This window comes from Acetomicrobium thermoterrenum DSM 13490 (assembly GCF_900107215.1).
GTDB classification, from domain to species: Bacteria; Synergistota; Synergistia; order Synergistales; family Acetomicrobiaceae; genus Acetomicrobium; species Acetomicrobium thermoterrenum.
In genome coordinates, this window is the sequence record NZ_FNPD01000004.1 from 1 (window position 1) to 40,375 (window position 40,375).

Sequence of the window (40,375 nt, forward strand, 5' to 3'; positions counted from 1 at the left end):
CATGGAGCCGCAAGGGCTTAAAGGCCATGTCTTCTTTGAGGGCTTACATCTGTAGCGGTGGCAAGGTGACGTCAGAACAGATAAAGAAAAAAGACCAAAAAGGTGAGAATGCGGACAAAAGACACAAATTCACCTTGAACCTGGAGGAGATCTTAGGTCCCGTTATAAGTGAGCTTGGATGCATAACGGTACTGAAAACGGGAAAGGTAACGCCCTTATACACGACCTTAAGGGGCATATGTCATGGCGGGTTTGATTTTTACCTAACCTAAAAGACGTTGCCCTTTAGGACACATGGGGAGTGGTTCCTAAAAATCCTACAAAAACTTGACGCGGTCGCAGCTCGTTTACCATTTCCAATGAATATACATTATCATTATCATCCCTTGAATAAGAAAGAAGAAATATTGCAGATTTATCTGGCGCCTTTTGTAGCTTTTTGTTTATTTCTTCCCATGGCACCCCTATCAGATATTCTACTGAAATATCTTCCATATTTTTGAACACAAGCCTGGCCTTCTCATAAAGATCCATGCCCAAAGTGGTTCTATCGCTAATAACAAATATGTTCTTTGCCGGAAGTATTTGAAACATCATCTCCACATTTGCAGCGATATCTACATCCTCAAATACTCCCGTCATATTACTTTCCAAGGAAGAGAAATATACCAATGACCTATCGACAATGCTTCCAAAAATAACAGAAATAGAGGATATACTTCCTAAATTTTCCCGCTCAGCCAATAAATATTGAAGTGCATCGTCGTCAAAACATAAAACAAAATCTATTTTTCTTTTTTTGTATTTTGTATTTATATATTCATTAAATTGTTGATAATATTGATTATAGTCAAATCTCTTCGCATCTAAATATTCAAAATATATATTCACTGGTTTCTCATATTCGCCAAATTTTTCTTTAAGAAAAGAGTTAAATATCTTAGTGTATATATATTCAGGATCATAGGAATGTAGAACCAATACATTGTAATAGTCTTTATAAGCATCAGAGCGATGGCAAAATATCAACAGCAATATGATCAATGTCAAACAGGTATGGCAAATATAATTATATTTGGAAAATAATTTCTTCATTTCCAGTGCTCCTCCGAAAACGCGAAACTAACTTTAAAATACGTCAATCAAACATGGTCATTTATTCACATATATAATATCAGCTTATGATTATTCACCACCCACATCAACAACCCTTGTATTTTATTTGTTATTATTATACTATAATAGTATGGAAAATGAAAGAACTTAGCTTTGCGAAAGTTGATTGAGCATATGCAACATCTATTCCCATAAAATATTTAAATAATGCTACACTTGCCTTAAAGTGAGTTTCGGCGAAGCCTTCACATGATCCCCGCGGGAGCGTGGAAGCGATACGACAAAGATATCTGGTGGGCGTAGGCGAACGTAGTACCCAACAGGCTGTTCCTTTCCAAAAAGGACAAGGAGGTACGCTACATAGCCATCCGTCAGGAAGTCAAAAGCCTGACCGAAGCGAAAGAGAGCGATGCGCGCCAAATGGAGCATGCGATAGAGAGACTTGAAGCGGACAAACCGAACCTGAAGAAGCTTCACCTGATGGTCCTCGGCGACAAGGTGTGGAAGACCTTTCTCGAGTAGTTTAAAAAGCTTCGGATCAAACTCGAGAAAGTAGCCGCCTAGCGTGACATGCTGCGCCAACGGCTCGACGAGGCCCTGGCACAGGCCGCGGTGGCTAGTCGACGGGCATTGATGCGGCCGAAAAAGCCCGGGGCGGCAGAGGCCGCGACGAAAACAAAACCGGCCGAACGGCGTAAAAGGAGCCGGACTGGGGTCGAGACCAGGTGGCGATGCTTTTCGTAACGGACTGAAAAAGGGCTAATTCGATTCGATGCAGGGGTACCTCTCGCCCGCCCCCAGGGAGAAGATCCTACATGAAAGCATCCCGCAGACGCCCGGATCAAAGACGAGGGCGGCAGGGCCGTGAAGGTGGTCTTTGCCAGCAAGGTGCTTTTCGTGCGCATCCTGTGCTCGCTTGATCTGGGCCTTTTCCGGGGCGATGTGGGCTAGCTCGTGGGGAGCATCGACTAGGGCAAGGAGCACCTCCCCTTTTTCGGCCAAATAGTTATTATGTCCGTCAATTCTTGGGCAGGCAAGTCCGTCAGCAAACGGTCATTTTTGGCTATCTTGAACACCATGAACATAGTTTTCACATTTCCTGAAAAAGTGTTCAACAGCATTTATCAGAATCTAATTAAGTCAAAAAAGCCTCTCGAATAACCGAGAGGCTTTTTTGTTGGAGCAGGTTGTGTTTTAGTAGTATATGGAAACGCCAGGACCAAGCGGTAATCCCAGCACCAACCAGATAATAAACAAGATCGTCCAGCCGATCATAAAGACAATTGAATACGGAAGCATTGAAGAAATAAGTGTTCCGATTCCAGTATTTTCATCGTACTGTTTTGCAAATGCAACGATGATGGCAAAATAAGACATCAGCGGAGTAATAATATTGGTAACAGAATCCCCGATACGATATGCCAGCTGTGTTAATTCCGGTGCATAACCCACTGCCATCAACATTGGCACAAACACCGGTGCCATAATAGCCCATTTTGCAGAAGCACTTCCAATGAACAGATTGATAAAACCTGAAACGATGATAAATCCAATTAACATCGGTATACCTGTCATTCCGGTGGCTTCCAGGAAATCCGCTCCAGTCACCGCCAGAATGGTTCCCAGGTTACTCCAGTTAAAGTAAGCAACAAACTGTCCGGCTGCAAAAGCCAGTACTAAATAACCACCCATCGATGACATGGCTTTACCCATAAAACCAGCCACGTCTTTATCGCTTTTTATGGACCCGGATGCAATACCAAAGGCAATACCCGGAATAAAGAAGAACAGAGCAATAATGGGTACCAAACCAGCCATAAAGGCAGATCCGGCCAAGATTTGCCCGTCATCAGCTCTTAATACTCCATTTTCTGGTATAACCAGTGCCAGCATAATAGCAATAAACACTACCAGAGAAATTCCAGCCCATTTTAACCCTTTGGTTTCATTTTCGGCTACGTGATCAAGGCTAACTTCTGCATCACCATGATACTCTCCAAGCCTTGGCTCAACAATTTTTTCAGTCACCAGTGTACCTAGAATAGTAATCAGGAATGTAGATGCAATCATAAAGTACCAGTTTGCCGTTGGATCAACCGTATAACCCGGCTGCCACATTTGTGCCGCTTGTTGACTGATACCACCCAGCAAGGGATCGATGGTTCCCACCAAAAGGTTTGCACTGAATCCTCCGGAAACTCCAGCAAAAGCAGCCGCAAGACCTGCCAGTGGATGCCGACCAAAGCTTAGAAAAATCAATGCTCCCAGAGGAACCAATACAACATACCCAGCATCTGATGCCAGGTTCGACATAACCCCCGCAAAAACTACCACAACTGTCACCAGTTTTTTAGGTGTTGAAAGTACCAGCTTTCTTAACGCTGCCTGAATTAGCCCTGTACCTTCCGCTACACCAACTCCAAGCATCGCAACCAACACCGTACCAAGTGGGGCGAAGCCTGTAAAGTTCGTAACTGCTTCGGAAAAAATCCGTCTGATCCCTTCGACGGACAACAAGCTTACTGCCGTTACAACAACCTCTTCCATTCTTCCGGTTCCAATGGCAATTCTCTCGAAGGTCACCGATACCCCTGCCCGCGCTGCAAAGAAAGAAATTACAATTACAGCTAAACTAAGTAGTGCAAACAGCGTAACTGGGTGAGGCAATCGATTCCCTACTCTTTCTACTGTATCAAGAAATCGATTAAAAATACCTTTCTTCTTTACTTCTTGACTCATTTTTCTCACTCCTAACTTCCATTTTTTGGATAGGCAATGCTATCACTAGTCTTTTTTTGCCTTTTCAAATGTGCAGTTGGTGCTACTCCCCGAAGGGAAACAGCAACACGGGTTTGTGCCGGCTATAATACAGGGGGCCGGAAGCACTCCGTTTATTCCTTTAGATTCATATCAGTTATTATCCCTCTGCTCACCAGTGCAATTCTTGCTTCCTCGTCGGCGGGTTTATAACCACGTTCAAGCAAATTTACGATATGTCGCTTGTTGTAGATGAATGGCAAAACAATCCAACCAATGCCGAAAAATAGCAATAGCAACAAGTGTAGGATCGTCCATTTTACGTCTCCTCTAAACAAGGGAACAAAAGGGCCGAAAAGCAACATTGTCCATGAAAACCCGACAGGGGCTTTTTTCATCACCCCGGCATCGTTTATGAGGTTTACCATCATACTAAACCCTCCCCTAAATGGTATTTATTGTAAATACTGTCTATGACAGCTTGCATGCTACTATTAAGCGTTATTTAAGGGGTTTAGAGACATTTATAGACTATAGACGGCTCATATTCAATTTTAAAACGGCTCGGCGACCCCACCTCACCTCTTTTTGAACTTCATGTATCCTGTGGCACCTCACATGCGCCTGACGGCAAGGTTGAGGCCGAGAACAGCTAGAGATTCAACAACATATAAACGTTGTCGAGATCATCTTGTGTTATTCCAATATAAGCAAGCGTTACAGCCGAGCTTTAGTGATTCATCAACTTTTTAATATCGGACAGATCAAGGCTCATTTTTAAGCATGGTAACCAAAGGTTTTCCTAAGTATATGAGCCCCTATCCTTTCTTCTAAGCCCGCAAGCCGTGCTGCATCATTCAAGATCCTATAGGCTTGGACTCTGGAAATGGGGCCGTTATCCTTCTTCCTGGAAGGGAAAGATAGCCTTCTTTATTGAGGTTCTTAGTGTCTCCCAGGTATTTTTTCAAGGCCTTCTTTGCCGTTTCTCCCACGGGGAAGTCTTTTACCTTGCCAGTTTTATCCTCCCGAATCGTTATTCGGTCTTTGATCCTGTCCTTTTCATCGAGGACGCAGGAGACTTTCAGGCCTAAAAGATCCGAAACACGCAACCCCGAGTTGATGCCGAGAGTGAAAAGAGCATAATCCCGATAATTCCGTCCCTTCAAAATGGCTTTAAGCTGCTGGATCTTCTTTTTATCTCTGATGGGCTGTACAAATTCCATAACTTACGCCCCCTTATAAAAGCAACATACCATACGCATATAATAAGTTATGTTGTGTAACGTGTATTGTCAAGGAGAATTTGTAATTATATATTCATTAAACTGTCGATAATATTGATTATAGTCAAATCTCTTTGCATCTAAGTATTCAAAATATATATTCACTGGTTTCTCATATTCACCAAATTTTTCTTTAAGAAAAGAGTTAAATATCTTAGTATATACATATTCAGGATCATAGGAATGTAGAACCAATACATTGTAATAATCTTTATATGCATCAGAGCGATGGCAAAATATCAATAGTAATATGATCAATGTTAAACAGGTATGGTAAATATGATTATATTTGGAAAATAACTTCTTCATTTCCAGCGTTCCTCCGAAAACGCGAAACTAACTTTAAACTACATCAATCAAACATGGTCATTTATTCACATATATAATATCAGCTTACGATTATGCACTACCCGCATCAACAACCCTTGTCTTTTATTTGCTATTATTATACTATAACAGCATGGAAACTGAAAGAACTTAGTTTTGCGAAAGTTGATTGAGAATATGCAACATCTATTCCTATAAAATATTATAAGTTATGCTACGCTTGCCTTAATAGGTTCGAAATGACTATTGCTGTTAGCATAGGAATTTTAGATACAATCCTGTCAGTATTCTTTTGCGATACGCATTAATAAAGTTTATAATAGCATAATGGCCTAAAAACAATAACTTAAAAACACACAAAAATTAAGGAGGAATGACGCTTGAGTGTAAAGCGTAGGCTAATTGTGTTGACAATCGGTATTTTGATAACAATATGTGCGATGGGGTTTTTCCCTAAGCACTAGATGATATATCTGAAGCAACGAGATCTTTCGTCGACATCGTAACAAATGAAGCAGAGGAACTTAAAAACATCGCAGAAGATAATGCCGATGCCATTTCTTCAGCAAATGCCGGAATCGAAGAGGTTGCCTCTGCAGCGCAAGGTGCTGCAGAGGCAGCAACCGAAGCCTCAAATCAGGCAGAGTTGCTGAGAGGAAATGCACAACAAACGGGAGACCTGATTTCCAGCGCAGCTAAGAGGGTAAAAGATATGGCCGACTCCTTCAGACACATTGCCAATGTCATATCTCAACTTAACGAAAGGGCCGGGCAAATAGGAAATATAGTCTCGACCATTTCTGGAGTCGCTGACCAAACGAACTTGCTCGCATTAAACGCAGCTATAGAATATAGAAGCGACAAGAGCCGGCGAACACGGTAAAGGATTTGCTGTCGTTGCCGATGAAGTAAGAAAGCTTGCCGAAGAAAGCAACAAAGCAGCCATGCAAATTGGCTCGTTAGCTAAATCCATAATCGAGGAAACAGCACAGGCCGTAAACGTTACAAACAAAGGCGTTGAATTGGCAGCTGCCGGGGAAAGAGAAGCACAGATGATGGAAAAACACATTGAAGATGCTTTGAGGGCCATTGAACTGATCGTCGATCAAATTCAAAACGTCGCCGCCACAGCAGAAGAACAATCTGCAAGCACGCAAGAGATGGCAGCGTCGATCGACAGAGTTGCACAAGGAGTTGACGCTACGAGGGAAAAAGCTGAAAGCATGTCAAAATCCGTGAAAGAATTGGAAGAACGTGTAGAAGCTTTAAAGCAGGCATCAGAAGACTTGGAAAAACTGGCGAATGATCTTCAAAAAGAAATCAGACTTTACAAGTTAGATTCAACTACCCCCTCAGGCGGGCCAGAGGGTTTAGTTCCAATCGAATAAGATCCTTGCATAGATAAATGCGGCGGATATAACTCGCCGCATTTATCTATTATTTACTAACTATTCAACTTAACAACCTATCTTATTGAAACAAACCCTGTTTCCGATACAATTCTTTGACCCTCATCACTTAGCATAAAGTTTATAAACCTCATCGTTTCCCCTGTGGGCCAACCTCGCGTGAACATAAAAAGGTATCTCGATATCGGAAATTCCCCGGTACGAGCTGTTTCGGGCTTAGCCTCGATGTTTTCGACTGTGATTGCCTTTACGCTGCTATTTAGATAGCCTATTCCAATATATCCGATAGCTAACTCGTTTGTCGACACCGCTTGGACTATTGCACCGTTAGATGCCATGACCTGCGCTCTCGGTGTGATTCTTTCGCCATTCATAACCTTTTCTTCCCAAACCTCATAGGTCCCGGAACTGGTATCTCTGTTTATAACGGCAATTCTCTTATCCGGACCGCCTACATCCTCCCAATTGGTGATCTTGCCGCTATATATATCCTTTAATTGTTGTAAAGTTAAGTTGTTGACGGGATTTTTGGGATGGATAATTGGCACTATAGCGTCTATGGCAACTCCAAAGGGGACGGGATACGCACCTTTTTCGAAAGCCAACTTTGCTTCCTCAAGTTTTATAAATCTCGAGGAATTAGCTATATCACATGTGCCATCTATTAGCGCCTTAATGCCATTGCCGCTTCCCTCTCCGGTAAGGGAAAATTCGGTATTAGGGTAAAGCTGAGCATAAGATTCAATCGCCGCTTGCGCTATTGGCAAAAGGGTAGTAGAACCCTTCATAGTCAGACCGGCTGCCCACGCAGCATCCCCAAAACCCATTCCAAACAATACAACCAAAATCAAAAGCGAAACTAATTTCTTCATTCCTTACCCTCCCCCGCATTTTTATTGACTTCATATAAATATTAACAAAGATGCGTAACGCCTATATCACATAGAGGTAACGAAGGCGTTACGTCGCCTTATATCAACAAAACAGCCAAACGAAGGGAGCAAGTAAAAACACCGAAAGCACGGCCCTCATAAAGTAGATTGCTGTCAATTTCGGAAAATCCAGAGGGATAGAGGAATTTAAAATCAACACACCAATTTCAGTCATGTATATTAACCCCGTAGCTGATATACAGGCACACATAAACTTAGCAGCAACTGTAGTGCACGTAGCCCCTATAACTGCAGCCAAAAACTGATCGGCAAAAGCCAACACAAATGCGGGTGCAACTTTGTAAGCTTCAGGAATTTTCACTAATTCCAGCATGTATGCAAAGGGCAGGGAAATCCATTGAAAAATAGGCGTATAGGTTGCAATTATCAGAACTATCGTTCCCCAAGAGACGACAAGAGGCATGGTGGAGACTATTAAAAAACAAAAGGTTTGATAACAAGTCCTTGCTACTGTATGTATGCCCTCCCTGTTGGCCCTCTCTACTGCTGTCTTCAAGGCCCATGAGTGAAGAGTATGATCAGGGGGAATCTCTGCCTCGGGCCTCTGTTTACCGGATCTTCCCGAATAGCTGTCTGGAATGCCCTTAAGGGGCCAAAAACGAGGGGCCAAAATGGCCAAAATGAACGACACGGCGTAAATTGTGATCAAAATTTGGAAATACATATTCGGCAAACCCACGAAGTCAGCCATAACATAAATATAGGCAACACTTAAAATTGAAAAGGAGGTGGAAATTATGGCCGCTTCTCTATCGCTGTAATATCCTTCGTCGTGCAATCTAGTGGTGATCGCAACACCAACGGAACTGCTTCCAAGCCACGAAGCCAAAGTATCGATAGCAGATCTGCCTGGTAACGTAAAAAGGGGATGCATCAGCGGACGAGCCAGCGTCCCAACATACTCCATCAATCCAAAATCCGTAAGCAGGGAAACTGCAGCAGCCAAGACACTAAAAATTACCAAAAGTGACGGCGCAAGCACCAGCACCGGAGTACCTCCCGTATCCATGCTCCAGATCGCCTCGGGACCGATTTTATAATATACCATCACAGAAAATATTGCTCCCAATATACGAGAGATGCTCCACAACGGACTAACTACAAATAGATCTTTGAAAAATTGGCTTTTCATAATAAAAGAAGGCTTAAACAATGAAGCATAAATAGTGATAATTGCGCTCGCCACAACCAATGTCATGGCTGTGACTACCAGAATTGGCTTTAAAGCCTCTTTCCCCCAATCGATAACTATTCCAAGGACAGTATTGAATGTTCCGTCTTGAGGAAAGGGAACGAGGAAAAAGAGGACACCTAAAGCAGAGGGAATTAAAAAACGCATAATTTCGATAGAACTAAAAGCTTGTTTTCGCACTTGCATGCAACAACCCCCCAAAGTACAATTGTAGTGACACCTTAGCAATATAATATGCATCGTTAAACCCCAGATAAACGGGAATTATTATACTAAAAAATAGTTACACAATCCAGCAAGAAGGTTTAAACAGAAACGCGTTATATCGCATAGTAACATGATATTATAACAATACTATGACTAATTTGCATTGACTCGGGTAGAAATACTGTTGTAAAATAAAGCAAATTTATTCTTTCTTCCTCATCTTTATAAGGAGGTTTTGTGCTTAGTGAGAAGCATGCCCGCCACTGATAATAACCCTTTATGGTATAAAGACGCCATAATCTACGAAACCCATGTGAAATCCTTTTACGACAGCGACGAGAACGGCATAGGGGACTTCCGCGGACTTACGGAAAAATTAGAGTACCTAAAAAACTTAGGCGTGACGGCAATTTGGCTTTTGCCCTTCTATCCTTCCCCTTTAAAAGACGATGGCTACGACATAGCGGACTATTTCAACATTCATCCAGATTATGGTACTTTAAGAGACTTTCGTTCTTTTCTAAAAAAGGCACACGATATTGGCTTAAAAGTAATTACGGAGCTGGTGTTAAATCACACTTCGGATCAACATCCTTGGTTTAGGCGGGCTCGCGAATCCAAAGGGGGCTCTCGCTGGAGAGATTTTTACGTATGGAGTTCCGATCCAAATAAATTTTCCGAGGCAAGAATAATATTCAAGGACTTCGAAAATTCAAATTGGACCTGGGATCCTGTGGGTAATGCCTATTTTTGGCACCGTTTTTACTCTCATCAACCGGATCTTAACTACGATAATCCGAGGGTAAAAAAAGAAATTTTTAGGGTTCTAGATTTTTGGTTCGATATGGGCATTGACGGAATGAGGTTGGATGCCGTGCCCTATCTTTACGAGCGCGAAGGGACAAATTGCGAAAACCTTCCCGAGACCCACCAGTTTTTAAAAGAACTGCGCGCTCATATGGATGCCCGCTACCCCAACAGAATGCTTTTAGGAGAGGCGAATCAGTGGCCTGAGGACGCCGTAGCTTACTTCGGGGAGGGTAACGAATGTCACATGGCCTTTCACTTTCCCATCATGCCAAGGATTTTCATGTCGCTTTGGATGGAAGATCGCTTTCCGATAGTGGATATACTCGAGCAAACGCCGCAAATTCCTGAAAACTGCCAATGGGCTATGTTTCTACGCAACCATGACGAGCTCACTCTTGAGATGGTAAGCGATGAAGAACGCGATTACATGTATCGCGTATATGCAAAAGATGCGCGGGCAAGGATTAATCTTGGAATCCGCAGGAGACTGGCCCCGCTAATGGGAAATAATAGGCGCAAAATAGAGCTTATGAATGTTTTGCTTTTTTCTTTGCCCGGCACACCGATCATATATTATGGCGATGAGCTTGGAATGGGAGATAACTATTTCTTAGGCGACAGAAACGGAGTTCGCACTCCCATGCAATGGAGCCCCGATAGAAACGCAGGCTTTTCTAAAACAAACCCCCATAAACTTTACCTTCCGGTAATAATAGACCCAGAATATCACTATGAAATGATCAACGTAGAGACGCAGGAACGCAATCTTTCCTCAATGCTCTGGTGGATGCGTAGAGTTATCTCGGTAAGAAAACGCTTTAAATCCTTTGGCAGGGGAGATATAAATTTCATAGATTCGGGCAATCCGAAGGTATTAGCCTTTACCAGGAATTTCGAGGACGAAACGATATTGGTAGTCATAAATCTCTCTCGTTTTTGCCAGGTCACAGAGCTCGATCTATCCCAATATGAAGGATACGTGCCAGAAGAAATTTTTAGCGGAAACCGTTTCCCAAGAATTGAACCGAATAAACCATACACTTTGACATTGGGAATTCATGATTATTTTTGGTTTAACCTGTTGAATAAAAGAGAATCTATCTCCATCGAGGCGGAGGATGAACCACTTTCTACCATAGAAATTAATAAAATTGCAGATTTATCTGTCAATATCCTTTCAAGTAATTTTTTTAAAGATACAATAAAAAAATACCTTAACAAATGTCCATATTTCGGCGGTCAAAATAAAAATATTAGGAATATCGATATTTTTGATATCGTCTCTATATCGGGAAATCAATATTTTGATACCGGTTTCTTGTTTCTTAATATCTCCTATCCTCAAGGAGAGAAAGATCGATGCCTTTTGCCCTTTACTTTAAAAATGGATAACGAAGCGTTATATATAAGACAAAACCATCCGGAATGCATTATTGCAAATGTCTCAATCGGGGGCCGCAACGGTATTTTGTGCGATGGTACTTATTCTCCCGACCTGATCGAAAACCTCATCAACCTTATGTCGAAGAGGAAAAGGGTTCAGGGCAACATAGGGCAGATGATATGCAAAAAAAGTAATTTATCCGGCAATCTCGACATTGCAGAAGATAGAAAAACATCACAATTAAAAATAGAAATATACTACCCCTGGTCTAACCTGATAACTTACGGTTTTTCCATCGCCGTCAGACTTTATCACAAACTGGAAGAGGGAATAAATGTAAGCGAGGACATTTTGCGCTATCTAACGGAAATGCGTTTTAAAAATACATTGCCCTACATCGGCTCCTTCAGATATTTATCTAAAACTGAAGAAACCACTATCGGCATTTTGCAAAGAAACATTCCAAACCAAGGGAACGGATGGGAATATGTCCGTAATATGGGCGAGCTGTTTTTCGAGCGCCTGCTTTCATTGGGCAAAGCGGAGTTACCGAAAGAGACTGCTTCAGATTGCATAGACGGACTATTCCTAGAAATGATATCTCTGCTAGGGAAGCGCACTGCCGAGCTTCATAAAGCTCTCAGTTCTTCCGGAAAAAATCCGGAGTTTTCCCCCGAACCTTTCACAAAACTATATCAAAGGTCCGTGTATCAGTCGATGAGAAATGAGTTGGGACATTCCATTAGAACATTGTCATATAAAATTGGGTCACTTTCTGAAGACCTTGCGGCGCAAGCCCGAGAGGTCATGGAGATAAAAAAAGACATTCTCGATAAAATTCGGCTTATTTATCAGGACAAAGTCAAAGCTCAAAAGATACGAATTCACGGCAATTATCATCTCGGGCACGTACTTTTTACCGGTAAAGACTTCCTTATTACGGGATTTGAGGGTGATATGACAAAGTCTTTAGGGGAAAGAAAGATAAAGCGCTCACCTTTGAGAGATGTTGCCTCTATGCTTTATTCTCTTAACAGAGCTGCCAGGATTTCGTTGCGAAAAGCCTCGTCCTTCACAGAAGAAACAGAATCGCTAACACCGCCTATGAAGTTATGGCGTGAACTCGTTGGAGAGGCTTTCCTAAAAAGCTACATTGATAACTCCCGTGGCGAGCTCTTCCTGCCGGAAGACGATAATTCCATCAAAATATGGCTTAACGCTTTTTTGCTGGAAAGAGCCCTTCTCGAGCTGGATCTGGAGCTTTCTCACGAAAAAGGACAGCCCGATATTCCCATTGGAGAGATAATATCAATAATGAAAATATAAGAACTGATTTTGTGGAGCGTGATCGAATGGAAAAATATGTGTGTATTCACGGACATTTCTATCAACCGCCTAGAGAAAATCCATGGCTTGAAGAAGTGGAGTTAGAAGAATCGGCATTACCCTTTCACGATTGGAACGAGCGCATTACGGCTGAATGCTACGCTCCTAACGCTGCTTCAAGGATCCTTGGAAACGACAGACAAATTATCGCTATTACGAACAATTATTCCAAGATAAGTTTTAACATTGGCCCTACCCTGCTTCTTTGGATGAAAAAACATGCGAAAGATACATACGAAGCAATAATAAATGCTGACGAAGAATCCAAAAAACGTTTTTCGGGCCACGGAAGTGCCATTGCTCAAGCATTCAACCATATGATCATGCCCTTGGCAAACGATCGAGATATACGCACTCAAGTATATTGGGGATTAAAGACCTTCGAAAGCAATTTCAACCGAAAACCTGAGGGAATGTGGCTACCCGAAACAGCTGTAAACATAAGAACTTTAGAGGCATTGGCAGAGTTCGGCATCAAGTTTACGATATTAGCTCCCCATCAGGCTGCAAGATGTAGGGTAATAGGGGAACAAGAATGGCAAAACGTGAGCGATGCTAAAATCGACCCAAGACTTCCCTATCTCTGCAACCTTCCATCGGGAAAGAAAATAAACATATTCTTTTACGATGGTCCGATATCTAACGATATCTCCTTTGGAGGTCTGCTCGACAACGGCGAAACATTGGCCAATCGCCTCATTGGTTGTTTTTCCGACAACAAGGAAGCTCAATTGGTCAACATTGCGACGGATGGAGAAACCTACGGACATCACCATCGTTATGGGGACATGGCCTTGGCCTATTGCTTATCTTTCATCGAATCCAATAATTTAGCCAAGATAACGATTTACGGCGAATATCTCGAAAAATATCCTCCAAATCATGAAGTCGAAATAATAGAGGGCTCTTCCTGGAGCTGCGTTCACGGAATCGAGCGCTGGAGAAGCAATTGCGGTTGCAACAGTGGACTACACCCCGGTTGGCAACAGGAATGGAGAAAACCCCTCAGAGAGGCAAACGACTGGCTAAGAGACACACTCTCCCTTCTATACGAGGAAAAGGCAAAGGATATCTTTTCAGATCCCTGGAAGGCAAGAGATGAATATATTCGCGTCATTTTAGACAGGTCTGATGATAACGTTTACGCCTTTCTCGAAGAACAATCGTGCAAAAAACTCTCAGATGAAGAGGTTGTCAATGCACTCAGGCTTTTGGAGATGCAACGTCATGCCATGCTGATGTACACAAGTTGCGGGTGGTTTTTCGATGAGATTTCGGGTATCGAATCAACTCAAGTGATAAAATACGCTTCAAGAGCAATCCAGCTCGCTTCTTATTTCACCGATTCGCAGCTCGAATCAAAATACCTCTCCATTTTGGAAAAAGCACCGAGCAACATCGAACACATAGGAAACGGGAGAAAAGCTTATGAGATATATGTCCGCCCTTCTCAGGTAGATATGCTAAGAGTTGGAGCTCATTATGCAATATCCTCGATCTTCGAAGAAAAACAAGAGGATATAGATATCTACTGTTACAATGTGCAATGCAACCGATTTGAAAAAAAGCGCGCCGGCAAGCTAACTTTATGCGCAGGGGAGGCTTCCTTTTTCTCCAACATCACCTTTGAAGAAAAGGTAATTGCCTTCGCTGCCCTTCATATGGGCAAGCATAACGTACTAAGTGGCTTAAAAGAACATAGCGGCAACGGCGAGTTCGAAGACCTTATTTCAAAAATGAAAGAGGCGTTAAAAATAGAAGATATTTCCACTTTGGTCCAGCTTATGGACGATTTCTTCGAAACTCATAATTATACGCTTAGACATTTATTCAAAGATCAACAAAGAAGGGTTATAAATTACATTTTCGAAGAACCCCTACACAACATTATAGACGTAGCATTTCGCGGCATCTTGGAATCTCACTATACGACTATGAACTTTCTAAAAGAAATCGGCACCCCGATCCCGAAACCATTGGAAAGGGTCGCGGAAGTTACGCTTAATGCCGATTTCCTGAAACTCTTGAGTTACGATACCTTCGATCTTAAAACTTTAAAAGTAGTTGCAGAAGATGCCAAACGTCTTGATATACCTTTAGACAGGGATGCGATTGGCCTCGCTTCTTCCTCTTTGATGGACACTTTCTTTACAATGCTCAAAGATAAACCCTTCGAAATAGAAATTTTAAGCAAAATTAACGACACGCTTGATTTGCTCAACGAACTTAAATTGCCACTATATCTATGGAGAGCACAAAATGTATATTTTCATCTGACAAAGGACGCCTATCCTAAAGTCAAAGAACACCTGGACGAAAAAGATGCCGAAAGATGGACAGAACTGTTCAGGAGGGTCGGAGAACGCTTAGGCGTTAGGGTGGGATGACGTTGCCTATATATTCCAAAAGATTTAAACGAAACAATATAGTAAAAGTATAAAATGACGGAGAATAACTCATGGATGAAATAGACGGAAGAAACAGGGTTGTCATTGAAAATGTATATCCTGAAATAGACTGCGGGAGATTTCCAATAAAAACAACTGTGGGTTCTGGCGTTTACGTCGAAGCCGACGTATTCGCCGATGGTCACGATGAAGTGCTGGCCTTTTTGCTTTATCGCAAATCTGACGAAGAGGATTGGAAAGAGGTCCTTATGACTCCTCTTTTCAATGACAGATGGTACGCTTACTTTCCTGTAGAAGGCATGGGAGAGTATTTGTACACTATAAAGGGAGGAATCGACCATTTTTCAACATGGCGAAAGGACGTTATAAAAAAGATAGATTCAGGACAAGATGTTTCTGTCGAATTAATAATTGGAGCAGACATGCTGCACCAAGCCTCCAAAAGACATCGGGGCGATAAAAAAAATATCCTGTTGGAATTCGCTAAAAGACTTGACCGCCTTTCATCTAATATAAATACACATGCCATAGTCTCACTATTAAACGCAAAGGAATTTCAACGCCTTAACATGTCGTGTTTTAATGAAGATTTTACTTCCTTCTATGAAAAAAACCTTCGGGTTACAGCGGATCGAAGGAAGGCAAATTTCAGCTCTTGGTATGAGTTCTTTCCCCGATCTAATCCGGGAAAAGGTAAGGTGCACGGATGCTTTAACGATGCGATGCAGCTTCTGCCAGAAATCGCTAAAATGGGCTTTGATGTTGTGTACCTTCCACCCATTCACCCAATCGGCAAAACAAACCGTAAGGGAAAAAACAATTCCCTAGAAGTTTCTCCCCAAGACCCGGGAAGTCCCTGGGCCATTGGCTCTTCGGAGGGAGGTCATAAGGATATAAATCCTCAACTGGGCACAATGGACGATTTTGTCTCCTTCGTTAAACAAGCGGTCGATCTGGGCCTAGAAGTTGCCCTAGATCTGGCTTTTCAGTGTTCTCCCGATCATCCATACGTAAAGGAACACCCCGAGTGGTTTAGGTGGCGGCCCGACGGAACTATCCAGTATGCAGAAAACCCTCCAAAAAAATACCAAGATGTCGTCCCCTTCGACTTCGAGTGCGATGATTGGAGATCATTATGGGAAGAGCTCAAAAGCATAGTCATGTTTTGGATAGAACAAGGAGTAAAGATCTTTAGAGTTGACAACCCCCACACTAAACCCTTTGCTTTTTGGGAGTGGCTCATCGGAGAAATAAAGAAAATTTACCCCGAGACTATCTTTCTATCCGAAGCATTCACTCGACCAAAGGTTATGTACAGGTTGGCGAAGCTCGGTTTCACTCAGTCCTACACATATTTCACATGGCGCAATACCAAGTGGGAAATTACGGAATATATGAAAGAACTGACACAAACTCAGGCCAAAGAATTTTTCCGGCCCAATTTTTGGCCCAATACACCCGACATACTCCCCGAATACCTTCAATACGGGGGGAGACCGGCATTTATCGTAAGGTTGGTGTTGGCTGCAACCCTTTCCTCCAACTATGGAATATACGGACCTCCATTCCAGCTTTGCATATCCGAGGCAGTGTCTGGCAGGGAAGAATACCTTAACTCCGAAAAGTACGAGATCAAACATTGGGATTGGGATGCACCAGGTAATTTGAAAGAAATAATAGGAAGAATTAACAGGGCAAGAAAAGAAAACGCTGCCCTGCAGGAGACTAATAACATAATATTTTGTGAAGCTGAGGACGAAAACGTAATATTTTATTCAAAGGTCGCTGATGATCTATCCAATGCTATCCTGGTGGCAGCCAATTTGGATCCTTTTCACGTTCACGAAGCAACACTGCACATCCCTTTGAAAACGCTTGGCATCGAGGAAGGACAATCCTATTTGCTGGAAGACCTGTTAGGGGGAGAGAAATTCATCCTCCAGGGAGAACACTTGCGGTTGAAGATCGATCCCTTCATCATCCCTGCCTATGTGTTCAAGGTGCACCGAAGATTACGCCGAGAGTCGGATTTCGACTACTTCATGTAATCGTGCAATAAAGACAGTTAGGAGTGATTTCAACACAATGTTCGAAACTAATTTTAACGATATTTCGGAGGACTTAAAAAAACATTTGCCTGCCTACCTGTCAAGCTGTCGCTGGTTTGCCTCCAAGACTAAAGACATCGCAGAGGTGGATATTTTAGATTGCTTGCCCATGAAAAGAAATTTAAAAACGTATATGCTGATTTTGAGGGTCGCTTTAGACGACGGCTCCATCGAGCATTACTCAATGCCCATCTCTGTTATCGACAAAGCGCTCTCGAAGGAGCAAAAAATAGGTCTAATTTTAACTTTAGAGGATGGCACACATATAATTGAAGGCATTTTTGACGTTGGTTTCAGAGATGCCTTGTTCGAAACAATAATCAGGGGCAAAACTATCGAGGGGATAAATGGTGTGCTTTCAGTCTCTGTCAATACCAAAAATATTTCCCATTTCATCGATCATGGCATAAAAATTTCATCTAAAGTTTTAGCGGCAGAACAGAGCAATTCATCCGTCATTTATAATGACAGTTTTTTCTTAAAACTCTACAGAAAGCTCGAAATCGGACCCCATCCTGAGGCGGAAATGGCACGCTTCTTGTCTGAAACCGGATTTACTCATGTACCACCCTTTATTGGCTCCATGAAATATATGCAGAACGAAGAAAAAACCTGGCTCGAAATTGCTTTACTTCAAGAGTACGTTAAAAACATAGGCGACGGATGGACATATTTCATTGCAGTACTTAAAAATACTATCAAAGCACTTAAATCGGCCGATGATTCCGACAAATATTTTTTGTTGCCTTTAAAGGAAGAAATAAATAGGACATATGCAATGGCCTCTTTGCTTGGAAAGCGGACAGCTGAAATGCATTTGGCCTTATCTTCGGACAGAAAAAACGATAGCTTTGCTCCCTTGCCATTCAAAGGAGAAGCCAAAAATGAGGCTTACGCTAAAGCACGTTTATGGATGGAACAAGCGATGAAGATTTTAAACAATAACATACAAATACTTCCCTCTCCAACGGCCAAGCTGGCAAGAAATATTATCGACAACCAAAAATTACTTCTAGATAGATTAAAATATTATTTCACTGCCTCCGGTGGAGAAATTTTAAGGATACATGGCGACTACCATCTGGGGCAGCTGCTCTTTACAGGGAATGATTTCTTCATAATAGACTTTGAAGGAGAACCGGCAAGAAGCTTAAGAGAACGCAGAAAAAAACAAAGCCCTTTGAAAGACGTCTCGGGAATGATACGCTCCCTTCATTACGCTGTCAATTACGCCCTCAAAAGCTTGGCCTGTGACGACGAGGCATCTTCTTTCTGGGCAAAGATATGGTATGATAATGTATGTTCATCATTTTTATCTTCCTATCGTCAAGAGGCAATGGACGCTTCCTTTTTGCCCGCTGATGATGAAGAATTTAACGCTACTTTAAAAGCTTTTCTGATGGAAAAGGCTGCTTATGAAATATGTTACGAATTCAACAATCGCCCTGACTGGGTTCACATTCCCCTCAAGGGAATCGAATCTATTATAAATTAGACAAGTCAGGCGAGGAGGGTATACATGAATAATCGTAAAGAATCAACATGGACTTCTCCGTTCACAGATATGGATATATATCTTTTCAAAGAGGGCAATCACTTTCGCCTTTACGAAAAGTTGGGCGCGCATCTTTGCAACAGCGGAGTTCGCTTTGCCACATGGGCTCCAAACGCCAAATCCGTTTCCGTCATAGGCGAATTCAATAACTGGGACAAAAAGGCGCATCCTTTAAGCCCAAGACAAGACGAGACAGGAATCTGGGAGGGTTTCATAGAGGGAATAGATTCGGGAACGCTTTATAAATATCATATCGTGTCAAACTACAACAATTATGAAGTAGACAAAGGAGATCCCTATGCTTTTTATTGGGAAAGGCCACCCAAGACAGCCTCGATTGTTTGGGACTTAAACTACGAATGGAAGGACGAAAAGTGGATGAAGGAAAGGGTTAAACATAACTCTTTCAAAAGCCCTATGTCCATCTATGAGGTGCATCTTGGTTCTTGGAGGCGCTTTCCTGAGGAAGGCAACAGGTTTTTAACTTATCGCGAATTGGCGTCTTTTTTGCCAAATTACGCGAAAGAAATGGGGTTTACCCATGTCGAGTTCTTGCCAGTAATGGAACATCCCTTTTATGGTTCGTGGGGATATCAAACGCTCGGCTACTTTGCTCCAACCTCCAGATATGGTACTCCCCAGGATTTTATGTATCTCATCGACGTATTGCACCAAAACAACATAGGCGTGATCCTCGATTGGGTGCCCTCCCACTTCCCGAACGATGGTCATGGCTTGGTCTTTTTCGATGGAACACATCTTTATGAACACGCTGATCCTAGAAAGGGCTTTCATCCTGACTGGAAAAGCTGTATTTTTAATTACGGCAGAAACGAAGTACGCAACTTCCTAATTTCAAGCGCTCTTTTCTGGTTGGATAAATACCACGTAGACGGAATAAGAGTCGACGCCGTGGCTTCTATGCTTTATCTCGACTACTCGAGAAAGGATGGCGAATGGATACCTAACGAATACGGCGGAAGGGAAAATCTTGAAGCGATACATTTTCTAAAGCGTTTCAACGAAGAGGTCTACAGAAACTATCCTGACGTTCAAACCATTGCAGAGGAATCTACTGCATGGCCTCAAGTAACCAGACCTACCTATCTGGGTGGATTGGGGTTTGGCATGAAGTGGAACATGGGATGGATGCACGATACGCTCGAATATTTCTCGAAAGATCCCATATTTAGACAATATCATCATAACCAGTTAACCTTTAGTATATGGTATGCCTTTTTCGAAAATTTCGTGCTGCCATTATCTCATGATGAGGTCGTCTATGGCAAAGGTTCGCTAATTGCCAAAATGCCGGGAGATGATTGGCAAAAGTTCGCTAATTTGCGGGCTCTTCTGGGTTATCAGTGGCTTCATCCCGGGAAAAAGCTTCTTTTTATGGGTGGCGAATTAGGCCAGTGGAGGGAATGGAATCACGAATCAAGCATTGATTGGCACTTGTTGGAATACCCTAATCACGAAGGCATAAGGCGTTGGGTTCGTGATTTAAATCGTCTTTTGAGCAGTGAGCCTGCTCTTTATGAAAGAGATTTCGAGAATACCGGATTTGAATGGGTGGACTTTTCCGATTGGGAAAGCAGCATTATATCCTTTTTGCGGAAGTCAGAGAACGAAACAGTATTGGTAGCCTGCAACTTCACGCCCATACCTCGCTATAATTACAGAATAGGTGTTCCAAGCGGTGGATTTTGGAAGGAAATCTTAAACAGCGACGCTAAAGAATACGGCGGAAGCGGTCACGGCAACTTCGGCGGTCTTGAAGCAACTCCTGTCCCAATTCACGGCAGGTTTCATTCGTTGGTAATGACCCTTCCTCCTTTGTCTGTAATGGTTTTCAAAAAAGCATAATCCGCTAAAAATAAAGGATTGCCAAAAAGCATGCGTGCTTTTTGGCAACATTCCCTTAAGATTACCGCACAAATATGTTTTTGAAGGATAAAGTATACATGGACATATTGGTACGTATTTCGATCCACCTTACAGAGGACATGAAAATTCAGTCAAATGGGAGCAGAAAAACTTCTTTAGGGTCATCATCACTCAGAATATGGATGCCCCCATCACCACTATCCCCTTGACAAGGTGAGATAACAAATACGTCAGAAATCATTGACTAAATATTTATAGAAACGACGCTATAGTAGTAATATTAGATTTAATGAATACATGAATTTAGTTCTAGTATATCACCACCATTATATAGCGATAAAAATAGGAGCAGATAATCCTTGATATGCCTGGTTATGAGAAAATTGTTTTTTATGTGCTCTTTACCGTTCTGGGCCAAACCCTTAGCATATTCCGGTTCATACAAAAGCTGTTTGAGATAATGAACTGTGCCATCAATGGAGTAAGTCAGTATTCCGGAGTGCTTGTGAGCTATCTGTAGAGGAATGCCTCCGACTGCCGAGGCTATTACCGGTTTTTCCTTCCATAAAGCTTCCGCAACCGTTAACCCAAATCCTTCTTTAAGTGATTTTTGCAAGATTACACTTGACGCTCTCTGTAGCGCGTTTATCTCAACGTCACTTTTCGGGGGAAGTAACAATACGAAAATGTCAGGATCATCGGCTGCTGCGTTTTTGACCTCTTCTAACACTTTAACTCCCTCAGGGTCGTCGGTGGCGCCTCCTCCGGCAAGCACCAATTGACAATCCAAGTGTCTTTTGACTCTTTTGTAAACCTCGATGACTCCTATCGGGTCCTTTAAGTAATCAAAACGAGAAATCTGGGTTACTATGGGTCGAGATTTGTCTATCCCGAACTTTTCGAGAACCGAGTCAATTTCCTCCTGAGACAAATCTTTATTTTTGTCGCTTAATGGATCAATGGAAGGAGAGATCAAAACCTGCGGTACGCGCAATTTCCTGGCGAAGGCGGGTGCAGAAAAGACTGCGCTGTCGTATTTTTCTATATATAATTTCAGAAAAGCCATTACTTCTTCCTTGGGCGTCGTAAAATCTACATGACATCTCCAAACCCATTTATTCCCCAGCGATTCCTTTAGTTCAACCAAAACGATGGGCTGTGGGTCATGTATAAAAAAGATATCGCCCGTAAAATCCATCTCTTTGGCGTTTTTGCGATTGATTTCGAGAAAATACATAAATTCTTCCAGGGATATTTCAACGTCGACGCCATGAAGGGCATTATGCATTTTTTTGGTGATGTTAAAAAAATTTTCGTCACCTTTTATCGTATCCCAACGGGCATCTACGCTCAGCTGCTCTAATAAGCTGATCATTCGATTTAATATTTCGGCTACTCCACCACCAACCTTTGTCGAATTTATATTTCTTATCACCTTTCCCTCGAGCTTGCCAGCCAACAAATACAGCTCATCTATGATATCCTGTCCCACTATCGAAGAGTATTCTTTAATGTTCGTTGTCAAAACAATCATCTCTCCTCAATATTTTAATGATCTTTTTTCTTAAACCTTCCAATGTAAAGGCATAGGGATCCATCCGCGATATCCTGTCTGCCAATTCATGCTCGCCAATATTCCTCAACCATGCAGAAAAATCATTCTCTCGCTTTTGGTAACGCAATCTTGGCTCAAAAATATGAAAACATATGGATGTGATTGGAATTTTCTCCATTGCCTCCGCAAACTCCGCCAAGGTATTTGCTGCAAAGTCCGTCTGAAAGACAAAAGTTTTGCAATCCATGAAGTGAAATTCATGCCCCTCTATGCAGCCGCTGATGTGCTTTCCGCTCAATATATGATCTTCTAATTTCTTTATATATCTTGTTCTCAGCTCTTCGATGGATTTTATATTAACTATATCCACACTGGTAATGCTTTCCCCTAACTCTCTCAGTCCCAAGATATTTGTTATCCAGTAGGCAAAATCGTTGGGCGGCTCGGGAGAAACGCGATAATGCTGCTGTAAGAAGCGGTGTGTATGGTAGTACATCGAAGATTCCGGTATTTTCCTGAGACCATCAAGAAGTTGAATTGGATCTTTCGCTTTCATTCCCAGCAATCTAGTCTGGTGGGTCTCCGAAAAAAAACGAAACTCATTGCTCATCAAACTTCACCTCTCGCTCTATTCTTCAGCATATCGAGCAAATTCCTCACATCTTTGTAGCTCATCACATTGGAACGTGCATTTGAATGGGTCATCCCGACCTTGACCGTCCATGCCTGAGTGGACAGGCTCCTGAAGAAATCTTCATCTGTTCTGTCATCCCCTATGGCAAGAACAAAGTCGTAATTTTTCTTGGAAAGAAAATAAAGTGCTGCTTTGCCCTTGTCAATACCCGCATTTCTTACTTCTATAACCTTGCGACCCTGTATAATCTGCGCATCCGTATTGGCCGTATATTGTAAAAGCAGGTCCGTTAATTCCCTTGCTGCATCGGCTGCTTGTTCCGGATCGGCCTTGCGGAAATGCCAGCTGACAGAATACTCTTTTTCTTCCAGAAAAGATCCCGGCACCTTATCGACATAATGCTTCAAAAGTGAAAGCACGTCTTTCTTCCATTCGCTGCTCGCGTGTCTCAATAACTCCCAATCCTTGCCCTTCTCTTTAATCCAAACGCCGTGTTCGGCCACGAAGTTTATATCGAGATCCCCGAGCCATTGCTGGAGGATACTTCTTTCCCTGCCGCTGATTATCACGATATCTACTTTATTTATTTTTGAAAGTTCGCGTAAAAGATCCAAAAGCTCCCTCGGCGGGATAGCTTTCTTGGGATCCCCGGAAAAGGGAACCAAGGTGCCATCGTAATCGAGGAAGAAGATGCAATGGTTGGCCTTTTCAAACTCGTCTAACATCTTGGCTGTAGCCCTTTTGTCGAGAATTTTGGTTTGGAATCTTCTCTGCTCGTCCTTGATATAATCCAATTCTTGAATAAACTCCGAGGCCCATTTCACCACATGATAGTTTTTCAACCTCTGTTGCATTCTTTCCAGCCTGTTTTGCTGCTCTTCAACGGGCATTTCCAAGGCCTCTTTAATCGAAGCAGCGATCTCTTCTCTGTCATTTGGATTTATCAAGATGGCCTCTCCCAACTCTTTGGAAGCACCTGCGAGCTCGCTTAAAATCAACACTCCGGCCATGTCCTTTCTAGATGCAACGTACTCCTTTGACACCAAATTCATACCGTCTCTTAGAGGTGTAATTAAAGCTACATCGCTAACTGAATAAAGGGCAACCAGCTGATGAAAGGGAACATGGCCGTATTTATAGTTAATTGGCACCCAGTTCAGCGTACTGTAAGCGCCGTTGATATTTCCAACCATCTGATCTATCTTTGTCTTAATCGCTTGATACCTATCAACGCCAATCCTCGATGGCACGACAACTAAAAGCAGAGTAACCTTCCCATGCCATTGAGGGTTGTTGGCAAGAAAGAGCTTATAACCCTCAAGTCTATTTAAAAGCCCCTTTGAGTAATCCAGCCTATCGACGGAAACTATGGTCTTTAAACCGGAAAGAATATTTTGAAGTTTTTCCCTCTCTATTTGCGTCTCCCTTGAGTTAACGGCATTGTTGAACCTATAGAAATCGATGCCCATTGGGAATGTATCGGCTTTGACCAGTCGGTGATCGATAAACATTTTACCCATGTTGTTCTCGTATCCTAAGAGGCGAAGGGTAGACCTCAAGAAATACTGTGTGTAATCATGGGTATGAAAACCTATCACATCTGCACCAAGTAACCCCTGTAAAATTTCTTTTGCCCAATTTTTGGGCAAAAGGCGGAACAACTCATAGGAAGGAAAGGGGATGTGCAAGAAAAACCCTATCGAAACCTCCGACATTCGCTGTCTAATAAGGCGGGGCAACAGCATCAGATGATAATCATGTATCCATAAGATATCGTCGGGCCTCAAAATTTCCATGATGGTTTCGCAAAAATGTTCGTTGACTTCTTTGTAAGACTCCCAACTTTCCTTTTCATAAACAACATATGTCGGAAAATAATGAAATAGCGGCCAAATCGTCTTATTGCAGAAACCGTGATAAAAGGCGTCCATCGTTTCCTCTTCCATGAACACCGGATAGGCATTAAATTGTGATTCCGCTATTTGTTTTATGTGTTCTTTATGTTCATCGCTAATTGAAGCCCCTGGCCATCCAAGCCACACATATTCGTTCCCTTCGGTAAATGAAGAGTGTTGCAACGAATCCAAATAGGCGCTCAGGCCTGTTACCAAGCCGCCTGCGCTCGCTTTTAACTTCAAATCCCCTTTATCGTCTTCTTCTACAGTAAAAGGAAGTCGATTGGAGGCGATTATCAGCCTCTTATGGTTCATTAGAATTCACCTCTCTTGTCTGGAGTTGCTGATGTAATTGACGAAAAAAGTTGTGGCAAGCATATTTGGAAGTTTGATTTAGCGAAACCTTATTTTGTACTTCCACGAAAGAGACGAGGAAAGAATATCTGCAAAAGGATCTAATAACGCATGCAATAAATGTCAATATTTTGATATCTAATTAGTTCTTCGGTTCTGTTAATATGAACATTCTAGGATTATAATAATACATCAAATGACAGGTAATTGTCGATAATAGTTAAAGAAAATTCAAGCAAATACAACATTGTTATGGTTATGGAGCTATAATTGTTAGGTGTAAAACCCTTAAGGAGCCAAGTTAAACATGGGTATTATGAAGAAATTATCAATCCTTGCTCAAGCAGCCAAATACGACAGGGTCTGTGGCAAAGATAGGAAAGGAGCAATAAAAGCAGGGACGAGCAACGACATCAATAATTTCATCTTTTATAGCCCCTGCAACGGTGGAGGCCATGTTCCGCTTTTAAAGGTCCTTTTCACTAATATTTGCATTAATGACTGCAAGTACTGCTACAACAGACGCTCAAATGATATCGAAAGAGCGATCTTCAAGCCCGCGGAATTGGCCAAATTAACCTATGAACTATATAGGAAGGGCCAAATAAAAGGCCTTTTTTTGAGTTCAGGAATCTACAAAAATCCCGATTACACAATGGAACTCATGATCAGTACGGCAAAAATCTTGAGGCGTATATTTGGCTTTGACGGCTATATACACTTAAAGATCATACCAGGAACTTCACCAGACCTTATTAAAGTGGCAATGTCATTGGCTACACGGGTTAGTTGCAATATTGAACTTCCGACAGAAGAAAGTTTAAAGCTCTTAGCCCCTGACAAAACTTCAAGTGATATTATCAGAGCACTTAAATCGGTTAGGTATAACTCTTTAGAACATGATATTAATATATCCACAACAACCCAGCTGATCATCGGGGCAACCCCGGAATCCGATGCAACAATCATAAAATTGGCCAATGCATTATATTCTGACAATTTGACAAAGAGAGTATATTATTCGGCATACATTCCGGTAAATCCTGGGGTTTTACCCGACGTAACCAATCCTCCTCTATTGAGAGAACACAGGCTATATCAGGCCGACTGGCTAATTAGATTTTACGGTTTCAAAGTAGAAGATATTTTTCAGGGAACGGAAAACCTCTCGAACGAAATGGATCCAAAAATGTTATGGGCTTTGAGAAACATGCATTTATTCCCGGTAGATATAAAAAGGGCTCCATATGAAAGCCTCATACTTGTTCCCGGCATAGGCCCAAAAACTGCAAAAAAGATTATAAAAGCCAGGCGCGAAGGTTATTTAGACGAACAGGGATTAAAACGCATTGGCATATCCCTCACACGGGCAAGAGAATTTATTACAATAGGCGGAAAACCTCTGCCTCAAGAGCAACCAAGCAATGAAAAACTGAAAAACAAATTTTCTTCCAGGACAAGACAACTCGCCCTGTTTTAGATGGCCGTGAGAAGCAACGTAAGTAATTATGGCAAATACCATTTTCGATACGGCATTTCCGGATGTTGGCAAAACAAATTAAGATTGACAAATTAATACTACATGTAAACATATTTAGGACATCTCTTCGCAATTATCCAAGGGATGCAATGTCTAAGGGACTATAAATGTATCACGTAATAATGAATGATGGAAAAGATTATGTTTCAATAAAGTAAAAGAGAGGTTTTCCCTCTCTTTTACTTTATTATACGTCAAAGATAAAAAAAGTTTATTATTTTATAGAGAGATATTTTTGAGGAACTTCTATTTCTGTCATCCCAAGATAACCCTTTCCAAACACGTATGTATCCTGATAAACCATGATGTAATTGGATTTCTCAACTCCCGTGCTCATATCGACATAAGGGCTCCCATTCACCTTGATGCCTGGTGTAATGCCTTTACAGGCATCAATGAAATCATCTATGGTTAATTCTGCCTTTCCTTCTACCACCCTTTTAGCAAGCTCGCCTAAACCAGCTGTAACCACATAGGGGTGGGAGTAAACCCATGTGCCTAGCCGTCCGCTGGCTCCTTTTTCTATTATCACTGCTTCAATCTTTTTAACTATTGCCGGGAAATCTCCTTTCTCCGCCGTCAAATCCAGGCCTAGTGCACCGGGATACCCCATAAGCGGAGACGCGTAATCGGGCTCAACGAAATAACCGCCATAATTTACAATCTGCCTTATTAACGGCTCGGTCTGGGCATCGTTAGTGCAGAAGAAAGCTGTTTCCTTCCCGTATTTTTCCAGCCATGCAGGAACTTTCTCAAGTATAAACTGTTGCGCACCGGCTACTCCAACATCGCTAACAGGGTCCGGAGCTGTCTCGAAATGAAAATTAACTCCAATATCCTTGCACACGACCTCCATTATGTTTCGTCTTCTCGACAGAAGTTCATAGCTCATGTGCCTGGGGAAGGAAATATGGACAAAATTTTTGGCACCCATTTTTTGTGCTGCCACGGGAAGTAGATAGCCCCTATATATGTCATTTGGGTTTACGGTCAAATCGGCTACCGACGATATAACGCCCGGGTCTTCCTGGGAATTGCCAGCTAAACATATGATATCCGGCCTTCTTTCTTTAACTCTCCTAAAGGCCTCTGTGGTTCCGGGCACAGCAGTACTGGCAATAATTGCTTTCATCATTGGATCGTCCGCCATTCCAACGATTTGGCTTATAGTAGTTTCCATCTCCTGCATGAAGTTGTCCGGGTATGTGACATGCTTAATCATGCCTCCCTGGGCTTCATTGCCATATATCTCCATCATCTTTTCGGCACCGCGAAGCTCATCTTCTTGTTGAGAAACTGTCCCAGTCATAATTCCAATATGAAAGGGTGCTTCTGCAAAAGCGAAACCACTACTCATCAAAAAAACAACAGTAGCTAGCATTACCATAAAACGCACTGCCGACTTCATAAATATCCCTCCCCATTATTTATTTGCGCGTTTATTATAATACTACACTACAAATAACTCCATGGGGATTTCGGCAGTTAATCTTTCTGCTCCACTTTTAGTGATCAAATAATCGTCCTCTACCCTCATGCCTCCATAACCTTCCACATATACCCCCGGCTCGATGGTCACAACGTCTCCCTCTTCAAGTACATCCGTTGAATTGGATGCCAATCTCGGCATTTCGTGAACTTCAAGACCGATTCCGTGCCCCAGACTATGAATGAAAAAGTTAGCCATATCACCGTCGGCCAGGACATTTCTCGCAACCATGTCCACTTCCCTGCCCGTAACACCTGCTTTTAATCTCGATGCAGCTTCGACATGGGCCTTGCATAGTAAATCATGCATCTCAACCGCTTTGCTGGGGGGTGTTCCAAAAATAATATTTCTCGTGATATCCGAGACATAACCGGCAAACCTGGCACCAAAATCCAATGTCGCCCATTCTCCAGATTGCCAGACTCTTGAGGTAGGCCTGCCATGCGGCAATGCCGACCTAATTCCGGAAGCCACAATAAAATCGACATTACCCCATCCGCCCTCCGCTCCAAGCATTTTCATTTCATACTCTAGCCTAGCAGCAACTTCGGTCTCTTTAATACCCGGCTTTAAATTGTCCAGCAACTTTAAAAAAGCCCTGCCGGCAAGTTGGGCTGCAATTTTAATAAGCTCAATTTCTTCTTTGCATTTCTTACGCCTACATGAAGCAAAAACATCGCATATATCGACCATCTCGAAGGCTGGTTTTTCAAATTTTAGATACAAACTAGTCGGAAGAGTTTTTGCGTTAAAACCGACTACTTCTGCCCCTAAATCTGCAAGCAGGGATTTCACAACTGAGACTAAATCCTGATCTTTTCTGTCCACAACTTTAAAGGGGGTTTGCTCCTTAGCCTGCAGAATATATCTCCCGTCGGTGATCAATACACATTCATTGCGGCTTTCCACCAGGGCTCCGCTGGTTCCGCGAAACCCGGAAAAATAGTAAAGATCTTCCCAACCCAACCCTTCAATATTAAATAAGACTGAAGCATCGATACCTTTACTAAACAGCTTTCTCCACAAAACATTACTACGTTCCAGTAAAATCTTGCGATTCATCGATTAATGACCTCTTTTCTAAGAATTTTGCAATTAATGTCACAAAATGCCTTTCAAAGGATAACAAGGGTTTGGATTATAGGCAAGAAAAACTTTATACTAGTTACAGAGAATAGAGAGCAGCCTCAAGTGCTTGTTGATAATCAGCAGACAACAAAATCTTTTATCATTTGTTGAGGTGAAATGGCTCACGGCAGTCGGAAAGATATGGTTAGAAAGCGTCAAAGGATGCTTTAGCTTGTAATCCAAACATGCCGGAGGAAATGATATCCTTATTACAAAAAGCCTTCATCGAATTTAAAGATTTCCAGGGCCTGAAAACCAACGTCAATGGATTTATAGCAAGCGACGATAAAAGATACGACGTGATAAGAGCTATTATGTAATAGCTACAGGACATTATCTTGCATTTTAATTAAATTAACTATACAACACCAGCTGGGCTCTGTCGTTGAAAAAGGTCTTACTGCCCCAAACAACTAATATAAACACGGTAAAAGCAACGCTTGCCAGTATGGCAAACATGATTGCCATTTGATATTTAATCGCGGTAACGGCGGGAACACCCGATAGGATTTGCCCCGACATCATTCCCGGCAAAAAGACGATGCCCATTCCAACCATAGAATTGATCGTGGGCAGTATGGCCGCCGTGAAGGATTCGTTAATAATTTCTCTAGAAGCTCTTTCGGGAGTTGCTCCAAGCATGAGCGCTCCCTCTATTAGTTCTTTTTTATCATGAAACCCCCTAAGCAGGCGTTCTGCTCCCAAGGTGATGCCCGTCATAGAATTGCCAATCAGCATTCCAGACAGCGGTATTACATATCGGGGCGAATACCAGGGCTTTACGGATAGAAGAACAAAAAAGAAAAATATCATAGTAATTATAGTGCCAAAAGCCATACTACAAGCCACTATACTGCGAAAACGCGGCGTCATATCAATTTTGACCCTTTGGTAGATGTTTTGTACAGCAAAAACCTCCATGATAGCCACAGCTGCCAGAGTCATCCACATCCTCTGAGAACCCAATATATAATCCAAAATGTAGCCCACAAGCACTAATTGGATGGTCATCCTCACAACGGCAATTAAAAGCTCAGTTTCTTTTTTTATGTTGCGTTGTCTGAGCATAACAAGGACAACAAGAATCAAAGCATATCCTGCCAATAAATTAAAAAACCCTATATCGACTACTCCCATCATCATTTTATAAGCCCTCCTCCGCCACAACTCCGCCGCCTTGTATTGTGACTGCAACATCGGCAAAACGTTGGGCAATGCTTTTAGAATGCACGACCATTATCAAAGTTCCTGCCTTTCTTTTTGCAAACTCCACAACGCTTTCGATGACCCTTTCTTCCGTCCCCTCATCAAGAGCGGATGTAGGTTCGTCCAGTAATATAACCTCTGGTTCTAAAAGCATTATTCTCGCCAATGCCAGGCGCTGTTTTTCTCCGCCAGAAAGCTCAGAAGCTATGGCTGAAAGAGGTTTGTCCAGCTGTGCCATACTCAGGACTTCGGATAAAACTTCGTCTCCCGCTTCATCCTTTCCTGCAAATTCAAGCCCTATTAAAAGATTATCCTTCACGCTTCCGGAAAAAACGGTAGGATTTTGAGGAAGCATTACCACTTCCCTACGAAGCTGGATTGGATCTATGTCTTCAATGTTGCGACCTTTATAAAATATCGAACCTTCATCAGGAGAAATCAGATTATTCAGAAGACGCAACAGCGTTGTCTTTCCGCTTCCGCTTTCACCTATTATGCAAGTTATTTTTGACTCGGGTATTTGTAGTTTGTCGATTTTTAGGATGTTTTTATATTTGACTTTTTCCAATTGAAAAGCCATTCAAATTCTTCCTTTCGTTTTTAAAATTAAAGCACTTCTTCGACCAATTCACGAAGTTTACCTATTGCTTGATTCAACGCATACGACCCTTTCTTGGTTATCGTATAGTATTTTCTAATCTTGCCGTTCACCAGTTTAGATTCGCACCTTAAATATCCATCCCTTGTCATCGAATGCAAAGTTGGGTAAATCGTGCCCGGACCAAGACGATACCCGTGCCGTTCGAGCTCCTCGATTATCCATAATCCATATATCGGTTCTTTGCTAGCGTGATGAAGAATGTGAATTTTTGCAAATCCCAAAAAAAGGCTACGAAGCATCAATATCGGCCTCCAATATCGATAATTGATATTAAAATTATTTTACATTAATGCTAAGTTTTACGCAACATTTAAAGTCAAATGACATTCCTGCAAACCTTATTCACTTTCATTTTTTTACGACAATTTTAGACAAGCAAAAGGCGCACTTTTAAGAAGCGCGCCTTTTCAACTTTATACTTCTGGATTTCATCGGCATAAGTCATTAAGTATTTTTTCGGTCACCTTTTCTTCTGTCGTTCACGAAACATCGCTACAAGCATTAAGCTTATTTTATGCGCATTAAACTATCCAAGCGAGGCTCCTAATGAGACAGATGCGCGGCGAAATGTATCTGTATTTCATAGGTAGGTTAGAAACTTTCCTACACCTTGGTTGTCGTGATTATAGGTAGTTAGTGTGGATGTTTAGATATTGTTTTGTTCTTTTTCATTTCCGAAGTGCAACTTTTGGCTACTGTGACGATAAATTCAAAGAGCGCTATATCCTAATTAAAGTCCCATCCCAATTAACTACGTACGTTGTAGTACCTGAGTCAATATATGTTCCTGGCGAAAAATAAAACTCTGGCTTAGATATCGCGCTGCCAGGTTTATTACTTGTCTCGCCACCTGAAATCTTGGGATCGTAATAACCTCTCCCCGTTAAAAGCTCGATATCCCCTTTAAATTTTATAGTTTTATCGTACTTTAGATGTGCAATAATATAATTATCGTTGATTTTTATTTTACATTCCTCTGCTTTAACAGTCTCAATTGGAAACTTTACACTACCTGATGGATCAAATAATACATGCCCGAACCCGTATTTCGATTCTCCGCCCAATATTAATTCTCCGATGACATTAAATCCATCAATTAATATCTCTGCTTTGTCGGATATTATTACTTTTTTATCACCTATTTCAGCATTTTCTTTGATCCAGACACATCCCATAATCCTTACATCTTTCATATTGCCATTTGTATCTTTAAATTTATTATTGATGAATTCGATTTCGTGCAAGCTCTCATTTTTCGCAGTTCCGGTACTATCTATAGCCGTAGATATTTGGCTTCCTATGAATCTGTGCTCAAATTCCGATCGCGAGATATTGCCATACTTTAATCCTTGTTCTGTGTAACGTGGAAAATATATATTTATGCCATCGTATACATAAAAATACGAGAACCTGAAATTATCCTTAACCACTGTACCTATTTTTTTATAATCATCTGCTGTGGTATTTTTGCATAATTGCTCTGTTATACGTTTAGTCATAGCTCCCCACAAATTCCTGCCAGGAACGTAATATCTTGTCGGCGAAATAACAGAGCCCTTGAAGGGCATATAACCAATATGAAGAGGGCTTTTCAATTTAAACGAAACTGCAATTTCTCTCCACATATCATTCACCTGCTTTGACTTTTGAGTGATGTAACGAATAAATCAATGTACGATCTAATATTTTTTTCATGAACAGCAATTTATCGATGTCTTTAGCGACTGTCTTCAGATCTTCATAAAAACCGTCAGGTTCTGTCTTAAACTTTTTGTCTTTACCTAACAGATATTCATGTATTTTAACACCATCATAATCCTCATTTAAGAGACTGATCAAATTTGTCCTTGTATTTTCAGCTTTACTTTCAAGCCAAAGAAACATTGCGTAAACACCGTCTTCCTTTAGTACCCCTAAAGCTTTTCTTAAGTTTCTTTCAAGGTTCTTTATATTCTTGTTATCTGATCTTTCCACTGAATTTACAATCATTTGAGCATGTTTCATGCATATATAATCCATGTTGATCATCTTTCTCACCTCTTTAAGATACCCTTTTTAATTTTTTAATATTAGAAAACTTAACCAAAGTTAAACATACTTGTTTTATGCTGACAAAGAATTGTCTCTGTTTATTGCGTCTATTTTGCCATCATAAAACAACTCAAGCCTGCCGAAGCCCCTGGTTCCCATGCCGCCTATGCCGATAAATTTAAAGTAAGGATTAACTTGGTTTAATATCTCAGTAACGTCGGCGTCTTTATCTACACCAATCTCAAATCCGAAGACTGTCCCCCTGGATATAGCTTCATAGGTAAACAGCTTTCCCGGCTCGGCCGCTCCAGTGGATGGATCTATCTTGACGGAAGTCCTTATTTCCAAATTGTCGTTTACTACATGAGAAAAAAGCTTTTCTGAAATGATGACAATCTTTCCTGCCCAGCTATCTATTTCTTTTGGCAAAGCAATACATCTAGAACAATCAAAATCAACTTTTTCCGTCTCAAGAAGTAGCCATCCAAGGTTTAAATAACTGCTATCTTCTTTTATTCCTTTGACAACGTAAGCTTCATCGCTAACTTTTTTAGGAATATTAATTCTATTGTCACCCTCGCTTTTTGCTTCGTTAAACCAATATTCCATGAGCTCCTTTGTTGTAATCCATACAGTTCCTTGTTGGGATGAAACGGGAAAAAGTATTATTTGTCCATCATAAAAACGCAATTTTCCTTTTTTATTTTCGTCTCCAAATATCCCTTTAGCCTTTTCCTCGGCGTGTTTTCTTTTCTCTGCTTCATCAGTTAAAGTGCATTCTTTTTCCATCTCGTATATAGTGTAGTATTCCCTCGCGACACCTGCGATCGAGCTACCTGGTATCTTTGGCACGTCTGTAGCGGGATCCCTTATGATCGTGTTGTCTACCAAACCCAGCCTGTAGCCTCCTGCTCCTATATGTATAGGATCAATGGCTCTCGCAAATACCCTTTTTGAATCCAAATTATTCGCCAATTTCTTTCTCCTCCTTTATCATGTGCCTAAAAATAAATATAGTGTCCATTAAAAGACCGTTGAGCAAAGAATTTATGAAGAGGCATCTTGTTTCTTCTCTCAAGCTATCCCATATACTTCCAAAGGCGTCTTTAATGGTTGCTTCGGCAAATCGCATGAATACTTCTCTCTTGTTGCTTCCATCTTCGACATATCTCCACTCTCTTAACTTGGTGGTGAGCGCTTCCTCAATGTTGTTAATCTGAGAACTTGAAAGATTAGATAATATATCCCATAGTTCCCTTATCATTGAAATCTGATAAAAATAACAGGGCCTTTTTGAATAAAGCCGGTAAGTTTCATCTCCCCTTTTTCCGTCTTCGTAATATATGTTATATCTGTCGGTAGTGGCGGTAAGCAGATCAAAATCGAAATAGCCCGGATAGAGGCTAAATAGCCTTCCCTTGGAAATTGATGATAAATCGTCAAGTGTATATTTTTCGTTTTCTCCGATCAATCTTGTAGGATAAAATTTGAAAAAATCATCATTTTCAGTTTCATAAACGTTCCACCATGGGTTCATTTTGACAGGCTTTTTAAACTCTCTATCGTCAAGCATTCTTCTTTCGGCATCTAAAAGGACGTAAAGGGGAAATTTTCTATTCGCCGTCAAAATCTTCATGTTTAGTGGCAACTTGCCCAATACTTTTTCGAATCTTTGGGAATAGAGCGTTGCTATCATCTTTGTAATTTTTATGGAGTCTAATGTTGGCACTATCAGCCGAAGGGACATGGGGGATATTGTTATTTCTATGAGGGGCATATATTCTTGATGCTTTGTCTTTTCTTTATTTACTTCGATATTGCTGTTGTCTTTTAGCAAATTATTGTTAGGATTGCTCTCTAAGGCAAGATATGTTAATCCTCTTTCTAAAGACTCTCTGACCGCCTCCTCACCTGATTTATCAGCATATCTATACTTTTCAAGGGATTCTATCGTGCAAAATTCACCGTTTTCTACATGCAAGACGAGAAGGTCTCTGGGTTCCAGGCCATCTAATCTAATGACATAAGGAGTTTTTTCAAATAGCATATCGCTTCTCTTTAGCGCAGACTGAAGTTTCTTGTAATCTACAGAAAATGCCACCCTTTTCCACTTATGGCTATATATGTCGCGTTTAATCTTTTCAACAACTGTTTCAAAAAATTCCTGAGTTTCGCGCCACACTCTATAAATACGCGCGGGAGATGGGTTTTGGGTGAAAAGTAATGTTTGTAAATTAGAAGGATCAAACGGAACCGAATCTAGCCGTGATTTTAGGTTTGCAACAAATTTTCCAACATAATCATCGGCTCTTTTTTCTTGAGAAGAACTAATATCTTCAAAATATATATTTATCAAGCTACTCTTAAAATTAGAATCTTTATTAATATCTTCATTCGTAATTACACTTAATAATTCTTTAGATAATTGTTTCAAATCATCAGTCAGACTAATATTTCTTTTTTTTAATTTGTTTTTATATTGCTCATTTTCTAAAAAATCTTTAACTTTTTTTGAATTCCCCCAATCTTTAAAACTCTGTGATAAAATGGTGTTTATCATCGTTCCGTCCAGCCACTTATCGAGGTCGAAGCCCAAAGAAATCAAGCTGACCCTGTTGTTTTTGTCAGCAACTTCATCAATCCAGACAGATTCCTGCCCATCTTTTAGCCATTCCTCCAATCGCCCTTTTCTCCTGTCTCGACAAGTTGAGCACATTTCATCTCTTTCATTTTTTGGCCTTATCCCACAAACAGGACACACATCCAACCTACCGTCTTTAACCTTAACTTCGTCAAATACGCGATCTAAATCAGGCATGGAATTAATTAACTCTTCATTTCTATCTTCATCACCAATAAAAATAAAAGGAGATATTTTGGGGGTCCCTCTTTTTTCAGATGCACGTTTCAACTCATTAGCAATGATTGTCAAAGACCCGGATGGCTTACTTAGGGTGAAAAATGGCCACAATTCATTATTCAATTCATTATTCAATTCAATATTCATTACATTATTACATTTCCTGTATACTACTTTCGATAATATTTTATCTGCACATTCGACAGCTAATCTTCCTAGATCTTCTTCGTTCAGATTGGGAAATGTGAAATATATCCCATTTACATCCTCGTAAATTACATTGCCTATGGGATACTCTTCCTCAAGCGTTCTCTTGATATATGTTTTAATCTCACGGATAATTTCTGCCCTTTTTTGTATATCCGCTATCTTTCTGCCATGGTTTATAAAATTCTCACCATTCCAGCAGATACCAAATATTCTCCACTTTAAGTCATTTACATCTTTATATCCATCGCATGTAATGCCTGCTAAAATCGTCTTAAACAATGATGCAGTTGAATATGAATGATCCCACAGAGTAACGTCGTTTGCCGGGATCCTCGTTTCTCCTAAGGCATGAGAAAACGCTGTTTTAAGATTGCCTATTAATGACTTTCTAAAACTAATTATATCGCTATAGTTTTCGAATAATTCAATTAAATTATTCTGCAGGTCATCAAATCTTTTTTGGAGACAACTTAGATCTATCTTTTCATTCTCAAAACCAAAAGGTGAGGATATTATCGTATTATTAATGGATTGTTTTCTTCTTACTATGCCTTTATCATCAGCTGAATCCTTACGATCACATTTTTGTAAATATTTTACAATATCATCTGCTTGGGAATGCTTATGATGTTGCTCGATAAGGTTTTTTATATTACTGGGTGTCATTATTGTGAAATCAAACGCGCTATCACATATATGTCTATATAGAATTGGATCCAAAAAATTACTGATATTCTCATGGCTGAAGCTTGTTGTTCTTTCGATTGACTGATGTTTGAGAAAATATGGATGCATCTTTCCGATATCATGAAGAAGCGCCCCTATCTCGCCCATTAGGATATCGTTTCTTTTGTCTTTTATTTTGCAGGTAAGTTCACACATGATCTCCACTCCACGGTTTATTTATATATTCCTTAAATTCCTCCCATTTATTAAAGCTTTGCTGTTCACGAGGGCATATCCAAACAGTTACGATTGGGTCGTCCCCGATCACTCCAAACCCGCTTGTTTTCTTGGCCGAAAAGCCGAAGGTAAAAAACATCAACTCTAAAGCTTCCGTCAGAAACTTTAAATCCGTCTTTACCTGCTCTTCAGAAAACATTATGTCTCTGGGGTATGGAAAATATAGAAGACGAAAATCGCCCTCCGCACCTATCGGCATAACCTCAAGAGTTATAGGACCTATCCTGTCGACTGGGGTGCGAGTAGTCCTACTTAACGGTGTAATGACGTCTTCTTCTGCATTGTTGGTAAAAAAAGTAGGGAAAAAGTGAAGCCTTCCTTCCAAAGCTTTATCACTAGTGCTCTCGGGACCAAAAAGCCTTTCGATAATTTCAGACTTTGTAATCTCGTTGATATTTTTACCATCCAAATCATTAACACTTTCTGCCGCAAATCTTAGATGCCCCTTCCATGTAGAAGGTCTTACCATTGGAGAACCTGTCAGTTTATCCCGCACAATAGGATTTTCAAATATTTTGTCATTGATGACATTGAATTCACCTTCGCCTTTACTTGTGTATGATCTTTTCAGTATGAATTTAATTTCAAGGAACATGGAATATTTTGGCATTTTTTTAAAATCTTCTTCAAATGTAAATTCCTTAAGCTTTTCATCTGATTTTTTTGCTATAATCTCATGTTTTTTCTTACCTAAATTTACGATTGTTTTTTTAATATCGCCATCCATTTCAATAACTGAAAGATAATAATCATGAATAATCATATTAACTCCTCCAGTAAATCTTTACCATTTTTACTATATTTTAAAGTACAATTACTTAAACTATTATTATAGCTATTTGAAGAAAATAATTTATCTTTTATTTTAGTCTTTAATTCACACTTTATTTTATCTTTAACATTATCCTTGCTATATCCATATATTCTTACCTCTACAGTCTTATCATCAACTCGATAACCATGAGAAACAAATACTGTAGAGCCTTTACCAGCTTCTCCAAATATCTTATGCCTTTTATCTCTGTCGTTTTCTAGATGCCTAATTGAATCTCTAATGTGGAATGCTATCGGAAGGAAATTATATTTATCCCAAACATCTGTCCATGACCGCCAATCTTCTTTATACTCACTATGGTCTTTAGAGTGCGTCCAGAACACTTTACTATTGATTAATTCTAATATATTGTTATTAAATTTAATATTAAATTTATAAAAAAAGAAATTATCTAATTTAGGTAATTCCTGTACTTTTTGAGATTTATCAATTGGAATTAACGATTGACTGTGCGGTAAACTATTGTTTGTAATACTTATGACGCCATTTCCTTGAGAAGTACTTGCTCCTAATGCACCATAATTTGATATAATGTACAGCGTTTTATTCAACAAATTCCACTCACCTTCAGATATTTCTCTCAGAGGAAGAAATTTCAGAGGTGCGCTATTAAATATTATACCCTTGGTTTTTCTGACTAGATATTTATATCCACTTTTTAATTTCCTTTTATCTCTTGTTCCTATTTTAGCCTCACAGATACTTTTTGCCCCATCATCAATTTTCACCTCAAGCTTGAACTTCCTGGCCCAACCCGTGCACCCAAACAACTCACATGCATCACAATGATACTTCTCATCGCATTTAGAGTTTGTGGGGTCACAAGCACTTCCACCCAATCCTCTAATCAAAGCCTCGTACCACCACCTTAAGCTTCCGATGATGCCGGTTTCTCTTAAAGTGCAACACTCCTTATTGACATCCCCTGTCCACAAAGGCGTCAATGGTTTAATCTGTACTATAAACTGTTCCATTCTAGCTTCACCTTCAATGCTTGTTTTTTATATTATTTCGCTTCACTTATCCATATTTTTAAAAATAACAGACGATAATATCTCAACATGGACGCCAGCCGCAAAAATGTGGAAGATACTTGTTTTTATTTTATTGCTCGCTTGTCCTGCATATTTTCTATATAACTACCTCTGCCTTAATCAACGTGAACTTGTTGAGCATTTTGCAATTTTCTTTTCCCATGCCAGTTGATTATTATCATACAATAATATCGCGTTTATTTAAATACCAAATCTTTCCCTCCGTAAATACGATAAACTCACCAGGTTTAAAATCTTTCCAATGCTCTGCTTTCGTTAGTCTTTTCGTAGCAACAATATAACCCTCTTGATCCGGAGTTTTTTCCTCTGTAAGATTCACCTCCCAATCTTCGTCAACTAATTGAACCATCCCATAGGGAGATTTCCTCTGCACGAAGCAAAACCCATTATATCTATCTTTGTCATGATAGCATAATAGATACTTCCCATCAGAAAATATGCAGTTTAGGCTTCCATATGTGTTGATTTCTTCTACAGCCAACCAATCGAAACATTTGTTTTTATTCATGCTATTCAATATGCCAGTAGGATTATTTTTAATATGATGCAGTAAATAACAAAAGGCAATTTCTGAATCCGTTTCACCGATCGGTTTGAATCTACCAAGCTTTAAATTTTCATGGTTCAGTGTTCCGTTATGAACAAAGACGTATTCCGTCCCATTCGGTTCCCCGCTAAACGAGCGAGTGTTTTTGCTACTTTTCCCCCGGCGCTTGCACGTCTTACATGTCCAATAAAAATTCTAGCTTATATTTCGAGATAATCAAGTAAAATTTTCGCTTGCTTGCTTTGTTTAGCACTAATTTTTCCTTTTATTACCAGAGCAGATTCATCTGGAAAAAGCTATTCCCTAGCCATCAGGGTTATTTTTCTCCCCTATGGCGAAATCCTCTAAAAGAGATATCTGACCTCACGGGCAAATTGAGGCACAGCCCCAGTAACTCGCACATTTTTCTTCCACCTTCCAGAACCCGACTTAGTGTTTTTAACCATACTTAACGATCGGGAAAAGGTATTTAATGATTATTAATACCACACTGGAAATGCGCTTAAAGTAAAAATTCAATGAAGATACAATACGTAGCGTTAATCCCTCATAGGTAGGCTACAAACTTGCACGTGAACGCATGCTGAACGACTATCTTGAGTTTCAATCCCTCATAGGTAGACTACAAAC

The 40,375-nt window shown here is 40.8% G+C and carries 29 protein-coding genes and 2 pseudogenes; 10 read left to right on the forward strand and 21 right to left on the reverse strand.

All coding sequences use genetic code 11. The annotated features are described in order from the left end of the window. Positions 1–272 (forward strand): annotated as a pseudogene (locus tag BLU12_RS04070) (UPF0236 family protein); the annotation flags it as partial. 13 nt (positions 273–285) lie between these two features. On the opposite strand, the gene BLU12_RS04075 reads toward BLU12_RS04070, so the two are convergent. The 4 genes from BLU12_RS04075 to BLU12_RS10070 form a co-directional block, all read right to left on the reverse strand. After that, a complete protein-coding gene (locus tag BLU12_RS04075; RefSeq protein WP_200778705.1) occupies positions 286–1,095 on the reverse strand; it encodes an ABC transporter substrate-binding protein in 810 nt (269 codons plus the stop codon). 1,215 nt (positions 1,096–2,310) lie between these two features. After that, positions 2,311–3,855, reverse strand: a complete 1,545-nt coding sequence (locus BLU12_RS04090) for an AbgT family transporter (RefSeq protein WP_091460805.1) — start codon at positions 3,853–3,855, stop codon at positions 2,311–2,313. Positions 3,856–4,007: 152 nt separating this feature from the next. Further along, the gene (locus tag BLU12_RS04095) at positions 4,008–4,304 is read right to left on the reverse strand and encodes a hypothetical protein (RefSeq protein ID WP_091460807.1); all 297 of its coding nucleotides are present in this window, start codon (positions 4,302–4,304) and stop codon (positions 4,008–4,010) included. 426 nt (positions 4,305–4,730) lie between these two features. Beyond that, a complete protein-coding gene (locus BLU12_RS10070; RefSeq protein ID WP_234945443.1) occupies positions 4,731–5,096 on the reverse strand; it encodes a tyrosine-type recombinase/integrase in 366 nt (121 codons plus the stop codon). A 1,099-nt stretch (positions 5,097–6,195) separates the two neighbouring features. Between BLU12_RS10070 and BLU12_RS10160 the strand changes: the two genes are divergently transcribed. Together BLU12_RS10160 and BLU12_RS04115 are read left to right on the forward strand one after the other, a co-directional pair. Continuing rightward, positions 6,196–6,366, forward strand: a complete 171-nt coding sequence (locus tag BLU12_RS10160; protein WP_091460809.1) for a methyl-accepting chemotaxis protein — start codon at positions 6,196–6,198, stop codon at positions 6,364–6,366. Further along, positions 6,335–6,871: a methyl-accepting chemotaxis protein gene (locus tag BLU12_RS04115; protein WP_091460810.1), complete on the forward strand. Its 537-nt coding sequence runs from the start codon at positions 6,335–6,337 to the stop codon at positions 6,869–6,871. The genes BLU12_RS10160 and BLU12_RS04115 overlap by 32 nt, the downstream gene beginning before the upstream one ends. 77 nt (positions 6,872–6,948) lie before the next feature. On the opposite strand, the gene BLU12_RS04120 is transcribed toward BLU12_RS04115, so the two are convergent. Both BLU12_RS04120 and BLU12_RS04125 read right to left on the reverse strand, forming a co-directional pair. Further along, positions 6,949–7,764, reverse strand: a complete 816-nt coding sequence (locus BLU12_RS04120; protein WP_091460812.1) for a phosphate ABC transporter substrate-binding protein — start codon at positions 7,762–7,764, stop codon at positions 6,949–6,951. A 103-nt stretch (positions 7,765–7,867) separates the two neighbouring features. Beyond that, the gene (locus BLU12_RS04125; RefSeq protein WP_091460814.1) at positions 7,868–9,223 is read right to left on the reverse strand and encodes a YjiH family protein; all 1,356 of its coding nucleotides are present in this window, start codon (positions 9,221–9,223) and stop codon (positions 7,868–7,870) included. A 274-nt stretch (positions 9,224–9,497) separates the two neighbouring features. Between BLU12_RS04125 and treS the strand changes: the two genes are divergently transcribed. The 5 genes from treS to glgB all read left to right on the forward strand — a co-directional run bounded on the left by treS (position 9,498) and on the right by glgB (position 20,761). Then, entirely contained in the window at positions 9,498–12,764 is a 3,267-nt protein-coding gene (gene treS / locus BLU12_RS04130; RefSeq protein ID WP_234945469.1) for a maltose alpha-D-glucosyltransferase, read from the forward strand. Between the two features lie 26 nt (positions 12,765–12,790). Continuing rightward, positions 12,791–15,211, forward strand: coding sequence for a DUF3536 domain-containing protein (locus BLU12_RS04135; RefSeq protein ID WP_091460817.1), 2,421 nt, complete (start codon positions 12,791–12,793; stop codon positions 15,209–15,211). Between the two features lie 71 nt (positions 15,212–15,282). Beyond that, the gene (locus BLU12_RS04140) at positions 15,283–17,280 is read left to right on the forward strand and encodes an alpha-1,4-glucan--maltose-1-phosphate maltosyltransferase (RefSeq protein ID WP_091460818.1); all 1,998 of its coding nucleotides are present in this window, start codon (positions 15,283–15,285) and stop codon (positions 17,278–17,280) included. A gap of 37 nt (positions 17,281–17,317) precedes the next feature. Further along, complete coding sequence (locus BLU12_RS04145) at positions 17,318–18,835, forward strand: putative maltokinase (protein ID WP_159428501.1); 1,518 nt, start codon at positions 17,318–17,320, stop codon at positions 18,833–18,835. A 24-nt stretch (positions 18,836–18,859) separates the two neighbouring features. Further along, positions 18,860–20,761 carry a 1,4-alpha-glucan branching protein GlgB gene (glgB, locus tag BLU12_RS04150; protein WP_234945444.1) on the forward strand — a complete coding sequence of 634 codons (1,902 nt, stop codon included), beginning with the start codon at positions 18,860–18,862 and terminating at the stop codon, positions 20,759–20,761. Positions 20,762–21,068: 307 nt separating this feature from the next. Here the strand turns inward: glgB and BLU12_RS04155 are convergent, their stop codons facing one another. The 3 genes from BLU12_RS04155 to BLU12_RS04165 are packed head-to-tail and all read right to left on the reverse strand — an operon-like array spanning position 21,069 to position 25,181. Further along, a complete protein-coding gene (locus BLU12_RS04155; RefSeq protein WP_091460822.1) occupies positions 21,069–22,316 on the reverse strand; it encodes a glycosyltransferase in 1,248 nt (415 codons plus the stop codon). Then, a complete protein-coding gene (locus BLU12_RS04160) occupies positions 22,291–22,947 on the reverse strand; it encodes a DUF5752 family protein (protein WP_091460823.1) in 657 nt (218 codons plus the stop codon). The genes BLU12_RS04155 and BLU12_RS04160 overlap by 26 nt, the downstream gene beginning before the upstream one ends. Continuing rightward, on the reverse strand, positions 22,947–25,181 hold the full coding sequence (locus BLU12_RS04165; protein WP_091460825.1) for a bifunctional alpha,alpha-trehalose-phosphate synthase (UDP-forming)/trehalose-phosphatase: 2,235 nt from the start codon (positions 25,179–25,181) through the stop codon (positions 22,947–22,949). The genes BLU12_RS04160 and BLU12_RS04165 overlap by 1 nt, the downstream gene beginning before the upstream one ends. A gap of 346 nt (positions 25,182–25,527) precedes the next feature. On the opposite strand from BLU12_RS04165, the gene BLU12_RS04170 reads away from it, so the two are divergent. Beyond that, the gene (locus BLU12_RS04170) at positions 25,528–26,700 is read left to right on the forward strand and encodes a putative DNA modification/repair radical SAM protein (protein WP_091460827.1); all 1,173 of its coding nucleotides are present in this window, start codon (positions 25,528–25,530) and stop codon (positions 26,698–26,700) included. Positions 26,701–26,974: 274 nt separating this feature from the next. On the opposite strand, the gene BLU12_RS04175 is transcribed toward BLU12_RS04170, so the two are convergent. Continuing rightward, a complete protein-coding gene (locus BLU12_RS04175) occupies positions 26,975–28,168 on the reverse strand; it encodes a DUF3798 domain-containing protein (RefSeq protein WP_091460828.1) in 1,194 nt (397 codons plus the stop codon). A 42-nt stretch (positions 28,169–28,210) separates the two neighbouring features. Next, positions 28,211–29,311 carry a M24 family metallopeptidase gene (locus tag BLU12_RS04180; RefSeq protein WP_009200384.1) on the reverse strand — a complete coding sequence of 367 codons (1,101 nt, stop codon included), beginning with the start codon at positions 29,309–29,311 and terminating at the stop codon, positions 28,211–28,213. Between the two features lie 263 nt (positions 29,312–29,574). Here BLU12_RS04180 and BLU12_RS10165 point away from each other — a divergent pair, with 263 nt between their 5' ends. Beyond that, complete coding sequence (locus tag BLU12_RS10165; RefSeq protein WP_268753503.1) at positions 29,575–29,697, forward strand: hypothetical protein; 123 nt, start codon at positions 29,575–29,577, stop codon at positions 29,695–29,697. Positions 29,698–29,731: 34 nt separating this feature from the next. On the opposite strand, the gene BLU12_RS04185 is transcribed toward BLU12_RS10165, so the two are convergent. From BLU12_RS04185 to BLU12_RS09935, 10 genes and pseudogenes are all read right to left on the reverse strand, one after another. Beyond that, positions 29,732–30,520 (reverse strand): ABC transporter permease, encoded by a 789-nt coding sequence (locus BLU12_RS04185; protein WP_091460830.1) that lies wholly within the window; start codon positions 30,518–30,520, stop codon positions 29,732–29,734. A gap of 1 nt (position 30,521) precedes the next feature. Continuing rightward, positions 30,522–31,163, reverse strand: coding sequence for an ABC transporter ATP-binding protein (locus BLU12_RS04190; protein ID WP_091460831.1), 642 nt, complete (start codon positions 31,161–31,163; stop codon positions 30,522–30,524). A gap of 26 nt (positions 31,164–31,189) precedes the next feature. After that, positions 31,190–31,483 carry a PadR family transcriptional regulator gene (locus BLU12_RS04195; protein ID WP_091460833.1) on the reverse strand — a complete coding sequence of 98 codons (294 nt, stop codon included), beginning with the start codon at positions 31,481–31,483 and terminating at the stop codon, positions 31,190–31,192. A gap of 480 nt (positions 31,484–31,963) precedes the next feature. Beyond that, entirely contained in the window at positions 31,964–32,869 is a 906-nt protein-coding gene (locus BLU12_RS04200) for a hypothetical protein (RefSeq protein WP_091460834.1), read from the reverse strand. 1 nt (position 32,870) lies between these two features. Further along, positions 32,871–33,272 carry a hypothetical protein gene (locus BLU12_RS04205; RefSeq protein ID WP_200778706.1) on the reverse strand — a complete coding sequence of 134 codons (402 nt, stop codon included), beginning with the start codon at positions 33,270–33,272 and terminating at the stop codon, positions 32,871–32,873. Positions 33,273–33,347: 75 nt separating this feature from the next. Further along, positions 33,348–34,250, reverse strand: coding sequence for a type III-B CRISPR module RAMP protein Cmr4 (gene cmr4 / locus BLU12_RS04210; protein WP_091460836.1), 903 nt, complete (start codon positions 34,248–34,250; stop codon positions 33,348–33,350). Next, on the reverse strand, positions 34,240–37,227 hold the full coding sequence (locus BLU12_RS04215) for a CRISPR-associated protein Csx11 (protein WP_091460838.1): 2,988 nt from the start codon (positions 37,225–37,227) through the stop codon (positions 34,240–34,242). Before BLU12_RS04215 ends, cmr4 begins: the two co-directional genes overlap by 11 nt. Continuing rightward, complete coding sequence (locus BLU12_RS04220) at positions 37,220–38,071, reverse strand: RAMP superfamily CRISPR-associated protein (protein WP_091460839.1); 852 nt, start codon at positions 38,069–38,071, stop codon at positions 37,220–37,222. Before BLU12_RS04220 ends, BLU12_RS04215 begins: the two co-directional genes overlap by 8 nt. Further along, complete coding sequence (cmr1, locus tag BLU12_RS04225; protein WP_091460841.1) at positions 38,068–39,117, reverse strand: type III-B CRISPR module RAMP protein Cmr1; 1,050 nt, start codon at positions 39,115–39,117, stop codon at positions 38,068–38,070. The genes BLU12_RS04220 and cmr1 overlap by 4 nt, the downstream gene beginning before the upstream one ends. A gap of 238 nt (positions 39,118–39,355) precedes the next feature. Then, positions 39,356–39,886, reverse strand: a pseudogene (locus BLU12_RS09935) (class II glutamine amidotransferase); the annotation flags it as partial. Between the last annotated feature and the right edge of the window lie 489 nt (positions 39,887–40,375).

Coding starts and splice junctions, on each gene's coding strand:
- BLU12_RS10165 (WP_268753503.1), top strand. CDS start 29,575: ATGATATCCTTATTACAAAAAGCCTTCATCGAATTTAAAGATTTCCAG.
- BLU12_RS04145 (WP_159428501.1), top strand. CDS start 17,318: ATGTTCGAAACTAATTTTAACGATATTTCGGAGGACTTAAAAAAACAT.
- BLU12_RS04160 (WP_091460823.1), bottom strand. CDS start 22,947: ATGAGCAATGAGTTTCGTTTTTTTTCGGAGACCCACCAGACTAGATTG.
- BLU12_RS04090 (WP_091460805.1), bottom strand. CDS start 3,855: ATGAGTCAAGAAGTAAAGAAGAAAGGTATTTTTAATCGATTTCTTGAT.
- BLU12_RS04215 (WP_091460838.1), bottom strand. CDS start 37,227: ATGTGTGAACTTACCTGCAAAATAAAAGACAAAAGAAACGATATCCTA.
- BLU12_RS04140 (WP_091460818.1), top strand. CDS start 15,283: ATGGATGAAATAGACGGAAGAAACAGGGTTGTCATTGAAAATGTATAT.
- BLU12_RS10160 (WP_091460809.1), top strand. CDS start 6,196: ATGGCCGACTCCTTCAGACACATTGCCAATGTCATATCTCAACTTAAC.
- BLU12_RS04075 (WP_200778705.1), bottom strand. CDS start 1,095: ATGAAGAAATTATTTTCCAAATATAATTATATTTGCCATACCTGTTTG.
- BLU12_RS04175 (WP_091460828.1), bottom strand. CDS start 28,168: ATGAAGTCGGCAGTGCGTTTTATGGTAATGCTAGCTACTGTTGTTTTT.
- BLU12_RS04135 (WP_091460817.1), top strand. CDS start 12,791: ATGGAAAAATATGTGTGTATTCACGGACATTTCTATCAACCGCCTAGA.
- BLU12_RS04200 (WP_091460834.1), bottom strand. CDS start 32,869: ATGTGGAGAGAAATTGCAGTTTCGTTTAAATTGAAAAGCCCTCTTCAT.
- glgB (WP_234945444.1), top strand. CDS start 18,860: ATGAATAATCGTAAAGAATCAACATGGACTTCTCCGTTCACAGATATG.
- BLU12_RS04180 (WP_009200384.1), bottom strand. CDS start 29,311: ATGAATCGCAAGATTTTACTGGAACGTAGTAATGTTTTGTGGAGAAAG.
- BLU12_RS04165 (WP_091460825.1), bottom strand. CDS start 25,181: ATGAACCATAAGAGGCTGATAATCGCCTCCAATCGACTTCCTTTTACT.
- BLU12_RS04195 (WP_091460833.1), bottom strand. CDS start 31,483: ATGCTTCGTAGCCTTTTTTTGGGATTTGCAAAAATTCACATTCTTCAT.
- BLU12_RS04155 (WP_091460822.1), bottom strand. CDS start 22,316: ATGATTGTTTTGACAACGAACATTAAAGAATACTCTTCGATAGTGGGA.
- cmr1 (WP_091460841.1), bottom strand. CDS start 39,117: ATGGAACAGTTTATAGTACAGATTAAACCATTGACGCCTTTGTGGACA.
- BLU12_RS04120 (WP_091460812.1), bottom strand. CDS start 7,764: ATGAAGAAATTAGTTTCGCTTTTGATTTTGGTTGTATTGTTTGGAATG.
- BLU12_RS04205 (WP_200778706.1), bottom strand. CDS start 33,272: ATGATCAACATGGATTATATATGCATGAAACATGCTCAAATGATTGTA.
- BLU12_RS04220 (WP_091460839.1), bottom strand. CDS start 38,071: ATGATTATTCATGATTATTATCTTTCAGTTATTGAAATGGATGGCGAT.
- BLU12_RS04170 (WP_091460827.1), top strand. CDS start 25,528: ATGGGTATTATGAAGAAATTATCAATCCTTGCTCAAGCAGCCAAATAC.
- BLU12_RS10070 (WP_234945443.1), bottom strand. CDS start 5,096: ATGGAATTTGTACAGCCCATCAGAGATAAAAAGAAGATCCAGCAGCTT.
- BLU12_RS04190 (WP_091460831.1), bottom strand. CDS start 31,163: ATGGCTTTTCAATTGGAAAAAGTCAAATATAAAAACATCCTAAAAATC.
- treS (WP_234945469.1), top strand. CDS start 9,498: ATGCCCGCCACTGATAATAACCCTTTATGGTATAAAGACGCCATAATC.
- BLU12_RS04185 (WP_091460830.1), bottom strand. CDS start 30,520: ATGATGATGGGAGTAGTCGATATAGGGTTTTTTAATTTATTGGCAGGA.
- BLU12_RS04125 (WP_091460814.1), bottom strand. CDS start 9,223: ATGCAAGTGCGAAAACAAGCTTTTAGTTCTATCGAAATTATGCGTTTT.
- BLU12_RS04095 (WP_091460807.1), bottom strand. CDS start 4,304: ATGATGGTAAACCTCATAAACGATGCCGGGGTGATGAAAAAAGCCCCT.